We start from the raw sequence: 56,674 nt of genomic DNA on the forward strand, positions 1-56,674 counted from the left end.
CATCGGCAACAGAACCACATCAGTATCTTTTTGGCGCAAAGATCCTGTTACTCGAACCCCACCCGCCCTGCCCTGTTACGTCAAAAGATAATCAACGTTTGTCAGGTAAATCCGCGCATTCAGTATTGGAGCGACGTGAAGCATTGCATTCGATTAGTTACTTTTCTGAAGATTAGATAAGATTGTACGCTTTGCAGGACTCAAAGAAGCAACAATGCACCTGAGGTCAATCATCCTTAAAAATACTGGCTCGGAATCTGAATTCTTACCGGTACGATGCAACCTCCAAGCGCTTCTCAAGCGCTCAGCAGAGGCGTGAGTTAACAGCTGTTAACTTCAGCACGCTTGTGCAGGTCTCGCAGCGACCCACAAGTTATTGATTTTTCTCTTGACATGAATCGGAATACGAGTGCCTAAATGTACTCAAGTTGCGCAACCAAACAAAAATGAGCAGGAAAACTGCAACTATGCTACAGACCACACCCATTGCTGCGACGACGCAGTCTCACGTTACACGTGAAATTTCCGATCGTCTACAAGTTGCACTGACTACCCACTTAACTCAGGCCTATTCTCCAGAGTTGTCAAAGACACTTCGCCTCTTCAGTGCGACAGAGGTGGCTGACCTATTTGGCACGACCGGTCAATACTTGCGAAAGGGCCATGCTGAGGGCTCTCTTCCAGAACCGGAAGTTATCAAAAGTGGCCGGCGCTTCTACTCCGGAGCCGAAATCAAAACGATGCGCCAGATTCTTGAAGGCAGCTCGAGAAAGCCTGGCAAATACCTCCCTGGCCGCCGCGACAACGATCGGCTTCAAGTCATTCAACTCATGAATTTCAAGGGAGGTAGTGCAAAGTCCACCTCAGCTATTCACCTTTGTCACTATCTTGCGCTTCAAGGTTATCGCGTTCTGGCTATCGACCTTGACCCACAAGGCAGCCTGACTGGGTTCTGCGGAATTCAGCCTGAGATCGAGTTTGAGGGAAATTCAATCTACGATGCTTTGCGCTACGAGGATCCGGTCCCAATGTCCGAGTGCATTCGGGCCACTTACTTCCCCGGCCTGGATCTTTCCCCCGCTCAGTTGATCCTGTCTGAATTTGAAACGGAAACTGCTGTCTACGCCCGAAAAGGTGTCCCTTTCTATAATCGGCTCGCCAATGCAATCGAGACGGTGGAGGAAGACTATGATGTGATCATTGTCGATAGCCCGCCTTCTTTGGGCTTCCTGACGCTGGCGGGGTTATTCGCGGCAACGTCTGTCATCGTGCCGCTGACACCGAGCATGTTGGACGTAGCCTCTACGCAGCAGTTTCTTGAAATGACTTCGGCATATCTAGAAGAGTTTGAAAACTCGGGGATTCCGATTATCCATGACAACTTCCGGTTCCTCATAACACGGGACGACCCCTCAGACACACCATCTCAGCAAATTGTTAGCTTAATGCGGGCGTTGTTTCAGGATCGAGTAATCGGTGCAACTGCTCTGCGAAGCACTGCCATTGCCGATGCCGCGATGCTGAAAATGACAATGTACGAAGTCGTTCGATCGGAAATGACGAGATCGACCTATGACCGCGCCCGATCAAGTATGGATGCCGTTGGGCACGAAGTATCAAACATGATTCAAACCGCATGGGGCCGTTGAAATGGCACTTAAACAAAACAAAACCAGCATGGCTGCAGCGATTGCAGCGGCAGCCGGAAACCCGCCAATTCCACCCACGAAGACGGAACGCGCCAATGCAGCACTTCCACGCGGTACGATTGCATCGGTCCGTGTTGGAGCCGGAGGCATCCAAGACATAGATACCTCACTCATTTTGCCGTGGGGTCCAAAAGATAGACTTGGGATCGAGTTAACACCTGTTAACTCCGACCTTGAAGCGAACGTCGACTCAGCTGTTCTGGAACTTGCTGAAAGCATAAAAGACGCAGGAGGCCAACAGGTTCCCGTCCTGTTGCGTCCTTCTGAGGAAGTCGACGGTCACTTCGAGGTCATCTACGGCCGCCGACGCATCTTAGCTTGTCAGTATCTAAACCAGCCTGTTCGCGCGTTGGTAAGGACGCTTGATGATAAGGAAGCACTTCAGGCAAAGGGTCTGGAGAACTCTTCCCGAGTTGACCTCAGCTATTACGAGAGAGCCCGGTTCGCACGCGAAATTCTAAACCAGGGATATGACCGCTCGGAAGCGATCACAGCCCTAGCGATTTCCAAGAACACGCTGTCACAGTTGGAGCGAGTCACAAATGATATTCCGGACGATCTCGGGGATATGATTGGCCCAGCACCGAAATCTGGGCGACCCAAATGGACAGCTCTAGCCGATGCGTTGCGGAAAGGAGTGATAACAGCAGACAAGGCTAAGAAGCTCCTAGAGACGCTCAACGTTGCTAATTCAGACGATCGGTTAAACGGACTCCTAAGCAGCTTGGCTCCTAAGAAAGCAGCAAAGGAAGTCCGACCGGCGCCCGACGTTGTCATCAAGACCAGCAATTCTGCGGTGAACATGACCATCAAAAGGGCAGGGGACAATGAAGCCTATACAAGCTGGCTTTCGGACAACCTTGGACAAATCATTCAAGATTCCTACGAGCGTTTCAAAGAAAGCGCCAAGGATTAAGCGAGTTAACATCTGTTAACTCTACATGAGGCAACGAGCAAAAAGGAGAAAAGCAAAAAGAAACCCCCGAAACCTGAGGCTCCGAGGGCTGAAAGCCAACTAGTGGTTATAGATTAGACACCTAAACCCTAACAGCCCGCGAATCACGACACAATAAAAAACGCCTCTGGGTGAACAGGTTTTCTTTGTCTGCTGACAAAATCTCATGAAAACACTAACAGCATCGGCTCCAAATGGAGCAACCTTGTCGGGAACGGCAGGGCAGGGGAGTTGTACGCCCAAAAAATGGAGACTTCTTCGCGCCGTTGAAGAGGCCAGAGAACCTCTTGGGTTAAAATCCACAACTCTCAATGTCCTGAGAGCGATGATCTCCTTTGTGGGCGGAGATCAGATTGCTGCCGACCAGGATGATCATCACATCTGCTTCGCTTCCAATGCAGCGATCGCCAAACGAACGCATGTCAGCGTGCAGACAGTTGAGCGTCATATCTCGACGCTGGTTGAGCTTGGACTTGTCCGCCGCGTATTGAGCGCAAACGGCAAGCGATGGGCGCGCCGGGATCGACAGGGCAGGGTGGTCACAGCAACTGGGCTCTCCTTGATGCCGTTGTCTGAACGGCACGTTGAGTTCATCCAGGAAGCCCAGAGGCATGCTGATCGAGTTCTGGAGCTCACTGTACTCCGCGACAAAGTCTCAGCCGCTCTGGCACGCCTAAGGGAGCTCCTAGCAGACGACACCAAAATCTCGGGTTTGATGACCACCGTACGCAATGCTCTGCGTCGCAAACCAGATGCAAATGTGCTCAGCGAGCTGCTCTCAGAAATCTCTGTGGAAATCTCCGAGATAACACAGACATATACAGAAAATTTGAGGGGCAGTGACAGTGAAATTGAGGGGCACAAAGAGGACTCTTTGAATCCGGAAGTTAAGAAAGAAAAACTTTCTCAGATTCAGGTTTCTCCAGACCAAATGGAGCGCAGTTTTCCACGGCTATGCTCAGAACTACGCTTTGCAAAAGATCAGCACCACTGTGATCGGCTTATGGATGAAATCGCGGAGTATCTACGGCTTGACCAAACCTGGTATGCAATGAAATCGACGTTTGGCCCAGCTATTCGCTTCATTGTTCTCGGATACATCTTTCAACGTGCTGAGAACATACAGTCTCCAGGGGCTTACCTGATTTCATTACTGGCTAAGATCGAAAAGGGAGAACTGTCCCCAAAGGCAATGCTATCGCGGACTTCCAATGCTGCTTAAAATTGAGGAAACAGGACAAGATTTACGTATTCAGATTATACGCCCAATCGATGATTGGATCGAAAGGGTTGAAAAAGGTGAGCTATAGGATTGACCTCTATAAATCACATACCCATAAATAGTGAGCTATAGAAAGGAATCTTATACCTCACGATGTGGAACTGGCAGAACCCTGACTGGCCGACCTTTCGTTACGATGTCGCAAGACTCGAACCATATGAGCAACAGTTCCTGTTGTCCTCAGGGGAAGTTCTTGGAGCGGTTCATCATGTGAACACATCGGATCGAGATCAATTGCGTATCGACCTGCTAAGCGAAGAAGCGATGAAGACCAGCGCGATTGAGGGCGAGATGCTGGACCGGCTCAGCGTGCAATCTTCCTTACGTCGGCATCTTGGGCTGGCTCCCGACAGTTATCCGTCCAAACCGCGCGAGCAGGGGGTTTCTGAAATGATGGTGGATGTTTACTCCACCTACTCGGAGCCGCTATCACATCGCACCCTATTTCGGTGGCATGACATGCTCCTGTCCTATGAAAGGCGTCTGGAAACGATTGGAGCATACCGGAGCCATGAGGATGCGATGCAAATCGTCTCGGGCAGGCTCGACCGCCCAACGGTGCATTTCGAAGCCCCGCCTTCACATCAGGTTCCGGGAGAAATGGACCAGTTCGTAACCTGGTTCAACCGGACCGCACCGGATGGTCCCGAACCGTTGCGCGCACTGATCCGGGCCGGATTGAGCCATCTGCATTTTGAGAGCATTCACCCCTTTGAAGACGGTAATGGCCGGTTGGGCAGGGCGCTGGCTGAAAAGTCCCTGGCGCAAAACATTGGTCAGCCAAGCCTGATTGCACTTGCTTTCACGATCGAGCGAGAGCGGAAGGCTTACTACGACCAACTCGAACGCCATCAAAAAACGCTGGACGTCACGCCATGGCTCGTCTGGTTTGCCGAGACCGTCCTTATAGCCCAGCAGGTGACTCTTGAGCACGTTGGCTTCTTCATATCCAAGACGCATTTCTATGACCGGTATCGTAATCAGTTCAACGCCCGGCAAAGCAAAGTAATCTCACGTTTGTTCAAAGCTGGACCAGATGGGTTCAAAGGGGGATTGAGTGCGGAAAACTATATTTCGATCACCGGAACATCGCGCGCCACGGCAACGCGGGATCTGCAAGACCTGGTAGAGAAGGGGGCTCTGACCCGAACAGGTGAACTCCGATACACGCGATATTGGTTAATGCTAGATCGGGACGGGTAGCGAGCTGAAACACGGCACGAAGGGCGGGTAAGCGGCGCGGAAATGTCCCCGCGCTTTCAATTTGTCGGACTCTGAATTTAAATCAGTCGAAGAGGCGACCTAGGAGTTTCTCGAGTTCTTCCCTTTGCTCGACGTGCTTTTTCGGGTTGTCCCGGATCAGGCGCTCCAGATTGAGAAGCTTCCAACGCACGGCGGGAAGATTGGCGGCTTGCGGTCGATCTATTTCGGCGAAATCCGGCACGCCATCCTGCAGACTGAGCAAGAATTGTCTGGTGGGTTTGTCGAAGCGAGATTGGATATCCGCAATCAGTTGGTTGCGCGTAGTCAGTAGGTCATCCAGACCGACGGCTGACTTAGTCATGCCCTCGAACTCACGCACATAAGGTTGATCTAGGGCGATCAAGTTGGGATTCAGCAATTCGTGTGCCGGGCGTGCCGAACAGGCGATGTAGATCAAGAAAGTCCGGAACAGATCATCCGTCAGTCCTTCGTGTTCGTAGAGCAGCTTTACATCATAAAGATCGCGTGGATGCTGGCGATCCACGGCTGCGTGGAGCTTACCGCCGAACAAATCTTCGAATGAGACGATCTGCATTTCTGCATAGCCAAACGCGTCTGCTACGGCGTCGGAGACCGCCCGGGTTTCGGGGTCATGAACAACGCCGCGTGTGACAGGCGAGGTCTCGATTTTGACTTCTGCACCTTCCAGACGCGCAAGCACACGGGTGGCGCCGCCCCCACCTCCTTTTATTCTTTGAGCCTTCGCCCCGCTGATACCCTTTTCGATCGACTTAGCGATACGATCCATGGCTTCGTTGATCTCGGCGAGGCTCTGTTCACGCTCTTTGATCGGCAGATATGTCAGGTCGATATCAACCGACAGTCGCGGTAGATCGCGATAGAAGAGGTTGATTGCTGTCCCGCCCTTGAGCGCGAATATCTCTTCCTTCGCGACGTAAGGCAATACACGCACGAGAAGGGCTACCTGGGATTCATAATTCCTACGCGCCATTTTCTGCCCCTGTCGTGACGAACTCTTCGGGTACCATGATGCGATATCGCGGATGTATCCGACCCCCTTCGACCAATGCTCGATCCCCCGTCCCGAGGTTGAAGGCGTCAGCATCAAGTCTTTTGCGCCAGGGGTGATTGTGGCGATCCGCAAAAACGAAGAAGAGGCGCCTGACCTTTATTTTCTTGCAGCTCAGCAAGAGCGCTGAGAGCAACTTAGGTCGTAGCGTCGTCAAGCCCTCGAACACCATGTCGAGGTTGTGAAAACTCTCATGGTCCGGCAATTCGTCCATGGCTTCCATGACAGCCCGTTCGGGGGCCGACATGCGCAGTTGCCAGTCCCACGGGAGGGAGTTTTCAGATTTTATGTCGTCATTTGTAACGCCAAGTTCCTGGTCAGCGAACAGCGACGTATTGCGCGTTTCTATAGGTGCATTGAGTGACAGCTTCGTGAGCCAGTTGGGTATTTTGTAGCCATAGATCCAGACGGGGGCGTTATTGGCCAAACGCAGGTAGTGGTCGTAGCCCTGTTGTGAGAGAGCGGTTTTGCCGCCGACATGAATATCATAGCCCATGATATGTTGCATCGAGATCAGGCATGCCTTCCAGTCAACGGTGTTTGATGCTGGCGGATTGGGAACAGGTCGGCGGAAAACGCCGCGGTGAACGCGTTCGAGCCAGCCCCGTTTTACATAGTCGCGAAAGGTTTCGTAGGCTATGCCATGGGCTGTGAGCCAGTTGGCATCGACGAGATATCCCGCGGGCACTGAGTCGAGAACTTTCTTCAAATTTTGCGATCTTCCAGCGTTCATGACGCCCTAAATCATATAATTTCAAAGAAAAGGCAAGAGAATCTCTTTGAAAAGTACATATTTAAAGCGTCTATAGCGCTGAAAATAACACATTATTAAAAACACAGCGCCACGTGGAAACCCATCGGAATACCCGGGATAAATGGAAGATTCCGGCGCCAAGGGCGGGAAGCGGTCCTTCGCTGCAAGCACAATTTTGGAAAGCTCCGCGTCAAAAGCCGACATTGATTTGCTTGCGGCAGCTGTACGCGCCCCCGGGGAGTGGAAAGAATGTGGGGATACCAGCCGTTCCTGATCTAAGGTCTCTTTGTTTTAACAGGAGGCATAGTGATGAAATTCAGGATCAAGTTGGAGACAGAGTTTGGTTGGGGCGAGACGAGATCACACGAGATTTGTGTTTTAGAACGCCGAACGATTGATACATCGGAGGAAGACTTCGGACTGTGTCTGGCCGAGGCAAAATCGCTGCTGAAAGAAATTCAGCGCGCGTTTCTTCAGGACCAAGTCGAAGAGATCAGCGAAATCGCTCGCGTGTGTCGCTTCTGTGGAACATATCTACCAGTTCATGATCGCCGCCAGCGCCACATCGCCACGCTCTTCGGTCGGGTGTCCGTCGAGGCACCGCGGGTTCGGATATGTATGTGCGGACTCCCAGGGTTTCCAACATTGAAAGTCGCGCATTCTCCTCTGACACGGCTTTTGCCGGACCAAGCCACGCCTGAGATTCGGCGATTGCAGGCGGAATTGGGGGCGCGTCATAGCTTTCGGGACGCTGCGCGGCTTCTGAATGAACTGACTCCATGCTCCAAGCAGAACCATGTGACGATCCGCAATCGACTTGCAACAGTTGCTAATGACCTTGATAGCGACGATCACTTCAAGGCATCCGAAGCCGACCAGCGCTCAAAATCTTCCGATATTACGGTGTTTCTGGATAGTGCCTACGTTCGATCAAGACCAGAAGATCAACGCCGGAACTTTGAGATTGTCGTTGGTTCCATCGAGAACAGGGGTCGCGAGAAACGCCGATTTGGTCTGAGTGTGATCGGTGCGGACAATCCGCGCGAATATCTGCGAAGAAATTTGGAAGCGGCCGGTTGGCATGAGGGTTCTGTGGTGACAGTGCTGTCCGATGGCGACCCGGCACTACCAAGATTGGTGCGGGACGCCACAGGTGCGGAGGTCAATCACATCCTGGACTGGTGGCATATTTCAATACGCATCAGACATGTGGAAACGACATTCCAAACCCTGCTTTCTTTGCTTAAAGACCCTGAGGATCTTGCGGTCAAGAAGCTGGTTCAAAGCTTGCGCTGGCGCATATGGCATGGCCAAACGCCTCGTGCGCTTGATGCCATTGAAGCACTGTTCAGATTTGGCCTAGACGTGCGAAGCCAAACTTTTGGCAGAACGAACGACGCAGCGTTTTCGGCAGTTTCGCGAACAATGGAGCTGCAAACCTACCTGCAATACAATCGCGCGGCACTGGTCGACTATGATCATCGGCGGCGCAACGGCAAACCGGTCTCGACTTCTCGAGCAGAAGGCTTGGTCAATGACGTCGCCAATGCTCGCATGGGCAAGAAACGCCGAATGCGCTGGTCACCGCAAGGTGCACACCGAGTGGCAACGGTCAGAGCTGCGGTTCTGGACGGAAGGCTTGGCAAAGGGCAGCTTCGCGCGGCTTGATCCCCACATTCTTTCCACTCCCCAGAAACCGTCGAAAGGGCGTCCAATCCGCAGATTCTGATTAATTAGGGTACAGTGACATCTGTATTGAGCCCGTTCGCCCGGATGCAGGTTATTTGTCGAATGCAGGATACGGGGCGGGGGAAATCCGATCAGCTTATCGGAGCTACTTCTCGGACGTCGAAGATTACCTGAATTGCCTGAACCACGCCTCGGCGCGGATACGGTGGGAGGCGACCGCGGCCGCGCAGGACTACAACCGAGTTCTCGACCAGTATCCTGTTGAGCCGGGGCAGGGGAGTGAACCCGAGCAAGTCCCTCGCATCGAGATGACGGACAGCGGGACATTGTTTCTGGACTATCAGGCTGAGTGGCTGAAATGATTGCACTAAATTCGAGCTATTGCCGCCATTCGCGATAGTGCTGACAAATTCACGCAAGGCGGGACAAACCAGTCATACGCCGAGCCCCGCAGCGGCACCGAATGGCACCAAGCTGCCGTTGAACCATCCTGTCGAATGCTGCGGCCGCGGCCCGTACTTCGGACATTCGATGCAGGTGCAAGATTGGTTAGTAGGTGGACTCACAACTTGCGGACAGACCCGCCACTCTTCCCAATCGCTACCAACTCCAGCTTGTTATTCATAACGTGCAAGGACGCTGGTCTTATCGGTCAAGGCCGACCGGTATCATTCCGCTGCGCTTATGTTCGTAGGCAATCGACGTTTCGTAGGTAGTTATCTCGATGCGCTCGGTCAGCGCGTGGTAGGCGATGGACTTCAGGTGGTCCATGTCGCGCGCGATCAGCGAAACCACAAGGTCGTACCGGCCAGTGACAAGATACACATTCTGGATTTCCGGAACCGCCACAAGGTCCTCCATGAGTGTGTTGATGTTGACCTGGCCTTCTTTCGAGATGTTGACGAAGATCACCGCGGCAAGCCCGAAGCCAAGGCGCTTGGGGTTTACCACGGTCTCGGTTCCCTCGATGGCACCTTCCTGCCAAAGCCTCTTCACCCGCTCATGGACAGATGAGGGCGCAAGCCCCACTTCGGCCGCGAGCTGTTTGTTCATCAACCGAGCATCCTTCTGCAGAAATTCGAGAATTTGACGGTCTGTTCGGTCAAGCGGCATTTTCACCTCTTCTGGTTCGAATTTAATTCGATTGCGACGAAGTGACACACAGATCATTCTGTGTCCAGTGAAAAATCCGGCGAATATTCGGAACTGATCTAAACTTGCCGAACAAACAGTGGGAATGCTATGGGAGTGCCGAAAATCGACGATGCGCCGTTTCTGGATCCGTCCGATCCGAACTTCTCTACCCGCTCCGACGCTGTACGCCGCGCCCGCGAGGAAAGTTGGTTTGCCCGAACGCCGTACGGTTTGGCCGTGCTGCGTTACGAAGAGATGAAAGAGATGATCATGCACCCGTCGCTGCGGCAGGGGTCCTACCGCTGGCCGGAGCACAACGGCACATCCGGTCTTTGGTCGCAATGGTGGAAGCGGATCATGCTCAATGTCGAGGGCGACGATCATCGGCGTTTGCGCAAGCTGGGCGCGCCGGCCTTCGCGCCCAAACTGGTCAGTTCTCTGATCCCGGAGTTCCAGGCGTTGTGTGACGAACTGATCTCGAACTTTGCGTCGGTCGGCAAATGCGAATTCATGGCGGATTTCGCCGAGCCTTACGCCGCGCGGGTGATCTGCTCGCTTGTGGGGGTGTCCGGCGACCAATGGCGCGAGCTGACCGACCACGCTGTCGAGATGGGCTATGCGCTTGGCGTAAACTATGCTCGGGACGAGCCTCGCGTGGATGCGGCCACAGAGTGGTTCTTCGACTTTGCCCGGGAGGTCGTCGCAGATCGCCGCGCCCATCCTCGGGAAGATTTCATCGGTGCGCTGATCTCGGCCAATGCCGACAAGGATTCACTCAGCGATCAAGAGCTTCTGGACATGATCGTGCTGTCGATCTTTGGCGGAATAGACACCACTCGCAACCAGCTGGGCCTGGCGATGGCGACGTTTGTCGAGCATCCCGAACAGTGGAAAGTTCTCGGAAACGATCCTGACCTCGGACGTCAGGCGGTTGAGGAAGTGATGCGCGTTCGGCCGACGGTCACCTGGGTGACACGCGAGGCGATGGAAGATTTCGAATACAAGGGCTTGGCGATCCCGCAAGGCACGACAATCCATCTATTTTCTGAATCTGCCGCCACTGACCCCACGCATTTCGAACCCGGTTTCGATATCACCGTCAAACGCAAGCCGAATTTCGGATTCGGTGGCGGCAAGCATCATTGCATCGGCTCTCCCATCGCGCGTGGCGACATGTCCGAGGCACTGAAGATGCTGGCGCAGCGGTTGAGGAACCCGGTGCCGGACGGGCCCGCCGAATGGCTGCCAGACAGTGGTAATACGGGTCCTCTGTCCCTGCCGATCCGTTTCGACCCCGAGGAGCGTCGAATTGTTTGAGAAGCTGCTGCAAGAACATGAGGCAGAGGTCGTCCATGTCGGCCAATTTGACTACGCCTCGATCTTCCGCGAAAGGCGGTTGCGGCGCGACCAGTTTCTGCAATGGACGCAGGACCCGCGGTTCGCCAACGTGGTTGCCTATTGGGACAGCGCCGACAATTTGATCGGTGGTTCGTCCTATTATACCGAACAGCAGAAGATCGACGCCGACAGCATTCGCCGCTACCCGGCAGAGCCCGGTGCCGTCGCAATCATCGCCGAAATGGCCGGAGAACCGGAAGAGGTGATGCCTCGCCAGGTCTTGCGCCGTCAGCTTCAGCGAGCCGAGGCAATGGGCTATGTCGTCGATGCCGGGTTCGAGTTCGAATTGATCCTGCTCGATGAAACCGACATGTCCGTGCGCGAGCGCGGATTCGAGAACCTCGAAAAATTCGCACCTGACAACAAATGCTGGTCGGGAACAACCGCAGCCATCCATGCCGAGTTGATCCGCGACCTGGAAGCCGAGATCATGGGATATGATGTCTGCCTCTTCGGTCTTGGGGTTGAGCTTGGCCCCGGTTGCCTCGAGGCGACGCTTGGAGCCACGCGCGGCTTGCGCGCGGCGGATGACGCGGCCTTCTTCCGGCTCGCAGCCCGCTCATGGGCAAGGCGGAACGACCTGACCGTCAGTTTCATGCCGTACCTGGGGCCCGATTATCCCGGGATCGGTGGCCATTGCACCCTGTCGTTGCGTGACAAGGCAAGCGGCGCGAACCTGTTCTCGGACGCGTCCGGCCGCACGAACGATCTGGCCAAAAGCTTTATCGCGGGGATGATCGACGTTGTGCCCGAGTGCTTCGCGATGTGCACAAGTTCGGTTAACGCATATCGTCGCCTCGCGCCGGGATCCTGGGCGCCCAAGGCCGTGACCTGGGCGGAATACACCTTTACCACCGCCGTGCGCTCGGTGCCGTCCGACTCCGACATGGCGCGGCTGGAATTCCGGTCGCCTCCGTCGGACTGCAACCCGTATCTGACCATGGCGCTGATGTTGGGCGCGGGGCTTGACGGGGTTGAGCGGGGGTTGAGCGCGCCCCCTGCGGCGCAGGCCGCGGGACCTGATGATGTGCCCGAAGGCGCACAGCGGTTCCCGCGCGATCTTTACGAGGCGGCGCACAGAATGGCGCAAAGCGATGCCGCAGCAAGATTGTTCGGTGATCGGTTCGTGCAGAACTTCACAGCCGCCTGCCTTGCCGAGGATGCAAGCCTGCGCACGGCCGTCAGTGCCGATGAGCGGCGCCGATACCTGGAAGCATAAACAAAAGAACCGACGGGGAACGAACGGAATGATACCAACGGATTCAGACTATCACCGCGAACGTGACGCAGAGGGACGAGACGAGCTGGTAAAGCGCGTCCGCCAGAAGATCGATGCGCTCGGGGTGGATTATATCTACTACCAATATATTTCGATCACCGGGCGGGTGATGGGCAAGGCCGCACCGGCCCGGCACTGGGAAACGCAGGCCCGCAAGGGCGTGCAGACCTGGATGGGTGGTGTGTCAAACGTTACTCCGAACTTTCAGGGCGAGTTGATCGGGTTTGACGCGAATGCGATGGAATGCATCGCCCTGCCGGATCCTGAGACCTTTGTGCAATTGCCTTGGGACAAGCGGATTGCGCGCGTCTTTTGCACGCTTTTCTACGGCATCGAAGACCCTGAAAAACCTGGGGAATACTACGAGTACGACACGCGTGGAAACCTCAAGCGGTTCGATCGCGAGTTCCGTGAAAAGCACAACGGCCTGTACCTGAAAGTCGGACTGGAACCGGAAATGCTGTGGCTCAAGCCGAAGGAGGGCGAAGTGCAGCCTTTCGAGGGCATGACACAACCTTTCGCCTATCATATCGGACAGTTCGAGGAGGTTCGCGAGGTCTGGAAACAGGTCTCGGATTACGCGCTCGCCATGGGGCTGGACATGATCCAGGGCGATTGCGAGGACAGCCCCGGCCAGGTCGAACTGAACTACCAGTTCGACGACGCGCTGCAGACCTGCGATCGGATGACGACCTATCGCCAGATCTGCGCCGAAGTCGCACGCCAGCGCGGATTGATCGCCTGTTTCATGGCCAAACCCTATATGGGTTACGCTGCCAATGGCTGTCATCACAATTGCTCGCTATGGACCGGGGGGCAGCGCGAGGTGCAGCAACTGACCAAGGACGACCTACCCGGTATGGAGGAAAACTGGGAATATTCGGTCGGCGGGACCAACGAATTCGAAAGCACCGAAGGGGATTGGCTACCGTCCGAGTTAGGCCATCATGCGCTCGGCGGTTCCTTGAAACATATCAACGCTTTGACCGCAATTGGTGCATCAACCGTCAATTCCTATCGTCGGTTCAATGATTTCGGGCTTTGGGCTCCGATCGGGGCGAACTGGGGGCTGCAAAACCGTTCCTGTGCTGTCCGGATTTCATCTCCCGACCGGTTCGAATTTCGTGCTGTGGATTCCATGGTCAACCCTCACCTCTTCTGCGGCGCACTTATCAAGGCGCTGGATGACGGCATCACCAACAAGATCGATCCGGGCAAACCAGAGGCTCGCAACGTGACCGAAATATGGATGAGCGGTGAAGAAGAAGTGAACTTGATCCCGCTTAACCTTCGCGACGCGTTGGAGGCGCTTGAGAAGGACGAGGTCATTCGTTCGGCTATGCCGGGCAAACTTTATGACCTTTACCAAGAGTACAAGCAGGACGAATGGACCCGATTCCTGCGCGAGGTCACTAACTGGGATGTGGAGCGCTATCTGCACTGCGTCCCCTGATCCGCAATGACACGAGGCGCGGAGACCGGTGCCGCGTCGTACAAAACCGGAAAACCCGAAGCACCGGCGAAAATCAAAAGAACCAACAGGGAGTTGGAAACATGAAGAACCTGACACTGACCACCAGCGTTGCCGCGCTGGTTCTGGCTGGCGGCGCGGCCTCTGCACAAGAGCTCAACGTCCTGACATGGGAAGGCTATGCTGACGACAGTTTCATCAAGCCGTTCGAAGAGGCCTCAGGGTGCAAGGTAAACGCGACCTATGTCGGCTCGAACGACGATTTCGCGCCGAAACTGGCGGCGGGCGGCGGGGTCTACGACCTGATCACGCCGTCGATAGACACAACTCAATTGATGATCGACGCGGGTTTCGTGGAACCGATTGACACGTCGAAAGTCGACGCCTGGGGCGACATCTACCAGAAATTCCTGGATCAGGACGGCATCCAGGAGGGCGGCGAATATTACGGCGTGCCCTATACGTGGGGGTCTATCCCGTTCATGTATCGCAACGATGCCTTCGACACGCCGCCCACCTCCCTCAAGGCACTGTGGAGCGACGACCTGTCAGGCAAGATCTCGCTATGGGATGATAAATCGGCGCTTTATGTCGCCGCGCGACTGAATGGTAACATGAACATCTATGACCTCAGCGACGACGAACTGGCCGCCGCGCAGGCCAAGCTTGTCGAACAGAAACCGCTGGTGCGCAAATACTGGGCGACGGCGGGCGAACTGGTCGATCTCTACGCGGGCGGCGAGGTGGTGATCTCGAATACCTGGGGCGGCTACCAGTCGGCGCTTCTGGCGGAGCAGGGCATCGAGGTGACCGAGTTCATCCCCGAGGAAGGCGCTGAAGGATGGATGGACAGCTGGATGGTCGTCAAGGGCACACCCAACACCGAATGCGCCTACAAGTTCATCAACATGCAACTGAGCGAGTTGGGCCAGTGCGGCGTTGCCAATGTGAACGGCTATTCCGTCGCCAACCCGGTCGCGGCCAAGGCCTGCATGCCGCCTGAGCAATTCGAAGCGCTGCACCAAGCCGATCCGGACTATCTCGATAGCCTGCTGCTTTGGCAGCCGCTTGGCGAACGCCTCGAGACCTACACCAATACGTGGAACTCGGTAAAAGCCCAGTAACAAGGAAACGTGCGGCGGGGCTTGTGTGGACTTGCCCCGCCGTTCAAATCACAGGCTTGAACAACCATGCCCGCAATCATCGAGCTTTCGAAAATCAGCAAACACTATGGCTCTGTCATCGGGGTCGAGCACGTGGACCTCAACGTGGCGGACGGAGAGTTCCTGACGCTTCTAGGCCCATCGGGCTGCGGCAAGTCCACCTTGTTGCGGATGATCGGCGGGTTCGAGATGCCGACCACGGGCACGATCACACTTTCCGGGCAGGACGTGACTCACCTGCCACCGCAAAAGCGCGACGTGAATATGATGTTCCAGGATTATGCGCTCTTTCCGCATATGACGGTTGGGCAGAACATCGCCTACGGGTTGAAGATGAAGGGCATCGGCAAGAACGAAGCCCGGCGCAAAGCGGAAGACGCGCTGGAACTTGTCGGTTTGGTCGACAAGATTGACCAGCAGCCGCACCAGATGTCGGGCGGCCAGAAACAGCGCGTAGCGCTGGCCCGCGCCATCGTGCGCGAGCCCAAGGTTCTTCTGCTGGACGAACCTCTATCGGCGCTGGACGCCAAGTTGCGTGAGCAAATGCAGGTCGAACTCAAGCACATGCATGACAAGCTGGGGATTACCTTCATCATGGTCACTCACGACCAGACCGAGGCGCTGGTCATGTCCGACCGCGTCATCGTGATGGAAAGCGGGCGCATCGCCCAGGACGGCACGCCCGAAGAGCTTTATGAGCATCCGTTGACGCCCTATGTGGCGAACTTCATCGGCACAACCAATTTTCTGCCGGCCCGTATAACTCAACGCAGCGCACATGAAACCCGGTTGGATGTGGCCGGCCAGATTCTGACAACCCAGTTTGACAGGGTGCCACAGGGCGATCGCGTGCGCGTCGGTGTGCGCCCGGAAAAGGCGCGCTTCCTCAACGGGTCGGCGGCTCCGGGCAATATTTTGGCCGGCACGGTCAGCGAACACATCTACCACGGCACCAGCCTGCGCACTGCCGTTATACTGCCCGATGGAACCGAATTTTACGTGGACGCGATGCTGCCGTTTGGAATGGCAAGGGCAGACGCGCCCGCGATTGGCAGCGAGGTCCGGATCGGAGTCGAGCCCGAAAATGTACTTCTCTTTGACGCCGAGGATTGAATGATGGGGGGCACTTTCCTTTCGCGTCATTCCGCCAAGCTGGTCCTGGGCATCCCGATTCTATGGATCGTGCTGTTCATGCTGGTGCCCTACGGCGTGCTGCTGACCTACAGCTTCTGGATCAAGAAATACCCGCTGTTCGTTCCTGCCTTCCAGTTCGGCAATTACTGGACGCTTTTGACCGACCCGCAATACGTGCAGGTGCTCTTGCGTACGCTCAAGATCGCGGCGCTGGTGTCGGTTGCATCGTTGGCTTTGGCCTATCCCTTCGCCTATTTCCTGGTTTTCCGACTTAAGAACCACACTATCCGCGTGTTCCTGTTTATGGGTGTGATCGCCCCCTTGTGGGTCTCTTACCTGCTGCGCGCCTATGTTTGGAAAACCATTCTGGGAACCGAGGGTATCCTGAATTCCTTTCTGATGAACATCGGGATCATTGATGAGCCGTCCGGGATCTTCCTGTACAACCAGTTCGCGATGGTGCTAACGCTGACCTACATCTTCATCCCCTTCATGGTCATGCCCATCTATACCGCGCTTGAGAAGATCCCCGGCAATCTTGGTGAGGCGTCGGCAGATCTGGGCATGGGCGCCTTCGCGACGTTCTGGAAGATCACACTGCCGCTCTCGATGCCCGGTGTGGTGGCCGGATTTACCATGACGTTCTGCCTCAGCTTCGGAGATTTCATCGCGCCGTTTCTGGTGGGCGGCCCGGATGGCCAGATGGTGGCGAACGTGATGGTCTCGCAGTTCGGGGCGGCGCTGAACTGGCCTCTGGGTTCGGCACTGGCCGTGGTGATGCTGATCATTGTGCTGACAATCATTTCGCTTTCCGACCGGTTTGAACAGTCCGGAAAGGTCGAACTATGAGCGCCGCTTCCACCACTCTTGTTGCCACTGCACCCGCCAGGCGTGGCCGACTCGCCGCTGACAGCGGATTTGTCCTGATCGTTTCGCTGGTCATGGCGTTTCTCTACCTGCCGATCTGGATTCTCATCATCTACAGTTTCAATGACAACCGGACGCTGACCTGGCCGCTGACCGGATTCACCACGCACTGGTACGAGCAACTGTTCCAGAACGAGCAGCTGCTCACAGCCATCGGCAACAGTTTCTACGTTGCCACCTGTTCAACCTGCTTGACGCTGCTTGTGGGCGTACCCGCCGCGCTGGCACTCCACCGGTTCAGCTTCCCCGGCAAGACGATTTTCCGGCGGCTTCTACTGTTACCTATCGCGCTGCCGGGGATCGTGACGGGCATCTCAATGCTCAACATGTTCAAGATGTTCGGCTTCAACCTCAGTCTCGAAACCGTCATCCTTGGCCATGCCACCGCGCTTCTCGCGGTCGTGGTGACACAGGTTTTTGCCCGACTTCAACGGCTGCCCAAATCTCTGTCGGAAGCGTCATCGGATCTGGGTGCAAACCCGCTGCAGACATTCATCCATGTTACACTGCCGAACATTCGTACCGCGCTCATTGGTGCCGGACTTTTGTCCTTCGTCCTGTCCTTCGACGAGATTCCGGTCACGTTCTTCCTGACTGGCCGAGACAACACGCTTCCGATGTATATCTATTCGACCATGCGGCGCGGGGTGACGCCGGAAATCAACGCGGTCGGCACGATCATCGTACTCATGTCGCTGATCCTGATCATCATCTCGGTTGTCTTCACCGTGCGCGACAACACGAGCAAGGGGATTGCGTAGCGATGCGCATCTGCATTCTCGAAACCGATGTCCCTGCCGACGAGATGAAGAAGGAACACGGCGATTTTGCCGACATGTTCGAGACGTGGCTATTCCCAGCCCTGCCCGAAGCGACATGGGACAGGTTCGCGGTTCATAGTGGCGACAATCTGCCAAACGCCGACAGCTTCGATGGTTACATGATTACCGGCTGCCGCCACGGAGTGTATGATGATCTGTCATGGATGACGCCCTTGGCCGGGTTTCTTCGACACCTCAGGGACAGGCACATTCCGGTTGGAGGCGTTTGTTTCGGCCATCAGATCATGGCGCACGCCTATGGCGCCCAAGTCGAGAAATCAGGCGACGGATGGGTGTTAGGGGCTGACACCTACGACAACCTCGCGGCTTTTGCGATTCATCAGGACCAGGTGCAGTCAATACCCACCGGCGTGCGTCACGTCACTGGAAGCCCGCGCTGCCGGATTGGTCGCATCGCCTACGCGTTTCCTGCCTTGTCGGTCCAGTATCATCCGGAATTCACAGCAAGTTTCATGAAATCCCTACTTGACCACTATGGAGGTACACGGATTGACAAGTCGCTTACTGAAGCGGCGGAACAAACGTTGTCGCACCCCACCCATGTCGGCGATATCGCCCGTGATTTTGCCAAGATATTTCGATGCGCGCGGCCAAGAGATGCAGAAGCCACCCAGGAGGAGTAAATGTCCGTGATCCATGTGAAGGATAGAGACGGGTCAGAGCATACGCTAGAAGCCCGGCCAGGTCTGAAGATCATGGAAATCATCCGTGATGCCGGCCTTCCCATCGAGGCGGCCTGCGGCGGCTCCTGCGCATGCGCGACCTGTCATGTCTATGTCGCGCCCGGCTGGATCGCTCGCCTGGACCCACAGGATGATATGGAGGTGGATTTGCTGGATCTCGCGGACGCGGTCACCGAAACCTCGCGCCTGTCCTGCCAGATCGAATTCGATGAAACTTTGGATGGATTGAAGGTTGAATTGGCGCCGGAATGAACTGGCACTACGTCCGTCACCAAACTGTCTAGCCCCCTGTGTCTGGGCCACTGATCTGGGGTTTCTCTAATAGGGTTTCAGGAACGGGTGGGCGCATGTTGAGTGCCTGATGCGGCCTGGTGTGATTGTACTGCTTGAGCCAGTGATTGATGACGATCTGAGCTTGCTTGGTCGTCATGAACCATTCCGCATTGAGAACCTCTCGCCGCAATGTTCCATTGAACCGCTCGTTGTATCCGTTCTCCCAGGGCGATCCCGGGCAAATGCGGATCGGCTTGATGCCAACGCGTCGAAGCCAGCCCTGCATCGCCTTTGCTGCGAACTCGGGGCCATTATCGGATCGGATATACTCTGGGGAACCGTGGTGCAGCAGGAGTGGATAGAGTGCTTCGAGAACATCGTCGGCACCCATCTTGGTGCGGACCACGACAGCCAAGGCCTGCCGCGTGAACTCATCGAGAACCGTCAGCATCTTGTAACTGCGCCCATTGCTGAGCTTGTCGTGGACGAAGTCGATGGCCCAGACGTGGTTCGGATGCGTTGACCTCAATCGGATGATCGAGCTGTCCTTGTGGTAGAGCCGCTTGCGCTTCTTGTGGCGCTGCGGAAGCTGTAACCCCTCTTCCCGCCAGGAGCTGGCGTGCCCCGAACAGGTGGTCCGGTTTGATTGTTAGTGCATCGTGGGCCTCTGGTCCATCGGGACGACGCTTTCTGGCGCGGGTGGGCGGTATCCCAGAGCGCTGTGGGGTCTGACGGTGTTGTAGTGAGCGCGCCATTGCTCGATCAGGATTTGCGCTTCCCGTAAGCTGTAGAATAGCTCGCCGTTCAACAGTTCATCGCGGAACCTGGCGTTGAAGCTTTCGCAGTATCCGTTCTCCCAGGGCGATCCCGGCTCGATGTAAGCCGTCTTCGCGCCAACAGCGGCAATCCAATCCCGTACCTTCCGGGCAATGAACTCAGGGCCATTATCGGATCGGATGTATTCCGGCGGGCCGCGCAGGATGAACAGATCGGTCAGCGCATCCACCACATCCGTTGAGTTGAACTTGCGATCGACGCGGATCATCAGAGCCTCCCTGGTGTATTCGTCGATGATGTTGAGCGTGCGGTAGACCCGACCGTCATGGGTGCGATCCTGGACGAAGTCATAGGACCAGACATGGTTGGGCCGTTCGGGCCGCAGGCGCACACACGATCCATCGTTCAGCCACAGCCGGCCCTTTTTCTTCTGCTTTTGCGGAACCTTCAGCCCTTCACGTCGCCAGATGCGCTCGACCCGCTTGTGGTTCACGTGCCAGCCCGCATTGTTCAGCAGTCCCGTCACCATCCGATAGCCGTAGCGCCCATACTTGTCGGCCAACTCGATGATGTCGTCCGTCAGGCGCTCTTCATCGGCGCGACCTTGTGGAACCTTACGCTGTGTGGAGCGGTGCTGTCCCAGCGTGCGGCAGGCGCGGCGCTCTGAAACGCCAAGCTCCCGACGCACATGATCGATGCATTGCCGGCGACGCGAAGGGCTCAGAAGTTTCCCTTCGCAGCTTCAGCGAGAATGAGCTTGTCCAGCGTCAGATCGGACACCGCTCGACGCAGACGCTGGTTCTCTTTCTCCAGCTCTTTCAGCCGGGCAAGCTGAGACCGCCCCATCCCGCCGTAAAGCTTTCGCCATCGATAGAACGTCTGCTGCGTCACACCGATCTGGCGAACCGCCTCGGCGATCGTCGCGCCTTGTCCTTGCAGAACTTCAACCTGCCGAAGCTTCGAGACAATCTCTTCGGGCTTCTCTCGTTTCCCAGCCATCGCTGATCCTCCAATTTGAGGGATAACCTATCCCAGTTGGTGGACCACTTTCAGGGGGCTACTCCAAAACCCTGCGGCTTCGAAGCCCCAATCAAGGCCGCCGCATCCGCTGAATAGGCTTACATATCGAAGATTCGCGTCCAATGCGGGTTCTTTGCCCCTTAGTTCCTATCCGTATCAACACGGTTCTGTTGCTCGCTCAATGTCGCTCGACGATTAGCCAAATCACGATACGGTTTGTCACATGAGTATACAAGCCGACCTTCTTGTGGTGAGCGCATCCAACGATCCTCAAGGGCATACTTCCAAGGACAGGTTTGCAGTCGCAGCGAATGTCTGAAAAGTGGGTAGCGACCGCAGCATCCGACCGAGGTGCTGAGAGTCCGCTTCGGGCCGGTTAGTCTTGATAGTTATTTATCCGAGCTGCAGAAGCTGCAGCCGCCAATGGCCTCAAGTTCCAAATGCTCTCGGGTTTTAGCAATTATAAGATTGGTCATTCTGTTTCTGACGACCGAGCCCACAAATTGATATCTTCTTCCGAACTGATTGCATCGATCCTTGCCAACTCTTCATCACTGAAGGCGAGGTTATCGACTACGCCTGCGCAATCTACGATCTGACCCGGCCGGGACGCACCAATAAGCGCGGTCGTTACGCGTCCGCCTCTTAACACCCAGGCCAGGGCCATTTGCGCCAGAGTTTGCCCGCGTGCCTCAGCCATGTCGTTCAGAGCACGCACACTTGCCAGAGATCGCTCGTTGATCATGCCATCAAGTAGCGACTTCCCTTGTGTAGCACGGCTGCCATCCGGAATATCGCGCAGGTACTTTGACGTTAGAATGCCTTGTGCCAGCGGCGTGAACGCAATCGATCCTACCCCAAGATCGTTCAGGGTATCGAGCAAACCGTCCCGCTCCACCCAACGGTTGAGCAGATTGTAAGAAGGCTGGTGAATCAGGCAAGGTGTGCCAAGGTCGTTGAGAATCTTCACCGCCTCGCGTGTGCGTTGGGAGTTGTAGCTCGAGATACCTGCGTAGAGCGCGCGACCCGACCGTACGATATGATCCAACGCGCCCATCGTCTCTTCGAGCGGCGTGTCGGGGTCAAAGCGGTGGGAATAAAAGATGTCGACGTAATCAAGCCCCATGCGCGCGAGTGATTGGTCACAGGACGCGATCATGTACTTGCGCGACCCCCATTCTCCGTAGGGTCCCGGCCACATGTCGTAGCCTGCTTTGGAGGAAATGATCAATTCATCCCTGTAGCCCGCGAAATCAGTTCTTAGGATTTCGCCAAATGCCTCTTCTGCCGATCCGGGTGGTGGACCGTAGTTGTTCGCCAGATCAAAATGAGTGATCCCATGGTCGAATGCGGTCCGACACATTGCTCGCTTGTTTTCGTGCGTCGAGTCCGCACCGAAATTATGCCACAGGCCCAAGCTGACAACAGGAAGCTTCACACCCGACCGCCCACATCGCCGATAAACCATTCGCTCATAGCGGTTCGGCTCCGGGGTGTAAGGATTGGGTTTTGGCTTTGGTGGTCGTTGAGCTTTGGTCATGCGCTTATAATCAATGGAATGTTGGGCCTGTCAAACGGATCAACTCCGGTAAGATCGACACGAGATTCTGCGCGTCCTAGATGGGTGTTTATGGTTAGTCTTACTCCAGCACCAATGTCTTACGGTTTAATCGATTGCGTTCGGTACCGCCGCATAGACGCCGCGAAAGTCTGCAATGCGGGCTGCAACCGCAGCATCAATATGGCGGGTTGGATGTCGGCTCTGGGCCGAGTAACTCACGGAAGAAAGGGTAGGGACCCATACTGCGGGGCTTCCGAGGTCTGCTAGTTGCCCTTGAGTACTTCACCAATCAAATGGTTCATAACCTCCTTGTAGACCTCCGGATCGCCCCCATAGGCGATCTCAAGAGCGGCGCGATCAAACGCGGCCGACAACAAATTAGTCAAAGCATCGATCTGTTTTGGTGAATGCTTAGGAAGAGCCCGCGAAAGCCCTTCACGAAGTTCCTCTGTTCCATTGGCCCGGGTCAACGCGACAGCGGTGCTGTGCCCTAATACCGCTGGGGCCTCTTCCATCAGGAGGCGCACCCGACCTGGAACCAACATCGCATCAAAAAAGGCATTCGATCCTGTCACCATGGCCCGTTCGGGATCGGCCACATTGCGCGTTTCCTGGTCAATATGGTGTGAGATTGCTTTGGCCTCCTCTTCTGCGACGGCGCGGAAAAGGTCAGCCTTGTCCTTGAAATGATGATACAGCGCGCCGCGGGTTACGCTGGCCCTACGCACGATGTCTGGGGTTGCAGTATCGGCAAATCCCGAATTCACAAACAGTTCTCGGGCAGCTTCTACGAGTTTGGCACGCGTTTCGGCGCGTCGGTCTGCCTGGCTGCGTCGGGCGGGTTTTTCTGTGGGCAAATCTAGCGGCTCCGAATATCACTACAAGCACCTTACATACATCTTGCATGTATTTGCAAATCTATGATACATACAAAATGCATGTAAGTTAGGGAGATCGAAAATGCGTGTCACTCAATATTATCCGGTCATTCAGTCTGAAACGGTTTCTGAGACGGCAGAGTTCTACAAACGTCACTTTGGCTTCCGCTCGGCATTCGAGGCGGATTGGTATGTGCATCTACAAAGTGAAGTGGATTCGTCGGTCAACCTCGCGATCGTCCAGTCGGACCACGAGACGATCCCGGAGATTTCCCGCGGTGCGTCTACGGGCATGATCCTTAATTTTGAAGTCGAGGATGTCGACAAAGTGGATGAACGACTTCGGTCGGAAGGAGTTCCGGTGGCAAAGTCACTTGTGAGCGAGCCGTTTGGCCAACGCCATGCGATATATCGCGATCCAAACGGGGTACTGATTGATGTTATCACTCAGATCCCACCCTCAGAGGAATTCCTGTCTCAATATGCAGCCGACGCGGTACCGTCGTAATTCGTGGTGCCGGATGGCCAGGTTGGTTCGAAGCAGTTGGAACGATTTGCCCGCGTGTAAAGCGACCAATTCTGGACAGATCAGTGACCCTTGCCGAGTTGGCCACCTTTGATACTGGGGCGGCCTTGTTATCTGTGCCCTTGTTCGAACGCTACACCGAACACGGTCGCCTGATACAACCCTTCAGTGAAGCCGTTAACGCTGGTAAATACTGATTCGCCTAGCCTTCGGATCGCCCCGCAACGGATGCTATGGGTAAATTTGCAGAATGGCTGACCGCCAACGGAGCCACTGAATTGAGTGACTTCACGGACCAGAACCGCGCAAATTGATCTGCATCAATATTTGGACCGCAAACGAGAGTTATGGCGAACGGAAACAGTTTGGATGAAGTCGCGGTGACAAAAGAAAAAGTTGGCCGAGTTGTCTGGCACGATCTTTTCACGCCTGATGTGGAAGCTTCCAGGTCATTTTACGAAAGCGTGGCAGGTTGGAGCTATATTGTCGAACACGCCACAGATTTCGCATGGGGCGGCGGCCATCGAGATTTTGTCCTCGCAACTCTCGATGGAGAGGCAGGGGCCGGGGTCGTTTCTCAAAATCAGGTGCTCTTTGAAGGGTGGATTCCTTATGTTGAAGTCGAAGATGTAGATCAGGCCGCCAAACTCGCCGTCAAGCTTGAAGGATCAGTAGTGAAACCTCCCTTTGAAGTTCCGGGGGTTGGCCGGAACTGCCTCTTACGTGATCCGCTTGGCGCATTCTTCGGTATATCAGTTTTGCGTCACGACTATCCTGTCCCCGCTCGCCAGTTTACGCACGAACACTACCTATCTCGCGGCGGCGCATTCCCGGACAACTTCTACCACCAAATGTTCGGATGGAATCTCTCACCTGCTAGAAACGTACCTTCGTCACAGAGACCAATTAGTCTAAAAGACGAAGTGTTGGCGATATGTGCAGCGGAACCTGCAGTTCCCAACAACAACGTGGCGTGGGCGCCGGGTGTTCGCGTCGACTTTCTCGAAAACGCGCTCAGCAAGATCAACTCAGGCTCAGGTTCCGTGCTTGCTCGTCATCAGAAAAATAAAAATACTTTTGAGAAGGGTCTGGTATGCGATGCAACTGGGGCATTGTGCTGTGTCGTCCAGAATTGATGCTCGGTCGCAAGGTTCGCAGTCTATTGTCTATAACGGCATCCTCAAGTGGGTCAAAAATCTCAAATCTGACTTTAGTACAAGTGTAACCCAATTCCACTTTGCCCCGTTAGAGATAATACATTTAGCGCCAGTTTTCACAATCGCAGCGAAGGCAGGAAAGCGCGCTGCTAGCGAAGTGTGCGAGAACCATACTTGAGGTTCGGGTCGGGGCGATTGCACTTGATAGTTGTTAGAATTGTGAGCACGCAACATCCTGATGCGAAACGGCATTGTTTGGCCTTGAAAACAAGGACCGGCTATTCCAGAAATCCGTCGATGGTCGAGGCGACGTCAACGGCGGTTTTCACATCAGACATGCTGGTGTTCTCAAAGGCGCTGCCGCTTTCGACACTTGGCCTGAGCCTCTCATAAATGGATAGGATTTCCTCTTCCAGTTTGGTCGGCTTTTCTTCGGACCAGCTGGCCTTGGTTTTTGCGATATCCGTCGCAAGTTTCATCAGATCAAGGCGCTGAGGCAGAGTTAGCATTGGTTGGTTCCGGGTCTGTTTGCGATGTCAGGACCAGCCTACGCACAGTGGTCGAACGGGCAGAGTGAGTCACCGTTAAATTCCTGACGGCCGGACCTCAGTCCAGCGCCCCGGTTGCGCGCAGCGCCTCAGTCATTTTCTGTGAGATGTCAGATGGCACATGCCAGATCGCGTAGAGCGTCTGGATAAAACGGTCAACATCGGGAATGTTGGTCTTCAGGGCCAACAGGGTTGAATCCAGGTCGGCGTCCGGTTCCGTGTAAGGGATGCACATAAGCTCAAGCACTTCAGAACCATTCCACATGCCACCACCGACTTTGCGCGCCGCTGAACGCGCGCCGCTGTAGTCATCTTTCATGAAACAGATCAGGAACGTGCTTGCGTGGTACCAGCCGGGCGGGTTGGGGCTCAGCTCGATCGCGCGGGCGCTCAGTCTCGCGGCCTGTTCAAGATCGCCGCGCAACGCAAAGCAGGCCGCCAGATCGGCCAACATGTCTGGATAATTCGGATTGGCCCGCAATGCTTTAGCGGCCGCTTCTTCAAAGCTTTCGAACTCTCCACGATGAAAATGGGTCAAAAACAACGCGTGCTGGCCGGTTGCGTTCAGCGGATCCAGAGCGACCGACCGCTGTGCGGCCTCCAGCGCGCGATCAAAGGGCGGGGGGGACTTGCGAAAATTGAACCCGCCGCGCAGTTCGTCGCCGTAGACAATCGCGAGCATCCCCCAGGCGCCGGCATATTCGGGATCAATCTCAACGGCGCGCTCCAGCAGGTCGCGGACCTTCTTGTGTTTTTTAACCGTGGGTTCACGCCAGTATTCGGTGGCCAGCAACCTGCACTGATAGGCATCCAGCGTGTGCGTCTGTGCCCTGCGCTGCACTGCACCTGTTCGATGGATCACTCCGTGGGGTTCCGCGATTTCCGTGGCGATCCGGGCGGCGATATCGTCCTGAATTTCAAATAGGCTGTCCGCGCTCAGGTCGCGGTCATAAGTGTCCGCAGAAACCTGTTGGCCGGTTTCCGCGTCAATAAGCTGGGCGGTGACGCGCAGCTTGTTGTCCCAATGTCGCACGCTGCCTTCGACCAGATATTGGACGTCGAGTTCGCTTCCGACCGCGCGCGGATCGCGGCCGCGGCCGCGAAAGCGAAAGGTGACGTGCCGGGACAGCACGCTCACCTCGCGAAACCGGGCGATGGCCGAGATGATTTCCTCGGTAAACCCATCGGCCAGATATTCCTGCGACGGGTCTCCGCTCAAGTTGTCAAAGGGCATCACGGCCACCGCGACCCGTCCGGTTGCCGCCGGGGGCGTTTCGGCATCGGTCCGGCGTTCGGGGTCAAACGCGATCTCAAAAACCGGGGCGTAGGACCCCTTGGGAATATGTATTCGAACCGGGTCCTCGCGCCCTTCCTGAGCGTAATAGAGATCCAGCCGGCTGCGCATTTTATTGGCCTGAACCCGAACGATCGTGTCGATGGTGGGGTCGAAATCCTCGGGCTTGTCGAAAACGTCAATGCCGATTGCATAGCCTTTCAGCGTCTCGGACCGACCCGCTAGCGCTTCGCCGACAATATGCGACAGAAAGCGGTTCAGGCGCGTGGTATCCGCGAAATGCGGACTGACGAGGACGCGCTTCAACTGTTCCTGAATAGCGCTTGGATCGATGGCAGAGCTTACTTCGGCAAGCATGTTTCCCTCCGTCGCTCAACTTTGTCCGATGACGAGCAGCGCCACAAGACAGCGCGACGGTTTAACCGTGACTCACTCGGATGCGGGCCGTGGATCTGCGAGGGTCTGGGCCATGGCGCTCAAAAGAGCCCAGCAAACATATGACCCATGAAAGGACTGAACCATGACAACATTTTCCGAATTCGTACAGAAAGCCAAAGACGACTATACCCGTGTCGAGGACGAGCTGAAATCGTTCGAACAGAAGGTCAAGGACGCGGGCGACGCGACCGACAAGTGGACCCAGGAGCAGGTGACAAAGCTGCAATCCGATCTGCAGGAAGCAAAAGACAAGGTCACTGACCTTGCCGATCGCATCCAGAAAGAAGGCGAAGACGCTGTGACGGACGCGCATGATCAGGCGAAGAACCATTGGGAAGCCTTGCACGCCGCCGTTGCCGCCTATCGCGATCATCTCGACAAGTCGGTCGCCTGACCCTGATCCTGGAGGTCGACATGACTGATTCAGTTAATGAAACCGTGCCGAAACCCGCGCTCATGGAAGAGGTCGCCGGTTGGCAGCCTCGACCGGTCTGGCTGATTGTGCTCGGCGTCGCCATGCTCTGTGTAGGGCTGTGCGCCGTAGCCTTCCCGCTGATGTCCACGCTCGCTGTCGAAGCCTTTGTCGGCGTGGCCCTGCTGGGCGGAGGCATCGTCACAGCGATTCAGGCATTTGCGGAAAAGGCGTGGAAAGGGTTCTTCTGGCTGTTGGCCATCGGTGTTCTGAACGCGCTTGCGGGGCTTGTTCTGTTGCTTGATCCGTTCGGCGGCGTTCTGGCACTGACCCTTGCGCTTGGCGCGGTTTTTCTGGCCGAAGGTGTGTTGCGGATCGTAATTGCCATTCGGTCGCGTCAGGAGCGGCCCATGGCGCTGATGATTGCGTCCGGCGCGATGGCCATCCTGCTTGGCGGCCTGATCCTGACCAGTATCGTCAATGGCTCGTCCCTTGTTCTGCTGGGGGTTCTTGCCGGCCTGAACCTGATTTTCGCCGGTGTGTCCCTGATGTCTTTGGGGCTGTCGCAGCGGCCCTCGGCGCATGGGGGTCCACAAGCTTAAGCGTGTCCTGGCAGACCCGGAATGGCAGGGGCATCTGATGCTCCTGCTTTCCGTTTTCACAGCGCCGCTATTTTCCTTGCCAGGTGCTTGCTGCCCGAGTGTCTTCAAACAGCCAGACCATGCGGTCCAGAAACCACAGCTTCCCACCCATAACCAGCAGCAACCCCAGAAGCGTCGGCCAGAATTGAAGCTGCCAAAGCCCCCAGACCAAGGGGCCGATTCCGACCGCGCTGACTGCGGCCAGAATAAGAGGCATCCGGCGGTGCCTTGCAGGGATCGGCGATTTCGCGCGCGCAAGCCAGATCCGTTCCCCAAGTACACCTTTGGACATCCAGTTTTCCGGATTGCCCGTTTTGCGGAAGGCGCGGGGGTTCCACCATGTCCAGAATACAACAACAACGACCGGAACAAGGCACCACCAGCCCAGCCAAACCCGGCTCCAGACGGCCAGAACGAACAGGGGCGGGATGCTCAGGCGGCTCCAGCCGCTCCACGGGTTGGTGTGCCGGTCCCAGACGTCGTCGGACATCGTCATGAGCTGTTCCAGAATGCTGCGATCGGTCATCGAACCCTCTTCCGAAGCTGGATCGCAATTATGGCCGTTTCTGCCCGTGTCGGCCAGAGCGGCAGGCAACGCGCGCAGCCCTGGCCAAAGGCATCAAAGACCGGAGATATCCACATACACCCGGTAATCCGCGATCCTGTCCTCGCGAAAGTTGAACCGTGCAGCAAAGCGCACGTCGTGCGTGCTTTGGTCCTTGCGCGTATAGTGAACGGTGCCGTCGCAGAACGCAGTATCGCCGCTGGACCAGATGCCGGTGATGGTATGTTGCATACCCTGGATCGTGGCAAAGAACCCTGCGTTCGCGGCTTGCACGGCTGTGCGCCCGTCAATCTGTTCGAAATTGCCAAGCTGGAACTGCACGTCTTCGGTGACATGCTCGACAACGCCGGCTTCGTCCAGCGCGTCAACAGCGGTGTAAAGGGATGCGATCCGGGGCGCGTGGGCCGCTGTGGTGGGGGCAGTGATTTGCATGTTTTGGTTTCCTTTTCTGTTTGAAAGTTATCGGTGGGTCTAAGTCTGGTTGGCCTGTGACCGTCGGTGCAGGACCGGCGGGAGTTTCAGGTGACCGTTGGTGACGGCTAGCCCAAGGAACAGGATTGCGAGGGACCCCAGCAGCCCAAGGCCAAGAGGTTCCCGAAAGACAATTGCCCCGATTGCGATGCCGGAAAGCGTGGCAAAATAGCCGACCTGGGCGAACCCAACGCCATCCGTGCGCCGCTGTACTTCGAAGGTCAGCGCATAGCTGAGCGCAGTGATGGATCCGATGCCGAAGATTGCGCCAAGCAGGGCAGGGGGCACCGAGACGTCGCTGATTGTGGTGCCGCGTCCCAGTATCAGGGCGGAAATCAGCAACAGCTGTGACAGAAGCGTTCCGGTCGCCAGCCCCAACGGATCGCCGCCGGGCGGGTAGGCATAGCTGCGAAAGACATTGCCGTAGGCCAGAAACAAGGGCCCCAAAAGCGACAGGGCAATCCACGCCGGCTCGACTCCCGACAGGTCAAACCCACCCATGGTGGCAAGGCTGACCCCGGCAAGGCCGATCAGAATACCAACCAAGCGGTGCAACGGCAGCATCCTGCGCGCGATCAGTGCCGTTATCGCAAAGGTAAACAGCGGTGACAGCGTGACGAGGGCGGAATAGAACCCAAGGCTCACATGCTCCAGCACCAGAAACCCGATCACAGCGGGGCCGCTGACACCGAAAACTCCGGCGCCGACATAATAGGGAATGTGCCACGCGTTGAGCGCCACGCGCTTCTGCGACAGCAAACACAACGCCAACAGCGCGATGCTGGCCAGCAAAACCTGCCAGAACAAAGCGGTCAGAGCTGATATTCCTGCCATCGAGACGAATTTGGACAAAGTGAAACTGACCCCCACCAGGACACCGATGGCCATGATCAGCGCGGATACAGGGGATCTTCTGACAATATCAGGCATCACGCGGCCCCCATTTCCGGCACATCGGTTAAGCGCAGAGAAGCCGGGCCGATCGGGATAATTCCGCTGGGGTTGATGTGCCGATGGCTGAGGAAGTAGTGCTGACGGATATGGGCCATGTCCACAGTGTCAGCCACGCCCGGCAACCGCATGATGTCGGCCAGATAGCGGGACAGGGCAACATAGTCGCTGATGCGTTTGTAGTCGGTCTTGAAGTGGGTCACATAGACCGGGTCAAACCGCAGAAGTGTCGGAAACAGCTTCAGGTCAACCTCTGTCAGCACGTCTCCGGCTAGGAACCGGCGTTGGCCAAGCGTTTCTTCAATCGCGTCGAGGCAGGCAAAGAGCGCCGTTACGGCCTCGCCATACGCGATCTGGCTGGTTGCAAACCCGGCGCGATAGACGCCTTCGCGGATCGGTGACTGAATTTGTTCGGCGATCCGGTCGATTTCGTCGCAAAGATGGGACGGGCGAAGATCGGGTCCCGCGGTATCGGGAAACGCCGTCTGAAGCATGCGCATGATCTCGGCCGATTCGGTGCTGACGATCCGGCCTGTATCCGTGTCCAGTAGCACAGGCACGCTGATCGGACCCGTGTAATCCGGCTTGGCGTGCTGATAGACTTCGTAAAGGAAGCGGGTGCGTTCTACACCGCTTTGATCGTTGAACAGCGTCTGGTCGATGACCCAGCCGTTTTCCGACATGACCGGGTCCATCCATGTGATGCTGAACGCATTGCGTAAGCCTTTCAAAGTTAGAATCAGATCGACGCCATGACACCAGGGGCAGGCTTTGGACAGGTAAAGGTGGTATCGGCCGGGCGTGTTCGGAAACGGGGCGCCTGGTTGCACGCTGATGTGGCTCGTGAATGGGCTTTGCAGGCGGTGAAAACGACCGTCCGAGGCGAGCGGTCTGTCACGCAGAACTCCGTTGATAAGCATCTTGGGCATGGCAGCCTCCGGCGTTAACAGGACATGCAGATACCTATTAGGCTTTCTATTTGATGATAATCGTGTGAATTTGAAACTTATAGGTGAGAATAATTCGCCCAAAGGATCGCAAAACATGACTGAAATTGGCGCTATCCCTGTGTTTGTGGCCGTGGCGGACCATGGCGGTTTCGCAGCCGCCGCCCGGCATCTGGGTCTTACAAAATCAGCGGTCAGCAAGCGGATCGGCGTGCTGGAGGCCCATCTGGGAACGCAGCTCTTTCATCGGTCGACACGGTCCATTTCCCTTACCGAGGCGGGCGAAATCTATCTGGCCCACGCGGCGCAGGCGCTTGACGCAGCGCAGGACGCCGAAGACGCAGTTGCGGCGTTGCAGGGGCAACCGGTTGGATTACTAAGGCTCAGTACACCCATGTCCTTTGGACAACTGCATGTTGCGCCTATGATTGCTGCATTCCTCAGGCAATATCCGGGGATCAGAATTGACCTGACGATGGATGACAAATTTGTCGATCTCGTCGAAGGGGGCATCGACGTGGCCTTACGCGCCGGAACGTTGCCGAACTCGGCCCTGATCGCACGCAAACTCGCCCCGATCCACAGCGTGATTGTCGCTGCGCCGGACTATCTTGCGCAGTCCGGAACGCCAGAAACACCTGAGGATCTTCTGGCGCATTCCTGCCTTCACTACGCCTATTCGCGCGACCCTTCGGAATGGCGCTTAGCCGGGCCCGCGGGTGACATGCGCGTTCAGACATCTGGTGTTCTGCGCGTGAACAACAGTGAAGCCCTGTGCACCGTGCTGCTTGACGGTCTTGGTATCGGCCGCCTGCCGACCTTTATTGCCGGAGCCCACTTGACCAGTGGCCGTCTGGTCAGGGTGCTGCCCGAGTATCGCCTGCCTGAACAGGCGCTGTACGCAGTCTTCCCTGAACGAAAGCACATGCCAGCGAAAGTTCGCGCGTTTTTGGATTTCGTCGTGGAACGCATCGGGCACGACGCACCCTATTGGGATTTGGATGCAGGTCCGCTTTAGGGACAAGGGCCGATGATACTCTAACATTAAACCTGGACCGACCAAGAACACCCAAAGTGCGGGGCAGTCCGGCAATGTCTTCTTCGGGGAATGCTGTAGTGCAGAGTCGGATATTCTTGAACGGCTGGATTGGGCCGAACCTGTCACAGATCGCGTACCCATCCTTCTCATAAAGTCGCACTTTGTGGCTGATGCTCTTAGATTTGGAGTCAGGAAACTGGGGCGATTGTCCGGGATGTTGATAGCAGTGACGGTTTTTTGAGTGAGCAAGCCTTTGATAGGAGTAGACCATCGACAAAACAGAACCCGACTGGTGCACATGAGACAACACCGTTGTTTCCGCGACTCCTTTCCAATGGATGATCTTTCAAGACAATTAACTTTGTTCAGAAGGCCCTGCACGCTGATCCAGGTCCAACACCGCAGGGTCAATCATGCGGTTTGTTGCGCTCATCTTGACAGAATTCCGCATGGCTTCGCTTCGCCGGAGTAGCCGCCGGAATCGCGCTTCGTCGAGCTCAAGCAATGTCGAAGGTGCCAACGCCCGAACATTTACGCGACGGGGCCGTTTTAAGAGCATGGCCAATTGCCCAAACATTTCGCCACGACCCAACCGCGAAGTATGTCTGCCGAGCTCCACCTCGACTGCCCCGGAAGCAATGAAGAATACGCTCCGGGCGAATTCATCTTGGGCAATGATGGTGTCACCCGCGTTGGCATAACGGGTACGCAGCGCTCTGCTGAGTTTCCTCAATGAAGCTTTGTCGAGATCAGAGAACAGCGGGAACTGCCGGACCAGATCGCGTCCTTTGAGGGCTATGTCCAGAACCGGACGCCCTTCAGACAAAGCGCGTCGGGTCGCAACTTCCTGCATCAATACCGAATAGAGCTCTTCGCCCACCAGGCCGTCCTCGCGCATGACCGCGTATTCACGCTCTTCCAGTCGCAGTGCCGTTCGCCGGATGAACCGCCGCTCAAGCTTTTCGGCGTAGCCGGGGTACTGTAGCCGCAAGCCGTCAAGCGCTGTCTCAACCGCCTCGGATCGACGCGCCAACAGATCATCAAGCAATTCCGCAACCCGGCGGCCGTGGATTCGGCGTATGCGGCCACGGACGAACCCATCGAGATCCCGCAGGATCAGGCGTTGCATGAGCAATCTTTCAAACCGATCCGTTGTAATGCGAGTGAGTGGGAACGAGATTTGAAGCCGGTTGTGCAGAAACACGGCGATCCGAAAAGATCTGCCGTAAACGACGGATCGATTTGCCGCGCGCTGATAGCCGATCCGACCTCCGGTTCGTGCGCCTTCAATCAACCGATCAGCGTCGGACAGGATCTTCTCACTCAGAACCGATGACATGGTGCGCTCTCGCAGTCGGGCCAACACGGAATCCCGCTCTGCACCGGCCAGCGCAATAAGGCCCAGCGTGATCCGGTCACGATCAAGGATCTGCGCGTTGTCTTCGGCGGCCTTCACAGCCTCGTCGAGGCGTTCGCTAAATTGTTTGGCTTCGTTTCTGACGATATCGTGGGTCAAATCGTAGTTTTCTGCGGTACGGGACATGTCCTCGCGAACCGATTGCAAGGCAACCGCGATCACTTGGCGTGACAGTGCCGTATCAAGCGGAGAGAGCTTGTCGAGCCCCAGTTTTGTGATCACCGAGCGCAAGGTTGTTCCCTGAACAATCAGTGTAAACAGCGTAAAGCCTGTGGCCAGTATGCCGACCAGTCGCTTGGTCTCGAGCGGGATATGCGTGCTTTCTGTGACGGCCAGCGCCAGCGCAAGAGTTACAGCACCCCGCAGCCCACCCCACAGCATCGCGGTGCGATAGGGGCGTTCCACAGCTGGCGACAGACCGATTGTCGTGAGCAAGGGCAACAAACCGTACAAAACCGCGGCTCGCGCGAGTGTTGCGGCAAGAACCACGACGACCAGCAAGACGAAATCAGAAGGCCGAACCCCTTCCAGCAACCGTGGTATCAGCAACGCGGCAAGAATGAAGATCAGCGCTCCTGCCCAATGGGCTAGAAGATCCCATACTTCTTGCAGGTTGGTCCAAGCGAACGGGGACAATCGACCGGGGCCTGTCAGATTGAGAGTAAGGCCTGCCGCCACAACAGCGATGACGCCCGAAGCACCGATACTTTGTTCAGCAACGATATAGGAGAGATACGGTAGCGCAACGGAAACTGAAATCTGCGCCATTACCCAAAGGTCTACGAAAGCCATCAGCCAAACCGCCATGCGCGCCATGAGCCAACCGGTGAGTACTCCGCCCAAGATCAACAGCGGAAATTGCCCCATGGCCTCACTGAGTAAGGGATCGGGTCTTCCGAGCATGACAAAGCTCATGAATAGCCCGAAAAGAGCAATCGCTGCAGCATCGTTAAGAAGGCTTTCGCCCTCGATTATTCGCGAAAGCCTGCGTGGTGCGGAGATGGATCGAAAAATGTTGACAACCGCCGACGGATCAGTCGTCGACACAATAGCACCAATCAACAAGCAAGCGGCCAGTGGCAACGTACTTACCCAACTGAGCGCGTAGCCAATAGAAAGTGTAGCCACAATCACTGCCACAACGGCCATCATCATGATGGGCATCCAGTCATCCAGCATCCTGCGAAGGTTCATTCCGAGTGTGGCCTGAAAGAGCAACGTTGGTAGAAAAACATAAAGGAATACGTTGGATCGGATCGGCAGATCAATGATCGCTTGCGCCCCAGGGTTAAGCGCATCCGTCAGGTCAGTGTTGAGAAAAAAGGTCGCGCCAAGTCCGATCACCACCCCCAGGACAGCGAGAATAACGCTGAAAGGCAAGCGCAACCGAGCAGCCAGTGGCTCCGCCACGCCGATTACAACAAAAAGCGAAGTGATGATGGTCGTAATGACGACTATATCCATCAATACCTATTACCTGAGAACTCGAACTAAGGGAATCCAACCTTCAAACCGGATCGACCCTTTGGGATCAAAGTGTGACCTTATACTCGTCCAGAATGTGTGGTTGCAGCGAATGTTAGGAATGACGGGTGCAGTACGACACCTGCAAGGTAAGTGAACGGCAGGTTTGGGCCGTCCGCATCTGTGTGCGATTCACAGGCTCAAAACGCTGCGTTCGCTCCTACGACGGCTCCGAGCCCTTCAGTCCACACTTTGGGAAAGGGATAGACTCATTCAAGGATATCCATCGTAAACTTGGCAGACACATGGACGCTAATGATCTCAAAGGGCCCTGTTCCTGAAGTCAAAACCTTATGCGGGGTATTAGCTGGAATTACCAAAATATCGCCTTCGTTTACAATTGCCTCTTCGTCTCCAACAACAACTCGGGCTTGCCCCTGACGCACCAGATAAACTTCATCATATGGGTGCTTGTGCAATGGCGGTCCTTTGCCGGATTCTTTCACTTCATTAAAAAGAAACGAAATGCCTGTAGCAGCGTTTTGCCCTTCGAGTTTTCCGTTCCAGCCTTCGTCTGAGGCCCAATCCGTTCGCTGAAAAATGTTCATCGTAAATAACTACTCTCCTAAGAGATGTCCCTTACTCACAAATACAGCGTTACGTCCGATTTGTCTGCATAAGCGCCACATCAATTGACGCTTTGTTTGAAATGCCAGCCATGCTCTGATGCAATCATGAAGGTGAATCGACCTGCGCTGGCCTACGGGGCTTTGTTGCTTGCAATGCTGATCAGTGCCGGGAACTTTTTGTTCGGAAATTTGGCGGTCAATGAGGTTCATCCGGTTGTACTGACTTTTTGGCGTTGCTTGATTGCAGCAGTATTTGTATTGCCACTTGTTTTGAGGGGACGGACCAATCCGTTCCAGCATTTCCAGGGCAGTTGGCTCCGTATCACAGTCCTTTCCTGCATAGGCGTGGTGGCAACGCCCTGGTTTGTCTATGCAGCACTCCGATCAAATGACCTGATAGATCTTGGCGCCGGATATACCAGTGTACCTTTGCTGACGATTCTGTTTTCTACACTGCTGCTTAACGAACGGTTGCGACCTGTCCAATATCTGGGTGTCGCAATTGCACTGATAGGAGCGCTGATTTTTGCATTTCGCGGTGATTTGGAAAATCTAGTCAATTTCGACCCGCATCTCGCCTTCCTGCTGATGATTGCCTCAAACGCCTGCCGTGGGCTCTACTTAGTGCTTCTTAAGAGATGGAATATGAAACCTAAGCCCGATGAGGGCTTGTTCGTGATTTTCGTCATTGGCATCGCGGTTTTGCTGCCGTTTGCTTTGTTCGTTGAAGCAGGTACTTCTCGCCCATTCGCCTATTCTTGGAAGGTCTGGGGCTCAATCCTGTTCATTGGAGTTGGAATGGGTGCCATTTACCTCCACTTGCTAAATTTTGGCACAAGTGAAGTTGGTGCGTCGACGGCTTCCTTGTTTGCATATCTTGTGCCGATATTCGTTGCGATCGAAGCCGTGACTCTAAGGGGCATGCACCTTCAACTCTATCAAGGCGTTGGTGGTGTGCTGATTATCGGTGGAGTGCTGATTGCAACGCGGCTGCACCTTCGACCAAGCCATGCGGACCATCCGCCCCATTGATGCAGGTGTTGCCGAAGGCCATGGGTTCAGCATCGATTTAGTTAGCGCATTTGGAATTGAAGTATCTTGCTCTACTGCGCAATCCGCCACAGACGACAATCAGTCTGACAAGACAGTTTTCCATTTCTAATACCTTTGCTTCACACGTCTACCCCTCGTCGACGACGCTCACGAAGCCGTCGACCGGTGTAAAGGAAGTACTGCACGAATTGGCAGGTGTTGGGGCTGACTACCCGGCATCACTGCGGCTTGGCGCAATTTTTGGATGGTGTATTATTGCAGCCACTGCGGTCTGCATTCGGAACTGGACCGGGTGGGACGCTATTTTGCAAAGTGTGATTGATGACTGTTACCAATGACCTCAAATGGCCAGAAGAGTACAGCGAATTTTTGCCTCTGGTAACTTCTCGTTGGAAAATTTCGGGTGAGATTTATTTTCACCGACAGTTAAGCGCGGGCAAGTCAGGTGCTCTTGTATATATTGTTGATATTTCGAGTGATGTCCTCAACGGGCAGGCTATTCTCAAGCTGGACAAATGCCCGGATCCACAGTGGAACGAAAAAACCGAGGTCCAACTGCATCGTGAAGCATTCGAAGCGGCCCCGGAGTTCGCGTCGAAGCATCTTGCCCGCATTGTTGGATCGGTGGAGCACGAAGGCAAAATTGCTATTCTCTCGACTGTGGTTGCCAGAGGATTGGAGTATTCTGTTCCTTGGAACGCTTGCGGGTACGAACTGGCACTGGATGTGCTTCAAAGGCTTGCAAGAAGCCTGTTTGAAGACTGGAATGCGGATTACCAGATCGCGCAGGGAATGCATGCGCCGCAGGATTTGCTTTCTAGTTGGCTCGGATACCGATTGGATCCCAAAGAGGGGCGTCTACACCATTTTTTGTCCGAGTCATGCAATCACGATCCCCTGGAACCGTGCTTTTCTTATGAGGGTCATTGGTACCCGAACCCGCTGGCATTCGCGCGTAACCGTGATCTCCCAAGTCGATTGAACATTCGTGCTGCGGAAGGTCGCCTGCATGGCGACCTTCACGGCCAAAACGTTTTGGTTCGTTCGCACCAGCAGAGCGAACCGGATTATTATCTGATTGACCTCGCCATGTATCAGGCCAAGCAGTTCCTGTTTTATGATCACGCATATTTCGAGCTGGCGTACCTTTTGGCACGGCGCGGAAATTGCCCACCGGCACAATGGGATGCCATTCTTGACGATCTGGGGCTGTTTCATCCAAAACACCACACGTTGGGGCTTTGGCAAGATGACGTTGGAATTGCCGAATTTGTCAGAACCCTGAGAACCGAGGCCATGAATTGGGTCGAACGGCACGAGAGCCATCGCCTAAGCTTTATGGAGAGCCAATACCTATTGGCACGAGTGGCCGCAGGTCTGAACTTCGCACAAAAGAGTATTGACCTAAGTTTGCGAAGCCACGCTTTTCTGTACGCAGCCCACAATCTCAAGGATTATTTCACGCTCAACAATGTCGACTGGCCCAAAAACGGACCAGTTTTTGGGTTTGACGCCTCCGCGCACCCCAAGTCGGATCCTCCTGTCGATCCCGATGCCACTTCACCCAAGACTGAACCGCCACTGGAGAAAGATCGGCTGCGCCGCCGTATGATGACCCAACTTCCGGCTCCGCAGAAACCGGTGATCGCGGTGTTGCCTCTCGAAAATCTGAATTCGCAAAGTGGCGTTGACGCTTTCGTATCGGGTATCAACCAGGAACTCATTACCGAGCTAGCCAAAGTGGACTGGCTGGCGGTGGTCTCCCCGACTTCCACGAAGTTCCTCACACAATCAGCCCTGACAGGAGAGGAGGTCGCGCAGCGCGCCGGAGCTGACTACTTGGTTGAAGGCAGCGTACTTTATGACGACGAACGTGTTCGCATCAACGCGCATTTGGTGGACACATCCACCGGGCATGATCTTTGGGCTGACCGGCTGGTCCGGAATATCGAGGATGTGTTTTCGTTACAGCAGGAAATCGCTTCGGCGGTCGTCGGACATATTGATTGGGAACTGAGATTTGACATGCGCGAACAAGCGCGGCTGAAACGAGGTGAGGTGAGTGTATGGGATCGGGTGCAGAAAGCGCTTTGGCATCTTTACAAGTTCACGAGCGAAGATACCGAGACAGCAGGCAACATACTGTCCCGAACAATAGATTTAACTCCAGACTACTCACTAGCGCATGCGGTTATGGTGAACACGCTTTTGCGGAAACTTCTCTTTCTTCAGGTGGAGGACCGGAAAGCAACCAAGGAGCGCGCCTTGCGTCATGCTGAACGCGCAGTGGCCCTGGATGATCAAGGCAGTTTTGCACATGCCAGCCTTGCGAGGATTTACTCGGTACTGAAGAAGCACGATGCCGCGAATGCCGAGGCCGAACTTGCGGTCAAACTCAACCCAAGCTCGGCCAACGCGCAATTGGTAGTGGGGATCGTGCGGCTCGCGAACGGTCAGCCCAAACTTGCTCTTCAGAGCATCGAGACAGCGATGCGATTTGGTACAGCCGGGCCGTATTACAAGGTTAAGTTGCTCGCCAAAGCTTTTTGTCTCTACCTTCTGGAAGATGAGTTGGACCAGGCTGAAGCATGTGCAAGGGCTGCTATGGAAGGCAGGTCGGTTGAACCGTTCGGCCACTATATTTTGGCGGCAATTCTGGCACGAAAATCGCGTGAAGATGAAGCCCGGCGGATTATAGAGTTAGGCAGTTCGATCCGCCCCCGGATGACAAAGGCCCGAATGAGATTGGCATTCGAAAACGTCGAGACCTCTGATCTCGACAAGTTCGTCGGAGATCTCGAAAGGGTTGGCCTACCTGATTGATGCGTAGCGAGAATCTGAGTTCGATGTAGTTGGCGACATCCATCGCGATCTACCGGTCAGACTCTCTGATCCGAATGGAAAAAAGGGGGCAAACTATTGTAAAACATTGAACAGGGATCAAAGGAAGTTGTCGAAACACAGCACTTGCTTCGCCAAAGATCTATCGTGCGGTCTGACCAAGAAGATGGTCCGGATGTTGACTCAGTTCAGGTTACCAACTGTCCAGATAATCCCGTCAATGTACACTTGCCGCCCATTCTTCTGTAGAATCATGTCGATCACACACATTATGAAGTGCGGATAGGGGCCAGAGTTCGTGATATCAGGGTATATTGTTCATTTGGGAGCACCACTTGAAACCCGATCTCAGCAAAAACGCGCTTGAAGCGACCGACTTCTTAAAGGCCATGGCGCATGACGGCCGGTTGCAGATCTTGTGCCTGCTTCTTGGCGGTGAGAAATCCGTCAGCGAAATCGAAACCACCTTCTCCATGCGGCAGGCAGCAGCGTCCCAACAATTGTCGCGTTTGCGCCTCGCTGGTCTGGTTGAGTCAAGGCGCGACGGGAAAAGCATCTATTACAGGATTGCGGATGAACGAGTGTTGGCGATTGTTGAGGTCCTGCACGATCTCTTTTGCAGCGAAGATGCGAAAAAGTGATCTGCAATTGATGAGGACATAAAGGGGCTGGATCAAATCGGATTGACGAAAACGAGCGCTCTTTGCTTGTCTTTTCTAAGCAACTAGTTTGAGACGATGGACTCAGTACGCCAACTCATCAGCTGGATGATTTAGTTTTTTATATTTTTGCCTTGTGACCAATCGGTGAACATAGCAACGTCGTGTCGAATTTTGGTTCAACCATAAAGAGGTAAGTCACATGGCTGGAAAATTTGAAATCTTTGAAGACAAGGCAGGAGAGTTCCGGTTTCGGCTCAAAGCCGGAAATGGCGAGATTATTTTGGCCAGCGAAGGTTATGTACAGAAAGCAAGTGCCGAGAAAGGTATCGAGTCAGTGAAGACAAATGCGCCAAATGACGACCGGTACGAGCGTAAGGAGACGAAGTCAGGCGGGTACATGTATAACCTCAAAGCCAGCAACGGGCAGGTGATCGGCACCAGCGAGAGCTACACCAGTGCAACCGCTCGGGATAATGGAATTGAGTCCGTAAAACGAAATGCGCCAGACGCGCGTGTCGAAGACCTGACCTGATTTGATAAAGACTAAGCTTCGGCTGAGAGACATGCTCACCGAAGCACTGCACTGGTGGCGAAGAATCGCACTATCATATGCACCGCGCTAGCATAAAAAAGTAGAAACAAAAGCCAAAGCTCCAGAGAGTGGTTTGGAGTACCATCCCGGATCTTTCATCCAACAGGTCGAGAACTGCTGTCGACCCACTGCGGGCATTCAGATCCAAGTTCTGCAATGTTCGAGGTGCGCAACAAACGCACCGTTCATTTTCGGGCAGCAACGGCCGCGAGCAGCCCATAGCGGCCCTTCAAATCGGAGCTTTGCAGTTTCTTAGATGCGAGATCAAGCTGCCGGTTTTGCTAGCGCAACTTGGTTCCGGCACCGCTAATCTGGCAACCCTGCCCGGCGAAGCGCCTCAAAGTAACGTTCAGCGCCTTCAGAGCCTCCGTAGTCCACGTTGCTACGCCACTTTGAGATCGTTTCACCAGGTTCCATTTGCAGCATTTGCGTCAAAGCAGCAGACGCTTCTTCAGGTTCCCCAAGCATTGCGTGAGCAGCAGCCCTCGTGCTGTGAAGTGCGGCATAGTTTTTTGAGAAGCGCAAACCTGCCTCTGCGTAGGCGATAGCATCACGGTCTCGCCCAAGCATTACGCAAGAGGTGGCGGCACCTCCGGAAGCACCAACGAATACAGCCCCATATCGGCCCAACCGAAGCGCTGTCTGAAAACAGCCCAATGCCGTTTCAGGAAACCCGGCCCAGTTGTATCCCCAACCCATAAACAAATGCAGGCGGGCATCTAATGGCGCTCTTTGCCGGATTTGCTCAAGCGCCACGGAAAGTCGATCCGCATCCCTGTCTACGTTGTAGTCAGCCACGGCGACACTCAGATCAAGCGTTGGGCTTTGACCCGCCATCTGTCGCCCGGCCTCGATCCAGTTTGGCAGCTTCTCGTAGTAGGATGACAGTTCGCATCGAAGATCATAGGTTCTCGCACCATTCATTGTCCAAATAGCTTCGGCATAGGCGGCAGCGAGGGTTGGTTTGGCTTCGATGGCCCTAGCGTGGTAAGACAACGTCTCTTTATAGCTGTCAATGCTGGCCTCCGACCATGTGATCATGCCCATCAAGACGCACTGTTCGGCAGTCAGCTCGTCTTCAGGTAAAGCAGAGAGCTTTGCGGTCAGCGACTGGATCAAAATCCCGCTAACGGCATCCAACAGCTTTTCTACAACCTCGTCTTGCCAATCAAAGATAGCATCGACCAAACCGTCGAATTTTTGAGTCCAGATTTCGGAACCAGAAGAGTCATTTAAGCGGGCTTCCAGGCGCAATCGGTCGCCGCGTCCACGCAGCACGCCACGAAGTGCATATCCCTCTGAAGGCTCCGCGGAGGATATCGCTGCGTTTAACCAGTTGATCGTTTGAAAATAAGAACCGAAATCTGAAGTGAGAGCAGCGGCCATTTCCTTTAGCTCAGTGCGTTCGTCGCTGCACGTGACAGGATGGATGGATAGCTTTGGCAAGCTCGTCTCTGTGAAAGAAGGTGAGCTATGCGATGCGCCAAGTTGCGGTCCATCATGAATCCACACATCCAGGCTGCGTTGGATGTTCTTGAGCTTCTTTTTCCCAACTGCTTTGAAAGCATCTGCCAGAGCGTGTTCAAGGTTCAAGTGTACGGGTTCAGAGATAGCGATGCCACCCGACGGCGCAATGCTCTCAAGTCGGGCGGCGATGTTTACGCCGTCACCCAGTATGTCGTCACCTTTTTCTGTGATGTCACCCACATGTACACCGATGCGCATGCTGATTAACGAGTGTTCAGTCAACTGCTCTTGTAGCTGCATTGCTGCGGTTACAGCTTGCGCCGCGCTGTCAAATTGCACCAACCAACCGTCGCCCATGCTCTTCACGACACGACCTGACTGGCCTGCAATCGTTGGGGTGACGATGTCGCTTTCCAGGTGATCAAGCATGAGAATTGTGGCTTGCTCATCTTTATGCATAAGCGCCGAATACCCAACGACATCCGCGGCTAGTATCGCCGCCAACCTTCGTTGCAAATGTTGTCCCTTGTCCGACATGCGTTCGACGATAGATGATGCGGCCTTTTACTCCAACTGCCTGAATACAAAGTTCGCTCAGGGCTCTTTACTGACGCTCTACGCCCTTGGCTTCAGCGTCAGTTGGCAGCCCGAAGCAGGCATTCACAATCACGCTCTTCAGTTTTGCACCAAGCCATTCACTAGGACATGCGCGACGTTCAGGAAATCATGTTGTCTGCTGTAGCTGAAGCACTCTCGAATGACGTTAACGCGGACAAAGTAGCCGTTTGGTTTCACCTCCCAGTGACTACCTTTCGATGAAATGAAACTAAGACCAATAGAAAAGCACTTTCCCATTAGTTGGGGGATGGCCCACTCACAAACCACCCCCCAGCCGCACTGGACTGCAATTGTCCAGGACGGTTGACTAAAATCGTTCAATTGCGGTTTCCACTTGGCCGCAAAACTTATCAATATCGCGCTTTAGCATATCGCTTTCTCGGGTCTCATCTCTGACCGCAGATAGTTCATCTACAACAGTCCGCAAATCTTCTTCTGGAGCTGACTCCGCGATGCGCACCAAAGCTCGAATAAGGGCGGACGTTACGAGGCCATTACCCCGGGCAGCGCGTCGCAGAGCTGGCATCGAGTCGTGAAACAATGACTCAGCCGTGATGGACGGGTAAATCACCCGCACGTTTCCGCCATCATCCCGATACACACCCGTGCAGAGCTTTGACGACCACGCTCGAGCCAGAGATGCCGATAGACGGTCGATGCAGACTATTGCGGTAAATGTGTCGTTGACACCCGGCGACAACGCCCGAAGTGCAATTTCAACGAGAAGATGGACAGAAAAGCGGATATCTCCACTAGGATCTCGTGCAGGGATCAACGGAGCTGCCGCTTGCACCAGATCATTGAGGCTCTCTTCACTATCACCATAAACATTGGCCAAAGTGTCCGTTGGAACCATGAAGTCACCTGGCTGCACATCAAAAACGATGACTGCTCCTGCCTCCTTGGCCGCACTCACCAGACCTTCGGTATTGATCGAGTTCACATATCCGGTGCCCGAAGCCAAGACTTGCCTCTTGTCTCCCTCCTCAGGGACTGCCTCTGAAGATGGAATATCTGCACTGTTTTCGATTGCGGTGCTCACTTGGCGATCCAAGGCTGCAGAAATCCGCGCCGCCTCCTGATCAATAGTTACGCGCGTCGATACTGTATGAACGAAGAGCAGCAGCAAAAGAACTGAGATGATCGAATAGACTATTCCAATCGCAACGGCCAAATTGACCGATGTGTCATCGCGTATCAGCCACAAGATCATCAAGCTGTATAAAAACGTCGCTCCAAGTGAGCCAACTGCAATCTGATTCACCCTGTCTTCACCAAAGCGCTGCAAGAGCCTGGGTCCAATAGATCCCGCTGCCAAGGTGTAGACCAGCAAAACAATGGAATAGACCATGACCAACGCGGACATGGATGCTGCCGAGATTGCGCTTAGTACATCGCTCGCAGTACGATTAGAAACGCTTAGCCAATCGGAAGCGGACCAACTCCAACCCACGAGCGCCTGCTCCGTCTTGAAGACAATCCCAGCCACCAAAAGCCCTGAAAGACTTATGGTGGCAGGGATGGTTAGGAACCCGCGAAAGTACCTCAATAATTCTCTAGGTGTTTGCATTCCGGTCCCCATTCACGACACAAGCTTTTTTGACGAACCCAGCATGAAGCTTTACGCGAACCGGTCGGCCGCTTCTTTCAAAGCACTCTGCATATCGCCCCAAGCTGCCTCGTAGCTCTCTTTGACATCTTCCCAGGCCTCGTCGCTGGTCGACTTCAACTCTTCGAGCTGCGTTTTTGCATCGGACCTTACCTTGTAGAGCTTACTAAGCTGCTCCTCGAGCTCGAGCTTGGCGTCCGCTTCAGCCACCTTCAGCTTGGCTTCGAGAACATCAATTTGAGCATTCCAGCTATCCAGTTGCAGCTGTGCTTTTTTCTCATACCCAACACGTGTCATCGTTTTTCCTTTCTTCTCAAACGGTGGTTCAGATCGAAGGGAGCCATCCATTAGGCCGCAACAATTGCCTTGAGCATCCAGACCGCTTCCTCATGCTTCGCCATCCTGGCGTTCATCAGATCCTCTGTAGCTCCATCGCCATAACGGGCAGCGGTCGCGGCAGTCTCACGCAGGTTCCGAGCAATCGCTTCGTTGTCTGCGACCAATTGTTTGATCATGCCCTCTGCATCTTTAACAGTCTCTTCTTCGGTCAGCTTGGCTTGGCTAACCATGTCCGTGAACGAGATCGGTGCCACCTGACCCAACGCACGCACACGCTCGGCCAATTCATCCGCAGCTTCGAACAGGTCGCGATACTGACGCTCTGTCAGTTCATGGATCGGCAGGAATAGCGGGCCCACGACGTTCCAATGTGTGCCTTGTGTTTTCACCATCAGGACCATGGTATCGGCCAGTACTTCCGTCACCGCGTTGGCGATCCAAGCGTTCTTGTCGATGCCTGTGTCGTTGGTTTCTTCCTGAACTTCAGACTTTAAGACTTGCTGTATCATTTTCACTCCGTTTCGTTGCTTGCGGAGTAAAACGTAAGAGAGGTTCATAAATTGTCAAATAAAATCATATACTTAATATAGGTATCCGACACATTATGGGGCGCTTCATGATCCTGGGTATCCGGCACAACATGCCAAGATTGATGTAGACACACAGGCCCATTGCCATACATGCTTGGAGTAACTGACGTAAGCTACTGAGGTCATGCCAGTGTCTGATCAAAATCGACCACCAAAGCGCACGGAAAAACTACAGCTGATGCTCGACCTCGAAGAGCTTAAAGCCATCGATGATTGGCGGTTCGAGAACAGACTGCCATCCAGAGCGGCCGCCATTCGTGAACTCATCCGTCGTGGTCTGATTTCCAATGAGTTTGAAGAACCACCTACTGACGCGCCTTCCGGTGAGTTTCGTGTTGTGGATGAGTGACAGGAACATTCGCAGAGCCATGTGCGAAAACCATGTTTGATTTAGGTGATGTTCAATTCTCACTCTCGCGCCGGTAGTTGACCAGCCTAGCGCGCCGCGAACACATTGGAGAAGATTAGGAAGGGCTGTCTTCAGAATTAGTTCTTGGCGCCACACTATCTTTCACATCGGGATGGGTGCCCAGCTCGCTCTCAGCTTCAGAAAGCGAAATTGCTTCATCTTCACCGACAGCAAGGACGGCAGTTTCAGGCGTAACCACCCTTGCAGGAGCGCTGACGCGAAATGCGGTCTTCTCACTTTCAGGTACGGCTGACTTGGCCATAATCCGCCAGACCGTAAACACGATCATCAGGCAATGCGCTGCCACAGTTGTCATGAATAGGCCCTGTGGCCCTAATCCAGTCATTGCTACACCTGCTATCAGCGGCCCGGCAATCGATCCCAGCCCGTAGACCATCAGCAACCCGCCTGAAACCTGAATCGAGGTGCCCGGCGGTGCATGGTCGTTCGCATGCGCAACGATGATTGGATACATCGCAAAAATTGCAGCGCCAAACATCCCAACCAAAGCAAGGTTCATGACGCGAGACTCCGGCGCAAGAAGGACGAAAGCCAGATCCGAAGCGAGAGCCACAACCGCTGTAAACAGCAAGACTTTACGCCGGTCCATTCGATCACTTGCAAATCCAATTGGGACTTGTGCAAAAGCTCCGGCCAAAACCGGAATACTCGCGAACAAAGCTATTGCAGTAAGTGATAGCCCAACGCGATCCGCGTACACCGCAGCTAGGGTCCCAAATGCTGCATTTGAAATGCCAACAAGAAAGACCGCGGCGACCGCAACTGGTGAGTTTCGCCACAACGCCGGTAGATCGAGACGCACAGATGTCAGGGGTGCTGGCGATGCCGAGGTTGACAGGGCAGTTGGTATAAGCGCCAAACAATACACCATCGCGCCTACGGCAAAGAAGATGAAACCCGTTGCATCTCCCAGTGAGATAGCCATCTGACCGGCTGTCACCGCACCCAGGTTAACCATCGTGTAGACGCCAAAGACTGTACCACGCGTATTGGGTTCAACCTTATCGTTGAGCCATGACTCGACGATCATTGCCGCGCCTGCAAAACAAAATCCTGAAACTGCGCGCGACGGTATCCACGCCCACGTTTCTACTACCACAGCCTGGAAAAGGATCGTTACGGCGGCGAGGGCACACATTACGCCGAAGGTTCGAATATGTCCTACTGCCCCAACAAGCCTTGGTGCAACAAGGCATCCTGCTACATAGCCAACTGCCCACCCCGTTCCTAAAAGGCCCAGAGAGCTGGCGGAAAAACCTTCGAAAGAGCCACGAACGGGAAGTATCAGACCGTGGACACCACCTGCGAACAGAAGAAGCCCTGATCCAAGAAGCAGCGCTGATATCGGTAAGAGCTGTCGGAACATCGGTTCCAGCCTAATGTCAAACTGGGAAATGAGAAGCTATTTTGCTTGCAAACGCGTTTTGGCGAAGGTGATCAAGGCTTTCTGTGCAGCAGCTTGATCAATCATTGGCAACCTACTTTTGCTACAACCACTTTGAGAGTTTGAACACGACGTAAAGTGTAATTCCGATGGCAGCCGAAGCCAGTGTCAGCGCCCAAAACGCAAAGGGAGCACTCAAGCCGGGCATGCCAGCAATATTCACGCCAAATAGACCAGTCAGAAATCCAAGTGGCAGAAAGATTGCTGCCACGACAGACAATAGATAGCCGTTTCGAGCAAGCGCATTCGCGTGTTCGGCGTCCATCTGCTCCTGAAGGGCTGTCAAGCGATCACGGCTTGCATCCAGTTCCTCAAGTGTACGGCGAGTGCGGTTCGCGGTTTCATTGACCAATACAGATGCGTCGCTGTGAACTACGCCACTTCTCAATGAGGATAGAGCATCGAGTGCATCGCGTTGCGGACTGATATAGCGCCGAAGTTTGATCACCGTTTGCCGCAATCGCGCGATGCGCTCTGGTTTGATTTCATTTCCTGTAAGCCCGATCTCTTCGAGAGAGTCTGTCTCGTCTTCAAGTTCAAGCGAGACAGCCTCAATCCGCTTTGTTAGCCCGGCAGCAAGTTCTGCCAAAAATGCACCGACACTTTCCGGCCCCGTACCGCTTTCGGCTTTTAGGCGAAGACTGTCTGCTACCCAGACTTTGCGCACACGGGCAGATACGATAGTTCTTTCTGTGGCCCAGAGCCTTAGAGAATCCATATACCGCAGCCTACCATCCCCATAATCTGACCGCCAAACTCCTGTGGCCAGGCCGGAGGTGGCAAAAAAGCTTCGATCAGTTTGACGCTGACAGTGTGCAGGTTATCTACCCGCGACAACTGGCTTGAAGCCTGATGCCAGCCGCAACACACGATGCCTATTCTGAGTGGGCGACTTTCCTTTAGAGTAAAACTTTTCCGCGCTTGGGCCTGGGTTATTAGTCCCGATGATCCCGGCTTCGCCGTGCGGAAACGTGGCAAGGGTTATGCTGTCGCTGCGCATCTAAATGATTAGCTTGGTGGCAAGAAGGGCAAAGCGCAACGGCGATTTCAATACTCTCGCCGGTCTCATAGTCAAAACAATGTTCCTGTCCACAGAGTTCGAGAATCTCTCCGCGTTGGATCAGTTCCGATACCGTGGCGCCGCAGTGATCGCAGAACCCGCTTGCAAGAGCAGCCTTGAGTTCCGGCAATTCCACAGTTTTCTGAAAGTTGCAATTATGCTTACTCATATCCTTCTAAACCCCCACCCAACGTATGCAATCATATCCCGTTGAAGTCAGACTTCAAGCTTCGGCGATGAGATTAAGGGGGCTTGTGGTCTGGGTTCTGCCCTTCCTATGAGGCTGCGTTTTGCTTTCGGAAATAATCCAACTGGCATTCAACCAACGGAGTCTGCGAGACTACGTAGCTGTTGTGCGGCTTGGCCTGGCAAACCGCCTGTTTCGCTTTCATCGAATACTGCATAGGCCGCATATGCGAAGCGCGGCGCAGCCTCAATCAATGTAAGCCAGCCTTCCTCAAGCTCTGGCTTAATCACGCGCTTGGGAAAGTACCCGGCTGCAGGAACTGACTTTAGATATTGTAGACCCAAAGTTCCGATACCAAGCTGTAAACGCGGCGTGTCAAGCTCAGGAAAGTTCAACAAATGGTCTGCCCGGAATTCAGGGCCCCAATCTATCAGGACATAGTTTTCGCTATGAACAGTTGGAAGGGCCTGCGGGCCACTGGTGACAAGAACAAACTCATCTTCAAAGAGTTGTAACGCGGATAAGCTCGACACGCTTCGCGGCCGATACATGATTGCAAGGTCAAGTTTTCCTTCTTCAATCTCGTGCGTCAGTGTTTCGGAAGAAGCGGCTGATGCTCTGATCGCAACATCGGGCAGCGACGTCATTAGATCTGGCAATGCGTTTGTGAGATACCCGTCCCAAAGGCTTGGAGCCGCGCCTATTTCCAACGCTGCGGCCATGGAGGCGGGGAGACCAGCGTCCAGCTTGGCCTGTGTCCAGGTGCGAACCAATACCTGGGCGTGTTTCAGGAAATGCCGCCCTGCAGGTGTCAGGGTCGCTCCGGATTTTCCGCGTTCGAACACAGCTTGTCCAAGTTGATGTTCAAGCGTTCGGATGCGCATGCTCACTGTCGATTGAGTGACGTGAACTTTGTTCGCAGCATCGAAGAAGGTACCCGTTTCAACCACCGCGAGGAAAGTTCGAGCAAGTTCAATGTCCATGGGTCACCTATTCGAATTTCCGATACTATCGGCGAGAAAAATTCGTTATTCAACACGATACCTTTGTGCCATATTCTCCGAGTAGCGCGAAAGTGCCCCCACCAGATCGGAACGCCAATCAACAATTTTCGTTTGTAGTGGAGATCTCGATCTGAGGAACCGTTGCAATCTGACCCCTGTGGATTTGCCACCAACACCGGAGCGCTGCACCAACCCCACAATGGGCAAGAAGCCCATTTTCTCATGGAGAAAACAAAATGAGTCGAGTTTCTATTGTTGCTCTTCTCTCTTCGCTGTTTGCTGTTCCGGCATTCGCCATGCCCACTGATCTTGACATGGACGGTGATGGCCTGGCGTCGCTGGCAGAGCTTCAGACCAAGTATCCTGAAGTCTCGGATGATCTCTTCCTGGAGATCGACGCAAATTCCGATGGTTTCATCAATGAAGCCGAATTACTGGCTGCCGTTGATGCAGAGCTTCTCCCTAGTCCTGCAGGGGATCAGTAAGCAAAGGTCGTCACGGTTATGAGGAAGCCCATCCCACCCCATAGATGGCTGCTTGCCGCGATGGGTATCTGGTTGGCTCTGTCCCCATTTGTTTTGTTCCGTGAAGAAATTCTGTTGCAGGGCATGGCTGAACTCGAATCTCTCGCCTTCATGGCCGTTGGCATTGGTGTTCTAGTCATGTCCGGCGCTGACGGCCGGAGTCACCTTCTCGCACGGGTGGCTCCGGTATCGGCACTGGGGATTGCGCTAATCGCCGCTCCTACGGCGCTGAACTTCACGGGCCACATTGTGGCAATGGCCAACGCATGGCTAACGGGATCAGCGCTTATCGCGCTCGCCGTATGGGAGGTAATGGCGAGCCGCGGATTGCGTGCAATCTCGTAAACTGGCGCGGGGCAGGCAACTGCCCCGCGACTTCGGCCTGTGGATCGGTTGGTTGAAATTCTCTTCCTATGTCAAACATTGGCACAGCACTATGTTGGCAGGCGTCCACGTTAAACTGCACTATCTCACTACTATGGCGTCGCTTTTGTTTTCATCCGACTGATTGATGTAACACGAAGTTTTACCTTTTCACTAGCTCGGGCACTTCGGTTGGCCGAGCGCGCGTTAATGAGGAACAACGAATGACGATCTCAAGCATTGTCGAAGCACAGGATCTGAAAAGACGCCCGTTCTGCGACGCTGACACAACCGTATTCGATGCAGCGGTCGCGATTGCACTTTTGGAAGTGAATGCCCTCGCCGTACTTAAAGATGAGAAGTTGGTCGGGATTATCACGGACCACGACGTGCTGCTATGCCTCGCAGATTCAGGGTCCTCCTTTTACGAGCAAACCGTGGATGACTGGATGACAGAGAAACCAATCACATGTGCAACTGGCTCGAAGCTTTCAACTGCTCTCAATCTGATGGCCAAGCACGACATCCGGAACTTGGTCGTCACCCAACGCGGCGAGCCGTATTCCGTCGTGAGCAGCAAAGAGATACTGGCACGGATTCATGAGGAAGATGAATTGGAACTGAAAGTGTTGCGCGACAAAGCGCGCAGTACACAAGATCGATCTGTCGTTTGAGGCGTAAAGGCAATTGCGAAAATGAGCAAAGCCAGAACGGCCGCCCAAACGAAAGGTAAGCAATTTGCGCAGGCTGCGGCGCTTCCCTTTCGGCTGCCCAAGAATTCAAAGCCCAAAGTTCTTTTGGTGACATCCAGAGACACTGGACGCTGGGTTCCACCTAAGGGCTGGTTGATCAAGGGAAAGAAGCCCTGGTCAACGGCCAAAATAGAGGCGCGGGAAGAAGCTGGTGCCATCGGTGCCATCTCCAAGACGCCGCTTGGAACCTATGATTATCAGAAGCTTCTGGAGGACGGCACGACCGTTGATTGTCGCGTCACGCTCTACCCTATGTTTGTTCGAAAACTCCACAAACAATGGGACGAGAAACACGAACGCAAACGACGCTGGTTTTCCCCAAAACGTGCCGCCCGGCGAGTTGATGAACCTGAGCTCAGTCAAATGATCCTGATGCTCTACAAGCCAGACGATTGGATTTGCGAAATGGTGCAGAAACAAGGGCGTAGTTAGAAGTTTTCCGTCCCGTAAGGCTGTGCGGTTCCGGCAATTTGTCGTTTTTCGATCCGTTTCAATCAGCAACCTTGTTAATGTTCTGAGTGTTATCCGTTGCGGTCGGATTTGTATCAACTGAAGACGTGCCGATAGCCACATCTGTGCGCATACGAAGATTGCGTCGGGGGTAGGGAACTTCAATACCGCTGGATTTGAAATTGTTTCACACCCGCAGCATGACCTCGCTTTCCACATTTCTGATCTTGTCCATTGTGCCGTTACCCGTGAGATGTGTTCAACTCTGTCACCGCTCCACTAAGAGAAGAACTTGATTTGAGGTTGGTCTCATCCAAGCTGCCATCGGCACCTGTGAGGTGGAACGCTCCGCTTCAGCCTGCTGGACTGGTCTCAGTCATCTTTTCTTAGCCGTTCTGCCATCTCAGAAAATCCTCGTAATTCGGCGTGTTCGAGTGGTGTAGTTCCGTTTCGATCGGCAAGCGATCGGTCAGCACCCGCTGCCAACAGTGCATCCAGAACTGCAAGATGATCCGGGCCGCCGTCGCCAAGCACAACGGCTTCGATAACTGCTGTCCAGTGCAGGTTGTTCACATGGTCCAGAGGCGCGCCAGCAGCGATTAGCCGCCTGACAATCTCAACATGACCGAGATGCGCGGCCGCAATCAGAGCCGTTCCTTCATAAGGGCTGGTCGTTAGGCCTGGATCGTTGCCCAATTCGATTGCGAGTGTCATCAATTCTGGATCATTTGCAACGGCCGCTATCGTGACCACGTCGTAGGCCTGACCCTCAAGTGCGTTCATGTCGGCGCCAGCCTCAGCCAGTATACTCAATGCCTCGTCCTCTGAAGCAAACGCGGCCACATGGGCTGGTGTGCGGTCCCGCGAGTCCCGCGCGTTGACGTTTGCCCCTGCCGCAACGAGTTGCCGGATCATTTCTTCGTTGCCGGTGTGAGCGGCTGCGAAGAAACCGTCGTATTGCGCGACCTCATCAACCGAAGGCGGTGTCTGCGCCGTGCCTGCGCTGGCGACGGGACCCATCACGAAGGCAAATAGCAGAAAACGAAACATGGCCGATCCTATTACTTACATATTGGTCAGCTATTGTAGTAGCGGATGCATTCGATGTCATTTTCCATTCAGGATCAGAATCCTTTCCCGGGAATTGATTTCGCAATGTCATTGGACAGACGGGCTGAGTTTGCCGACAATCGCGTCATGGAACTGACGGCAACCACACCTGTCCATCTGATCCATGTGGACCCGGACGTCAACATGGCACGGTTCTATGGGATTGAACTGCAGCCGACGCTGTTCGGGGAAGTGTGCGTTCTTCGGACCTGGGGACGCATTGGCACGAACGGACAATCCATGATGGTGACGTTTGATAACGAAGCCCAGGCTAGTGAAGCGCTCCAAAAACTCGAAAACCAAAAGCGCCGTCGAGGGTATGTCCCGGTCGGTGAGTGACTTCGGGTTGCAATTTGTTTCCGTAGCAAATCCCGAGCCTGTCGTCTCGTGACCGGGCTCTAGGTTTCAGCCGACATATCGGCTTCCACCCAGAACACCCCAGCATGATCTCCCTGAGCCAATAGCCCCTGACCCGTCTCATGCGAGCCGGGGTAGGGGCTGTGGGTCATGGTCGGTTCATGCCGTGGTGATCTGCCCGTCCGGGTGTCGATCCCTTTTGCGCTCTCGCAGGATCGAATATCCTTTGGCTTTTTTTGTTGGTCAGGCGGGATTTGGACAAGCCAAACGCCGCCCGACGTCAGGGGGAAGGCGCGGCCTCCCCCCTCGGACAAGACAAATAGACAAGACCGTGTCCTCGCGCGCGGCGCTGCGGGCCGCACCACTCTTGTCGATTTGTCCTGTCTCGCCCCTCTCCGCGTTCGCCACGGGGCAGGTTTTAGAGACGACGCCCTTTCAGGGCTCGGCTCAAAACCAGCACCAAAGGGGATCAGCCCCGGAGGTCGCACCACAAAAGGAGAGACGGTTTTGGACAGTGAAGCAACAAATGACATCGAAAATGACACCAGCCTTCAGGCGGTCGAGATCGCGACTCAGAATGACCTGTTTCGGAAAGCCCTGATCGACCCAAATGCAGCGAATGAATTGCACTCGAAGGACATTCAGGGGCAGGTGTTTGTCACACCCGGTGTGTCCGGCGAAGGGATGGAGTTTCAGACTGCGGCTTTGGTTGCAGTGGCGTCGGATGATCAGTTTGACGAAGGCAATGACCCTTATGGCGATCACACTTTCGGAACAGTGACGGTCAGCGGCCAGAAGCTGTTCTGGAAGATCGATCTTTACGACACGGATTACAGATACGGGTCCGACCGCCCGTTTGATCCCGCAGTGACGCGCCGTGTCCTGACCATCATGTGCCCCAGCGAATACTGATTTCCACCGCAGCTCGGAAAGGGGGTGATCACAATAAGTCAGGAAACCTTGCAGCAACGACGGCGCGAAGCCGTTGAGCTGGTCAAGAAGGGAGGTCTCTCCGCCAAGATCGGCCTCGCCTTCTTGAAACAACACGCAGCCGCTTAAGCGGCCCCGCTCTACCCCGGAAGGGGTAGGGCACCCTTAACACAAAGCGAAACACTCAAACAAGGATTTGCCCCATGAGCAAAGTTGAAACCTTCACCGCACCGGAAGTCATCGAAACCATTGCCCTGTCCGATCTCTACCTGTCGGATCTGAACCCACGTCAGGACGTTACCGAGGCGGGCATCGCACTGCTGGCCGATAGTCTGGTCATGTGCGGCCTGATCCAGAACCTCAGCGGCCTGCGCGATGCGGATGGCAAAGTCGCCATTGTTGCCGGTGGTCGCCGCTTGCGGGCATTGAACATCGCCGTGACCGAGCGCGCCGATCTGGCACAGGTTCCGGTTAAGGTCACCGACAACCCGTTTGTAGCCGAGCAATGGGCCAATGCGGAAAACACCGCCCGCGAAGAACTGGACCCGGTGGACGAGGTCCGTGCCTATGGCAAGTTGGCGGAGAAATCCCTGTCTGTTGCAAAGATCAGCAACGCCTTTGGCGTCACCGAGGCGCATGTGCGCCGCCGCCTCGCACTGGCCGGTCTGCCCACCGCCGTACTGGATGCGCTCAAAGCCGGTGAGATCAGCATGGGTCTGGCCAAGGCCATGACCGTCAGCACCGAGGAAGAGAAAATTCTGGAGGTGCTGGAACAGGCCAAGGAGTGCCGGTGGTTCAGTGAGCATGATGTCAAACAGGCCCTGACGTCGGAGGCTGTCAGCAGCACCAACCGCAAGGCCGTGTTTGTCGGGCAGGGTGCTTATGTTGAGGCGGGTGGCACCGTCACCGCTGATCTCTTTGCCGATGAGACCCTGTTCAATCAAGGCGCGTTACTGGATCACCTGTTTGCCGAGAAGCTGGCAGCAGAAGCAGAGAAGCTGCGTGAAGTGGAAGGCTGGGACTGGGTGGACACCCATGATGAAAGCTACACCCCCTATGGGTTTTCGGGAAGCGAAGGCATGCACCGTCTGGAGATGGTGAGCCGGGAGTTCACCGAAGAACAGGCCGAGCGGTATGACGAGCTTGCTGAACTCTATGAGGCTGAGGCTCTGGACGCCGATGGCGAAAAGGAACTAGCCGCGCTCGAAGACTATGCCGCGCCGTCTTATTCCGACACGCAGCGCAAACTGTCCGGCGTGTTTGTCTATGTCGGCAACAGTGGCGAGATCAAAACATCATCGGCCTATGTCGCGGCAGAACATGTGCAGGCCGCCATTGAGGCTGGTGTTCTGGCAACGATCAAGGAGCCCGAAATTAAGGAGACACCAAAACCGGCCTATTCACAGAAGTTCATCGACGACATGGTAGCGATCCGGTTGGCGGCGGTTCAAACAGCCCTGCTGGACAAGCCTGATTATGTGCTGAGCCTGTTTGCCTTCTCCAGCACCCCGGCCTCGGGTCTGACCAGCACCCTGTTTGGGTTTGGCTATGGTGGCGCTGAGCGGAACACGCCTCAGAGCGACGACCAGTTCATCCTCGACCTACGTCTTGGCGGAGAACGGGATGAGGCGGCGGAGGCAGCTTATGACCGGTTACAGGAGATGGCCGCACAAGGCAGCGTCGAGGCGTTCACAGCGTTTCGCGATCTGGGCAAGAAGACCCGCAACGGTGAGATCACAGCCTTTCTGGCGCGGCGGTTTCTGACTCAACGCCCGGAGTTCATGGCGGAGATCGAGGCTGAGATTGGTGCTGACATGCGTACGATCTGGACCCCGTCGGCAGAGAACTGCTTCAAGCGCCTGAAAGGCTGGCAACTGGATGATCTCTACAAGAACTTGCTGGACCTGCATGTTGACACTGACATGTTCAGAGCCTTCGCGAAATCCAAGAAAGGCGCAAAGAACGAGGCGCTGCACAAGCTGTTCAACGACAACGCGCATCAGGCGGCATTGGGCGTGACCGAGGCGCAGAAAGCCCGGATCGATGCGTGGGTGCCGGATTGCTTCTGAACCTAAAAGGGCAGGGCGCTTTGCGCCCTGCCTATCAATCTCTGGCTGTGTCAGCCTCAATGGCAAAAACTCAAAGTGGCATTGCGTAATTACCCCGTCGCGCATAGCTATCAGGGGCCAGTCACCCGGCTCATTCTCAAAAGCGATCACTTGACCCAAACGGATTTGGAAAGACCCATGGACACCTCATCGAACAAGCTCGAGAAAGCCGCCCGCCGCGTTTGGAAATCCGCGCAGATGTTTGTCGGGTTTCATACGGATCAGAAAGGCAAGCCGCGCGAACAGCCAAAGCTCTGGCCGCCAAAAAACGGGAGCGCATCGATCCACAATGATCCCAACGCGCAAGAAGCGATTGTTGTGGTGAAAGCCGCTGATCCTGAGGCCGCGCAAGACGTGCAGATCAAGCTGCATCCAAACCGTATCGTTGTGCGCCGAGACGCGGATATGTGGTGGCAGGGTGTGGCCGCGGATGAGAATTCCGTGACGGTCCGCATGGCTGACA

General features: G+C 54.9%; 56 protein-coding genes and 1 pseudogene (1 of these 57 cut by a window edge). 34 read left to right on the forward strand and 23 right to left on the reverse strand.

All coding sequences use genetic code 11. The features are described from left to right. The first annotated feature begins 467 nt into the window (after positions 1-467). The 4 genes from repA to I5192_RS18185 all read left to right on the forward strand — a co-directional run bounded on the left by repA (position 468) and on the right by I5192_RS18185 (position 5,149). The gene (gene repA, locus I5192_RS18170; RefSeq protein ID WP_255612175.1) at positions 468-1,649 is read left to right on the forward strand and encodes a plasmid partitioning protein RepA; all 1,182 of its coding nucleotides are present in this window, start codon (positions 468-470) and stop codon (positions 1,647-1,649) included. Between the two features lies 1 nt (position 1,650). Continuing rightward, complete coding sequence (locus tag I5192_RS18175; protein ID WP_170514507.1) at positions 1,651-2,625, forward strand: ParB/RepB/Spo0J family partition protein; 975 nt, start codon at positions 1,651-1,653, stop codon at positions 2,623-2,625. A gap of 205 nt (positions 2,626-2,830) precedes the next feature. Then, positions 2,831-3,886, forward strand: coding sequence for a helix-turn-helix domain-containing protein (locus I5192_RS18180; protein ID WP_170514503.1), 1,056 nt, complete (start codon positions 2,831-2,833; stop codon positions 3,884-3,886). 153 nt (positions 3,887-4,039) lie between these two features. Beyond that, a complete protein-coding gene (locus I5192_RS18185; protein WP_170514499.1) occupies positions 4,040-5,149 on the forward strand; it encodes a Fic family protein in 1,110 nt (369 codons plus the stop codon). A gap of 82 nt (positions 5,150-5,231) precedes the next feature. Here I5192_RS18185 and I5192_RS18190 read toward each other — a convergent pair whose 3' ends face one another. Further along, complete coding sequence (locus I5192_RS18190; protein WP_170514495.1) at positions 5,232-6,161, reverse strand: nucleotidyl transferase AbiEii/AbiGii toxin family protein; 930 nt, start codon at positions 6,159-6,161, stop codon at positions 5,232-5,234. Continuing rightward, positions 6,151-6,972 (reverse strand): type IV toxin-antitoxin system AbiEi family antitoxin domain-containing protein, encoded by an 822-nt coding sequence (locus I5192_RS18195; RefSeq protein ID WP_170514492.1) that lies wholly within the window; start codon positions 6,970-6,972, stop codon positions 6,151-6,153. The genes I5192_RS18190 and I5192_RS18195 overlap by 11 nt, the downstream gene beginning before the upstream one ends. A 330-nt stretch (positions 6,973-7,302) precedes the next feature. Here I5192_RS18195 and I5192_RS18200 point away from each other — a divergent pair, with 330 nt between their 5' ends. Beyond that, complete coding sequence (locus I5192_RS18200) at positions 7,303-8,661, forward strand: ISKra4 family transposase (RefSeq protein ID WP_223118361.1); 1,359 nt, start codon at positions 7,303-7,305, stop codon at positions 8,659-8,661. 116 nt (positions 8,662-8,777) lie between these two features. Continuing rightward, the gene (locus I5192_RS18205) at positions 8,778-9,044 is read left to right on the forward strand and encodes a hypothetical protein (protein ID WP_223118362.1); all 267 of its coding nucleotides are present in this window, start codon (positions 8,778-8,780) and stop codon (positions 9,042-9,044) included. A 283-nt stretch (positions 9,045-9,327) separates the two neighbouring features. On the opposite strand, the gene I5192_RS18210 is transcribed toward I5192_RS18205, so the two are convergent. Then, positions 9,328-9,852 carry an Lrp/AsnC family transcriptional regulator gene (locus I5192_RS18210; protein ID WP_370644466.1) on the reverse strand — a complete coding sequence of 175 codons (525 nt, stop codon included), beginning with the start codon at positions 9,850-9,852 and terminating at the stop codon, positions 9,328-9,330. 72 nt (positions 9,853-9,924) lie between these two features. Between I5192_RS18210 and I5192_RS18215 the strand changes: the two genes are divergently transcribed. From I5192_RS18215 to I5192_RS18255, 9 genes are all read left to right on the forward strand, one after another. Then, a complete protein-coding gene (locus I5192_RS18215; RefSeq protein ID WP_223118364.1) occupies positions 9,925-11,133 on the forward strand; it encodes a cytochrome P450 in 1,209 nt (402 codons plus the stop codon). Further along, positions 11,126-12,433 carry a glutamine synthetase gene (locus tag I5192_RS18220; protein ID WP_223118365.1) on the forward strand — a complete coding sequence of 436 codons (1,308 nt, stop codon included), beginning with the start codon at positions 11,126-11,128 and terminating at the stop codon, positions 12,431-12,433. Before I5192_RS18215 ends, I5192_RS18220 begins: the two co-directional genes overlap by 8 nt. A gap of 28 nt (positions 12,434-12,461) precedes the next feature. After that, complete coding sequence (locus tag I5192_RS18225; protein WP_223118366.1) at positions 12,462-13,946, forward strand: glutamine synthetase family protein; 1,485 nt, start codon at positions 12,462-12,464, stop codon at positions 13,944-13,946. A 101-nt stretch (positions 13,947-14,047) separates the two neighbouring features. Further along, on the forward strand, positions 14,048-15,088 hold the full coding sequence (locus I5192_RS18230; protein ID WP_223118367.1) for an ABC transporter substrate-binding protein: 1,041 nt from the start codon (positions 14,048-14,050) through the stop codon (positions 15,086-15,088). A 66-nt stretch (positions 15,089-15,154) separates the two neighbouring features. Next, positions 15,155-16,240, forward strand: coding sequence for an ABC transporter ATP-binding protein (locus tag I5192_RS18235; protein ID WP_223118368.1), 1,086 nt, complete (start codon positions 15,155-15,157; stop codon positions 16,238-16,240). Further along, complete coding sequence (locus I5192_RS18240; protein WP_255612176.1) at positions 16,241-17,110, forward strand: ABC transporter permease; 870 nt, start codon at positions 16,241-16,243, stop codon at positions 17,108-17,110. Next, the gene (locus I5192_RS18245) at positions 17,107-17,949 is read left to right on the forward strand and encodes an ABC transporter permease (RefSeq protein ID WP_223118370.1); all 843 of its coding nucleotides are present in this window, start codon (positions 17,107-17,109) and stop codon (positions 17,947-17,949) included. Before I5192_RS18240 ends, I5192_RS18245 begins: the two co-directional genes overlap by 4 nt. Positions 17,950-17,951: 2 nt before the next feature. Further along, positions 17,952-18,653, forward strand: coding sequence for a type 1 glutamine amidotransferase (locus I5192_RS18250; protein ID WP_223118371.1), 702 nt, complete (start codon positions 17,952-17,954; stop codon positions 18,651-18,653). Continuing rightward, positions 18,654-18,965, forward strand: a complete 312-nt coding sequence (locus tag I5192_RS18255) for a 2Fe-2S iron-sulfur cluster-binding protein (protein WP_223118372.1) — start codon at positions 18,654-18,656, stop codon at positions 18,963-18,965. A 28-nt stretch (positions 18,966-18,993) separates the two neighbouring features. On the opposite strand, the pseudogene I5192_RS18260 reads toward I5192_RS18255, so the two are convergent. From I5192_RS18260 to I5192_RS18275, 4 genes and pseudogenes are all read right to left on the reverse strand, one after another. Next, positions 18,994-19,587, reverse strand: a pseudogene (locus I5192_RS18260) (IS3 family transposase); the annotation flags it as partial. Between the two features lie 48 nt (positions 19,588-19,635). Continuing rightward, positions 19,636-20,762, reverse strand: a protein-coding gene (locus tag I5192_RS18265) for an IS3 family transposase (RefSeq protein ID WP_223118374.1) whose coding sequence is annotated in 2 segments (ribosomal slippage) — positions 19,636-20,498 and positions 20,498-20,762 — 1,128 coding nt in all. Because the reading frame shifts where the segments join, the coding sequence is not laid out codon by codon here. Positions 20,763-21,255: 493 nt separating this feature from the next. Further along, positions 21,256-22,323, reverse strand: coding sequence for an L-glyceraldehyde 3-phosphate reductase (mgrA, locus tag I5192_RS18270; RefSeq protein ID WP_170683947.1), 1,068 nt, complete (start codon positions 22,321-22,323; stop codon positions 21,256-21,258). A gap of 284 nt (positions 22,324-22,607) precedes the next feature. Beyond that, entirely contained in the window at positions 22,608-23,201 is a 594-nt protein-coding gene (locus I5192_RS18275; RefSeq protein WP_170683949.1) for a TetR/AcrR family transcriptional regulator, read from the reverse strand. 103 nt (positions 23,202-23,304) lie between these two features. On the opposite strand from I5192_RS18275, the gene I5192_RS18280 reads away from it, so the two are divergent. The 3 genes from I5192_RS18280 to I5192_RS18285 all read left to right on the forward strand — a co-directional run bounded on the left by I5192_RS18280 (position 23,305) and on the right by I5192_RS18285 (position 24,884). Next, positions 23,305-23,730 carry a VOC family protein gene (locus tag I5192_RS18280; protein WP_170565567.1) on the forward strand — a complete coding sequence of 142 codons (426 nt, stop codon included), beginning with the start codon at positions 23,305-23,307 and terminating at the stop codon, positions 23,728-23,730. A gap of 83 nt (positions 23,731-23,813) precedes the next feature. Further along, entirely contained in the window at positions 23,814-23,945 is a 132-nt protein-coding gene (locus I5192_RS22565; RefSeq protein ID WP_255612179.1) for a hypothetical protein, read from the forward strand. A gap of 150 nt (positions 23,946-24,095) precedes the next feature. Then, positions 24,096-24,884, forward strand: a complete 789-nt coding sequence (locus I5192_RS18285) for a VOC family protein (protein WP_170565564.1) — start codon at positions 24,096-24,098, stop codon at positions 24,882-24,884. A gap of 299 nt (positions 24,885-25,183) precedes the next feature. On the opposite strand, the gene I5192_RS18290 is transcribed toward I5192_RS18285, so the two are convergent. Together I5192_RS18290 and I5192_RS18295 are read right to left on the reverse strand one after the other, a co-directional pair. Further along, a complete protein-coding gene (locus I5192_RS18290; protein WP_170565561.1) occupies positions 25,184-25,414 on the reverse strand; it encodes a hypothetical protein in 231 nt (76 codons plus the stop codon). A 97-nt stretch (positions 25,415-25,511) separates the two neighbouring features. Then, positions 25,512-27,104 (reverse strand): hypothetical protein, encoded by a 1,593-nt coding sequence (locus I5192_RS18295; protein WP_170683955.1) that lies wholly within the window; start codon positions 27,102-27,104, stop codon positions 25,512-25,514. 163 nt (positions 27,105-27,267) lie between these two features. Between I5192_RS18295 and I5192_RS18300 the strand changes: the two genes are divergently transcribed. Together I5192_RS18300 and I5192_RS18305 are read left to right on the forward strand one after the other, a co-directional pair. Beyond that, complete coding sequence (locus I5192_RS18300) at positions 27,268-27,579, forward strand: hypothetical protein (RefSeq protein ID WP_170451072.1); 312 nt, start codon at positions 27,268-27,270, stop codon at positions 27,577-27,579. Positions 27,580-27,599: 20 nt separating this feature from the next. Continuing rightward, on the forward strand, positions 27,600-28,199 hold the full coding sequence (locus I5192_RS18305; protein ID WP_223118375.1) for an HdeD family acid-resistance protein: 600 nt from the start codon (positions 27,600-27,602) through the stop codon (positions 28,197-28,199). 67 nt (positions 28,200-28,266) lie between these two features. Here the strand turns inward: I5192_RS18305 and I5192_RS18310 are convergent, their stop codons facing one another. The 4 genes from I5192_RS18310 to I5192_RS18325 all read right to left on the reverse strand — a co-directional run bounded on the left by I5192_RS18310 (position 28,267) and on the right by I5192_RS18325 (position 31,154). Next, positions 28,267-28,764 carry a DUF6653 family protein gene (locus I5192_RS18310; RefSeq protein ID WP_170683958.1) on the reverse strand — a complete coding sequence of 166 codons (498 nt, stop codon included), beginning with the start codon at positions 28,762-28,764 and terminating at the stop codon, positions 28,267-28,269. A 93-nt stretch (positions 28,765-28,857) separates the two neighbouring features. Next, complete coding sequence (locus I5192_RS18315) at positions 28,858-29,235, reverse strand: nuclear transport factor 2 family protein (protein ID WP_170511100.1); 378 nt, start codon at positions 29,233-29,235, stop codon at positions 28,858-28,860. 39 nt (positions 29,236-29,274) lie between these two features. Beyond that, positions 29,275-30,204, reverse strand: coding sequence for a DMT family transporter (locus tag I5192_RS18320; RefSeq protein ID WP_170511096.1), 930 nt, complete (start codon positions 30,202-30,204; stop codon positions 29,275-29,277). Beyond that, positions 30,204-31,154 (reverse strand): glutathione S-transferase family protein, encoded by a 951-nt coding sequence (locus I5192_RS18325; RefSeq protein ID WP_170683961.1) that lies wholly within the window; start codon positions 31,152-31,154, stop codon positions 30,204-30,206. Before I5192_RS18325 ends, I5192_RS18320 begins: the two co-directional genes overlap by 1 nt. A gap of 115 nt (positions 31,155-31,269) precedes the next feature. Here I5192_RS18325 and I5192_RS18330 point away from each other — a divergent pair, with 115 nt between their 5' ends. Continuing rightward, positions 31,270-32,190: a LysR family transcriptional regulator gene (locus tag I5192_RS18330; RefSeq protein WP_170511090.1), complete on the forward strand. Its 921-nt coding sequence runs from the start codon at positions 31,270-31,272 to the stop codon at positions 32,188-32,190. A gap of 376 nt (positions 32,191-32,566) precedes the next feature. On the opposite strand, the gene I5192_RS18335 is transcribed toward I5192_RS18330, so the two are convergent. Together I5192_RS18335 and I5192_RS18340 are read right to left on the reverse strand one after the other, a co-directional pair. After that, complete coding sequence (locus I5192_RS18335) at positions 32,567-35,092, reverse strand: cation:proton antiporter (protein ID WP_170683963.1); 2,526 nt, start codon at positions 35,090-35,092, stop codon at positions 32,567-32,569. 269 nt (positions 35,093-35,361) lie between these two features. Further along, the gene (locus tag I5192_RS18340; RefSeq protein ID WP_170683965.1) at positions 35,362-35,700 is read right to left on the reverse strand and encodes a cupin domain-containing protein; all 339 of its coding nucleotides are present in this window, start codon (positions 35,698-35,700) and stop codon (positions 35,362-35,364) included. Positions 35,701-35,826: 126 nt separating this feature from the next. Between I5192_RS18340 and I5192_RS18345 the strand changes: the two genes are divergently transcribed. The 4 genes from I5192_RS18345 (at position 35,827) to I5192_RS18360 (ending at position 40,809) form a co-directional block, all read left to right on the forward strand. After that, positions 35,827-36,753 (forward strand): DMT family transporter, encoded by a 927-nt coding sequence (locus I5192_RS18345; RefSeq protein ID WP_170683967.1) that lies wholly within the window; start codon positions 35,827-35,829, stop codon positions 36,751-36,753. A gap of 342 nt (positions 36,754-37,095) precedes the next feature. Beyond that, positions 37,096-39,597, forward strand: a complete 2,502-nt coding sequence (locus I5192_RS18350) for a phosphotransferase (RefSeq protein ID WP_223118376.1) — start codon at positions 37,096-37,098, stop codon at positions 39,595-39,597. Between the two features lie 353 nt (positions 39,598-39,950). After that, positions 39,951-40,256 (forward strand): ArsR/SmtB family transcription factor, encoded by a 306-nt coding sequence (locus tag I5192_RS18355; RefSeq protein WP_370644467.1) that lies wholly within the window; start codon positions 39,951-39,953, stop codon positions 40,254-40,256. 220 nt (positions 40,257-40,476) lie between these two features. Next, positions 40,477-40,809 (forward strand): YegP family protein, encoded by a 333-nt coding sequence (locus tag I5192_RS18360; RefSeq protein ID WP_223118377.1) that lies wholly within the window; start codon positions 40,477-40,479, stop codon positions 40,807-40,809. A 366-nt stretch (positions 40,810-41,175) separates the two neighbouring features. Here I5192_RS18360 and I5192_RS18365 read toward each other — a convergent pair whose 3' ends face one another. From I5192_RS18365 to I5192_RS18380, 4 genes are all read right to left on the reverse strand, one after another. Continuing rightward, positions 41,176-42,873, reverse strand: a complete 1,698-nt coding sequence (locus tag I5192_RS18365) for an adenylate/guanylate cyclase domain-containing protein (RefSeq protein WP_223118378.1) — start codon at positions 42,871-42,873, stop codon at positions 41,176-41,178. Positions 42,874-43,261: 388 nt separating this feature from the next. Next, positions 43,262-44,536, reverse strand: coding sequence for a DUF2254 domain-containing protein (locus I5192_RS18370; protein WP_370644468.1), 1,275 nt, complete (start codon positions 44,534-44,536; stop codon positions 43,262-43,264). A 39-nt stretch (positions 44,537-44,575) separates the two neighbouring features. Further along, entirely contained in the window at positions 44,576-44,860 is a 285-nt protein-coding gene (locus tag I5192_RS18375) for a coiled coil domain-containing protein (RefSeq protein ID WP_223118379.1), read from the reverse strand. Positions 44,861-44,910: 50 nt separating this feature from the next. Continuing rightward, positions 44,911-45,411, reverse strand: a complete 501-nt coding sequence (locus I5192_RS18380) for a Dps family protein (RefSeq protein ID WP_170416161.1) — start codon at positions 45,409-45,411, stop codon at positions 44,911-44,913. 211 nt (positions 45,412-45,622) lie between these two features. Between I5192_RS18380 and I5192_RS18385 the strand changes: the two genes are divergently transcribed. Further along, positions 45,623-45,841 (forward strand): hypothetical protein, encoded by a 219-nt coding sequence (locus I5192_RS18385; RefSeq protein WP_152456637.1) that lies wholly within the window; start codon positions 45,623-45,625, stop codon positions 45,839-45,841. Positions 45,842-45,956: 115 nt separating this feature from the next. On the opposite strand, the gene I5192_RS18390 is transcribed toward I5192_RS18385, so the two are convergent. The 3 genes from I5192_RS18390 to I5192_RS18400 form a co-directional block, all read right to left on the reverse strand. Then, positions 45,957-47,288 carry an MFS transporter gene (locus I5192_RS18390; protein ID WP_170683980.1) on the reverse strand — a complete coding sequence of 444 codons (1,332 nt, stop codon included), beginning with the start codon at positions 47,286-47,288 and terminating at the stop codon, positions 45,957-45,959. Between the two features lie 121 nt (positions 47,289-47,409). After that, a complete protein-coding gene (locus tag I5192_RS18395) occupies positions 47,410-48,084 on the reverse strand; it encodes a CorA family divalent cation transporter (protein ID WP_170683982.1) in 675 nt (224 codons plus the stop codon). A gap of 660 nt (positions 48,085-48,744) precedes the next feature. Next, a complete protein-coding gene (locus I5192_RS18400) occupies positions 48,745-49,596 on the reverse strand; it encodes a LysR family transcriptional regulator (RefSeq protein WP_170797092.1) in 852 nt (283 codons plus the stop codon). Between the two features lie 257 nt (positions 49,597-49,853). On the opposite strand from I5192_RS18400, the gene I5192_RS18405 reads away from it, so the two are divergent. The 4 genes from I5192_RS18405 (at position 49,854) to I5192_RS18420 (ending at position 51,688) form a co-directional block, all read left to right on the forward strand. Continuing rightward, the gene (locus I5192_RS18405) at positions 49,854-50,102 is read left to right on the forward strand and encodes a hypothetical protein (protein WP_223118380.1); all 249 of its coding nucleotides are present in this window, start codon (positions 49,854-49,856) and stop codon (positions 50,100-50,102) included. Positions 50,103-50,120: 18 nt separating this feature from the next. Next, entirely contained in the window at positions 50,121-50,486 is a 366-nt protein-coding gene (locus I5192_RS18410) for a hypothetical protein (protein WP_170683990.1), read from the forward strand. A gap of 242 nt (positions 50,487-50,728) precedes the next feature. Further along, complete coding sequence (locus I5192_RS18415) at positions 50,729-51,178, forward strand: cyclic nucleotide-binding/CBS domain-containing protein (protein WP_170683992.1); 450 nt, start codon at positions 50,729-50,731, stop codon at positions 51,176-51,178. Positions 51,179-51,199: 21 nt separating this feature from the next. After that, positions 51,200-51,688: an NUDIX hydrolase gene (locus I5192_RS18420; RefSeq protein WP_170683994.1), complete on the forward strand. Its 489-nt coding sequence runs from the start codon at positions 51,200-51,202 to the stop codon at positions 51,686-51,688. A gap of 390 nt (positions 51,689-52,078) precedes the next feature. Here I5192_RS18420 and I5192_RS18425 read toward each other — a convergent pair whose 3' ends face one another. Continuing rightward, on the reverse strand, positions 52,079-52,756 hold the full coding sequence (locus tag I5192_RS18425; RefSeq protein ID WP_223118381.1) for an ankyrin repeat domain-containing protein: 678 nt from the start codon (positions 52,754-52,756) through the stop codon (positions 52,079-52,081). A 54-nt stretch (positions 52,757-52,810) separates the two neighbouring features. Here I5192_RS18425 and I5192_RS18430 point away from each other — a divergent pair, with 54 nt between their 5' ends. From I5192_RS18430 to I5192_RS18445, 4 genes are all read left to right on the forward strand, one after another. Next, complete coding sequence (locus tag I5192_RS18430; RefSeq protein WP_370644469.1) at positions 52,811-53,155, forward strand: WGR domain-containing protein; 345 nt, start codon at positions 52,811-52,813, stop codon at positions 53,153-53,155. A gap of 525 nt (positions 53,156-53,680) precedes the next feature. After that, positions 53,681-54,085, forward strand: coding sequence for a DUF3768 domain-containing protein (locus I5192_RS22570; protein ID WP_255612181.1), 405 nt, complete (start codon positions 53,681-53,683; stop codon positions 54,083-54,085). Positions 54,086-54,306: 221 nt separating this feature from the next. Beyond that, positions 54,307-56,172 carry a ParB/RepB/Spo0J family partition protein gene (locus I5192_RS18440; RefSeq protein ID WP_223118383.1) on the forward strand — a complete coding sequence of 622 codons (1,866 nt, stop codon included), beginning with the start codon at positions 54,307-54,309 and terminating at the stop codon, positions 56,170-56,172. A 177-nt stretch (positions 56,173-56,349) separates the two neighbouring features. Continuing rightward, positions 56,350-56,674, forward strand: the 5' portion of a protein-coding gene (locus I5192_RS18445; RefSeq protein ID WP_223118384.1) for a hypothetical protein. 212 nt of this gene lie beyond the right edge of the window; 325 of the gene's 537 nt are visible here — the first part of the coding sequence; the start codon lies at positions 56,350-56,352; its stop codon lies off the right edge, out of view.

The organism is Ruegeria sp. SCSIO 43209 (assembly GCF_019904295.1).
GTDB lineage: Bacteria > Pseudomonadota > Alphaproteobacteria > Rhodobacterales > Rhodobacteraceae > Ruegeria.

Excerpts from the sequence above, each read along its gene's own strand:
- repA (WP_255612175.1), top strand. The coding sequence starts at position 468 with ATGCTACAGACCACACCCATTGCTGCGACGACGCAGTCTCACGTTACA.
- I5192_RS18175 (WP_170514507.1), top strand. The coding sequence starts at position 1,651 with ATGGCACTTAAACAAAACAAAACCAGCATGGCTGCAGCGATTGCAGCG.
- I5192_RS18180 (WP_170514503.1), top strand. The coding sequence starts at position 2,831 with ATGAAAACACTAACAGCATCGGCTCCAAATGGAGCAACCTTGTCGGGA.
- I5192_RS18185 (WP_170514499.1), top strand. The coding sequence starts at position 4,040 with ATGTGGAACTGGCAGAACCCTGACTGGCCGACCTTTCGTTACGATGTC.
- I5192_RS18190 (WP_170514495.1), bottom strand. The coding sequence starts at position 6,161 with ATGGCGCGTAGGAATTATGAATCCCAGGTAGCCCTTCTCGTGCGTGTA.
- I5192_RS18195 (WP_170514492.1), bottom strand. The coding sequence starts at position 6,972 with ATGAACGCTGGAAGATCGCAAAATTTGAAGAAAGTTCTCGACTCAGTG.
- I5192_RS18200 (WP_223118361.1), top strand. The coding sequence starts at position 7,303 with ATGAAATTCAGGATCAAGTTGGAGACAGAGTTTGGTTGGGGCGAGACG.
- I5192_RS18210 (WP_370644466.1), bottom strand. The coding sequence starts at position 9,852 with ATGATCTGTGTGTCACTTCGTCGCAATCGAATTAAATTCGAACCAGAA.
- I5192_RS18215 (WP_223118364.1), top strand. The coding sequence starts at position 9,925 with ATGGGAGTGCCGAAAATCGACGATGCGCCGTTTCTGGATCCGTCCGAT.
- I5192_RS18225 (WP_223118366.1), top strand. The coding sequence starts at position 12,462 with ATGATACCAACGGATTCAGACTATCACCGCGAACGTGACGCAGAGGGA.
- I5192_RS18230 (WP_223118367.1), top strand. The coding sequence starts at position 14,048 with ATGAAGAACCTGACACTGACCACCAGCGTTGCCGCGCTGGTTCTGGCT.
- I5192_RS18235 (WP_223118368.1), top strand. The coding sequence starts at position 15,155 with ATGCCCGCAATCATCGAGCTTTCGAAAATCAGCAAACACTATGGCTCT.
- I5192_RS18240 (WP_255612176.1), top strand. The coding sequence starts at position 16,241 with ATGATGGGGGGCACTTTCCTTTCGCGTCATTCCGCCAAGCTGGTCCTG.
- I5192_RS18245 (WP_223118370.1), top strand. The coding sequence starts at position 17,107 with ATGAGCGCCGCTTCCACCACTCTTGTTGCCACTGCACCCGCCAGGCGT.
- I5192_RS18250 (WP_223118371.1), top strand. The coding sequence starts at position 17,952 with ATGCGCATCTGCATTCTCGAAACCGATGTCCCTGCCGACGAGATGAAG.
- I5192_RS18255 (WP_223118372.1), top strand. The coding sequence starts at position 18,654 with ATGTCCGTGATCCATGTGAAGGATAGAGACGGGTCAGAGCATACGCTA.
- mgrA (WP_170683947.1), bottom strand. The coding sequence starts at position 22,323 with ATGACCAAAGCTCAACGACCACCAAAGCCAAAACCCAATCCTTACACC.
- I5192_RS18280 (WP_170565567.1), top strand. The coding sequence starts at position 23,305 with ATGCGTGTCACTCAATATTATCCGGTCATTCAGTCTGAAACGGTTTCT.
- I5192_RS18285 (WP_170565564.1), top strand. The coding sequence starts at position 24,096 with ATGGCGAACGGAAACAGTTTGGATGAAGTCGCGGTGACAAAAGAAAAA.
- I5192_RS18290 (WP_170565561.1), bottom strand. The coding sequence starts at position 25,414 with ATGCTAACTCTGCCTCAGCGCCTTGATCTGATGAAACTTGCGACGGAT.
- I5192_RS18295 (WP_170683955.1), bottom strand. The coding sequence starts at position 27,104 with ATGCTTGCCGAAGTAAGCTCTGCCATCGATCCAAGCGCTATTCAGGAA.
- I5192_RS18300 (WP_170451072.1), top strand. The coding sequence starts at position 27,268 with ATGACAACATTTTCCGAATTCGTACAGAAAGCCAAAGACGACTATACC.
- I5192_RS18305 (WP_223118375.1), top strand. The coding sequence starts at position 27,600 with ATGACTGATTCAGTTAATGAAACCGTGCCGAAACCCGCGCTCATGGAA.
- I5192_RS18310 (WP_170683958.1), bottom strand. The coding sequence starts at position 28,764 with ATGACCGATCGCAGCATTCTGGAACAGCTCATGACGATGTCCGACGAC.
- I5192_RS18315 (WP_170511100.1), bottom strand. The coding sequence starts at position 29,235 with ATGCAAATCACTGCCCCCACCACAGCGGCCCACGCGCCCCGGATCGCA.
- I5192_RS18320 (WP_170511096.1), bottom strand. The coding sequence starts at position 30,204 with ATGCCTGATATTGTCAGAAGATCCCCTGTATCCGCGCTGATCATGGCC.
- I5192_RS18325 (WP_170683961.1), bottom strand. The coding sequence starts at position 31,154 with ATGCCCAAGATGCTTATCAACGGAGTTCTGCGTGACAGACCGCTCGCC.
- I5192_RS18330 (WP_170511090.1), top strand. The coding sequence starts at position 31,270 with ATGACTGAAATTGGCGCTATCCCTGTGTTTGTGGCCGTGGCGGACCAT.
- I5192_RS18335 (WP_170683963.1), bottom strand. The coding sequence starts at position 35,092 with ATGGATATAGTCGTCATTACGACCATCATCACTTCGCTTTTTGTTGTA.
- I5192_RS18340 (WP_170683965.1), bottom strand. The coding sequence starts at position 35,700 with ATGAACATTTTTCAGCGAACGGATTGGGCCTCAGACGAAGGCTGGAAC.
- I5192_RS18345 (WP_170683967.1), top strand. The coding sequence starts at position 35,827 with ATGAAGGTGAATCGACCTGCGCTGGCCTACGGGGCTTTGTTGCTTGCA.
- I5192_RS18350 (WP_223118376.1), top strand. The coding sequence starts at position 37,096 with ATGACTGTTACCAATGACCTCAAATGGCCAGAAGAGTACAGCGAATTT.
- I5192_RS18360 (WP_223118377.1), top strand. The coding sequence starts at position 40,477 with ATGGCTGGAAAATTTGAAATCTTTGAAGACAAGGCAGGAGAGTTCCGG.
- I5192_RS18365 (WP_223118378.1), bottom strand. The coding sequence starts at position 42,873 with ATGTCGGACAAGGGACAACATTTGCAACGAAGGTTGGCGGCGATACTA.
- I5192_RS18370 (WP_370644468.1), bottom strand. The coding sequence starts at position 44,536 with ATGGGGACCGGAATGCAAACACCTAGAGAATTATTGAGGTACTTTCGC.
- I5192_RS18375 (WP_223118379.1), bottom strand. The coding sequence starts at position 44,860 with ATGACACGTGTTGGGTATGAGAAAAAAGCACAGCTGCAACTGGATAGC.
- I5192_RS18380 (WP_170416161.1), bottom strand. The coding sequence starts at position 45,411 with ATGATACAGCAAGTCTTAAAGTCTGAAGTTCAGGAAGAAACCAACGAC.
- I5192_RS18390 (WP_170683980.1), bottom strand. The coding sequence starts at position 47,288 with ATGTTCCGACAGCTCTTACCGATATCAGCGCTGCTTCTTGGATCAGGG.
- I5192_RS18395 (WP_170683982.1), bottom strand. The coding sequence starts at position 48,084 with ATGGATTCTCTAAGGCTCTGGGCCACAGAAAGAACTATCGTATCTGCC.
- I5192_RS18400 (WP_170797092.1), bottom strand. The coding sequence starts at position 49,596 with ATGGACATTGAACTTGCTCGAACTTTCCTCGCGGTGGTTGAAACGGGT.
- I5192_RS18405 (WP_223118380.1), top strand. The coding sequence starts at position 49,854 with ATGAGTCGAGTTTCTATTGTTGCTCTTCTCTCTTCGCTGTTTGCTGTT.
- I5192_RS18410 (WP_170683990.1), top strand. The coding sequence starts at position 50,121 with ATGAGGAAGCCCATCCCACCCCATAGATGGCTGCTTGCCGCGATGGGT.
- I5192_RS18415 (WP_170683992.1), top strand. The coding sequence starts at position 50,729 with ATGACGATCTCAAGCATTGTCGAAGCACAGGATCTGAAAAGACGCCCG.
- I5192_RS18420 (WP_170683994.1), top strand. The coding sequence starts at position 51,200 with ATGAGCAAAGCCAGAACGGCCGCCCAAACGAAAGGTAAGCAATTTGCG.
- I5192_RS18425 (WP_223118381.1), bottom strand. The coding sequence starts at position 52,756 with ATGTTTCGTTTTCTGCTATTTGCCTTCGTGATGGGTCCCGTCGCCAGC.
- I5192_RS18430 (WP_370644469.1), top strand. The coding sequence starts at position 52,811 with ATGTCATTTTCCATTCAGGATCAGAATCCTTTCCCGGGAATTGATTTC.
- I5192_RS18440 (WP_223118383.1), top strand. The coding sequence starts at position 54,307 with ATGAGCAAAGTTGAAACCTTCACCGCACCGGAAGTCATCGAAACCATT.